Origin of the sequence: Streptomyces sp. NPDC056224 (assembly GCF_042267665.1) — a bacterium.
Taxonomy (GTDB): Bacteria; Actinomycetota; Actinomycetes; order Streptomycetales; family Streptomycetaceae; genus Streptomyces.
This window is the reverse complement of sequence record NZ_JBHJTK010000053.1, coordinates 1-44,722: the sequence shown is the minus strand read 5'-3', so window position 1 is coordinate 44,722 and position 44,722 is coordinate 1. Positions and strand designations below refer to the sequence as shown.

Genomic DNA, 44,722 nt, shown 5'->3' with positions numbered 1-44,722 from the left:
GGGTGGTGGTTTTTTTTTTTTTTATACCCCCCCGCCCCCCCCGCCGCCGGGGCCGGGGGGGGGGCGGCCCCCCCCCGGCGGGCCCCCCCCACCCCGCCGTGCGTGACTACTGCCGGACCTCGTCGTGACCCTCGTGCAGGCCGCCGCCGCTGCCGCCGCCCGGCGTCGGCACGGAGACGACCGGCTTCGAGAGCGGGGCCAGGTCGAAGGCGTAGTGTCCGACCGCGTCCGCGATGACGTCGACGTTGATGTCGAGCGCCTTCTGGTCGATGTTCGTGATGTCGTCACCCTTGGCGTGGTAGTTCACGTCGTAGGCGACGCCCGCCTGCCCGCCGAACTTCGCGGCCTCCTCCGGCGTCTTGATGCCCTCGGCGCCCGTGAACGTACCGCCCGACGGGATGCCGACCTCGATGAACGGGCCGTAGTCCGAGCGGCCGGAGAAGTCCGTGCCCGCGTGCGGGATCTTCTTGGAGTCGAGGAAGTCGTTGATCCCCTTCTCCAGCTGGGCGGAGCCCTCCGGGCCGGGGCCCGCGCCCACCCCGTCCGAGTCGTCGCCGTCGTACACGAAGTAGGCGGAGTTCGGCGAGGCGATCATGTCGAAGTTCAAGTAGAGCTTGATCTGCTTCTTCTGCGCGTCCGTCAGCCCCGCCACGTACGCCTCGGAGCCGAGCAGGCCGTACTCCTCCGCCGACCACCACGCGAACTTGACCTTGTTCTTGATCTTCGTCTGGCTGCTCGCGAGGCGCTGCGCGACCTGGAGGATGCCGGCCGAGCCGGAGCCGTTGTCGTTGATGCCGGGGCCCGCCGCGACCGAGTCGAGGTGCGCCCCGAGGAAGACGGTGTTGTCCGCGTCCCCGCCGCGGGTCTCCGCGACGACGTTGTACGTCTTGCGGTCCTCGCGGAACTGGCGGAGGTCGAGGGTGACCTCGACCGGGCCGGCCGCGGCGTCGGCGGCGAGCTTCTCGCCGTCCGCCTGGGTGATGCCGCCGGTCGGGACCCTGCCCGCGTCCGCGGCGCCGAGGGTGCCGTTCAGGGCGCCCGCGGTGTTGTTGTAGATGACCGCGCCGACCGCTCCGGCCGCCGCCGCGTTGGCCTGCTTGGTGGCGAAGGTGCAGCCGCCGCGCTTGACCAGGGCGATCTTGCCGGTGAAGGTGCCGGCGGCGAAGTCACCGGGCTCACATCCGTTCGTTCCGTCCGCGTCGACCGGGGCGACGGCGACCCGGGCGGTCACGCCCCCCTCCGGGGTGCTCGCCGTGTACGTCATCAGGTGGATCGGGACGTCGTGCGCGTTCGGGCCGTTCACCGTCAGCTTCTCGGCGACGGTCTCGACGTAGACGAAGTCGAACTCGTTCCTCGTGACCTGGTAGCCGGCCGCCCGCATCACGGCCTCGACGTACTTGGCGGACTGCTCGTGGCCCTTGGACCCGGCCACCCGCGTGCCGTTGTTGTAGTCGGCGATCGACTGGAAGACCTTCAGGTGGTTGTAGGCACCCTTGCCGGTCGCGTCCTTGACCAGCTTCCTGGCCAGCGCGTCACCCCGCGCGGCGTCGCTCTGCGGGCTTCCGGTGGCGCCGGCGGGCCCGGCGAGGAGCAGCGGCGAGACGAGGGCCGCGGCTGCCAGGGCGGTGGTTGCTGCGGCTATACGGCGAGAGGGCATGTAGGTCCTTTCACGGCAAAGTGCGAGCAGGGCTGAACGGTGGACGCACGTTAAGCAGCGAGGAGCCACTCTGGCCAGAGTTTTAACTGATTCCGGTTCAGCAATTCCGCATAGCGGCGAGCTTGCGCCTATCGGAGGATGCCCTCGATGAAGTCCGAGCCGAGGCGGGCGACCACAGGCAGATCCAACTGGTGCTGGGCATAACGCCCTTGACGCCGCGTATGGATCAGGCCGGCCTTTTTCAGTACGGCCAGATGCCGCGACACCTCCGGCGCGGTGATCCCGTGCGCGGACGCCAGCTCGCTCGTCGAGTACGGGCCCCTGGCCAGACTCCGGCACAGCATCATCCGCAGGGGATGCGCCAGCGCCTCCATCCGGCGCCGGAGCAGCTCCACCGACCCCGGCGGGACCGCCAGTTCCGGGGTGCCGAGCGGATAGTGGACCACCGGCCGCCAGCCCGGCGCGTGCAGCACCAGCAGGTGCGGCCAGCCGAAGTTCGTCGGTATGAAGACCAGACCGGGGCCCAGGCGGGGGTCGGTGGCGGTGGTCGAGCCGTCGACCATCTTGTCGGCGGTGATGGTGGTGCGGCCCGGGTCGACGCTGAGCGCGCCCGAGACCTCCTTCAGCACGGCCGGCAGCCCCTTGTGGCGCAGCAGCTCGGTCTTGTGCCGGGCGTCGGCGCTCTGCCCGGGCTCGACGCGCTTCCAGGTCTCGTTGAAGAACGCCTCGCCGCAGTCCTCCAGGAGCCGCCGCATCCACACCCGGACGGCGGCGGTGTCGTCCAGCAGGCGCAGCGAGAAGTTCAGCTGCCGGGGGCCGCGGGCGGCGGCCGCCTCCAGCGCCCTGGCCCGCGCCGCCGGGTCCGTGAGCGGGGAGGGCCAGCCGCCCTCGTCGTACAGGGCCAGCCAGCAGTGCTCCAGGGCGGCCGTCACGAACCGCTCGTCGTCCAGCCGGTCGAGTACGTCGAGCTCCTCGGCCAGGGTCGCCGCGGGCAGCCCGGTCCCGCCGGGGATTCCGGCGAAGGGCATGAAGATGTCGGCGAAGGAGCTCCGCCACATGAAGTCGCCCTCCAGCAGCCGGTCCGCGAGGCACGGGTCGAGGGCGGCGGCGGTGGCGGTGGTCCAGGAGGTGAGCGCCGGGTGGTGGGCGGGCTGGGAGAGCGCGTGCAGGGCCATGCAGAGCTCCGCGAGCGGGGAGGGCGTGAAGGAGATCCGCTCGGCGGGGAGCCCGGCGATGTCGATGGTGACGCTCATCCGCCCATTCTGGAGGGTGCGGCCCGGCCGTCACGGGGCGAGGGTGGACGTATGACCGCGATCGAGCAGTACCTCATCGACACCTACCGGGCGTCCCAGCACGGCGATCCGATGCCCCCGCCGCCGGGGCGGGACGATCTCGCCGTGGCGCGCGCGGCCCGGACCTACGAGCAGTTCCGGGCCGTGCTGGACGGACGCCCGGGCCGTCACCCCTGGTGGGCCGCCCTGCGCAGACTCACGGCCCGTACGTGATCTCGTACGCGACCTCCGCCCGCCGGTCCGCGACCATGATGTCGGCGGTCTCCACCGGGCGGCCGTCCGCCGCGTAGTGCGTCCGCTCGATCTCGGTGATCAGGTCGCCGACGCTGATGCCGAGCAGATCGGCCCGCGCCCGGTCCGCGCGCGCCGGCCGCGGGATCTCCGTCGCCGAGACGACCGTCACCCCGATCGCCCGCATCCGCTCGATCACCCCGGCGCCCTTGAGCGGCCCGTTCTCGGGCAGGACGACCGGAGTGCGGTCCGTGACCGCCATCGGCTCCCACGACTCGCAGGTCTCCACGGGCAGCCCCGCGGACAGGAGCGCGTACGAGGTGACCACGCACGGGTCGCCCGGCGCGATGGCCAGCCGCGCGGCGATCCGCTCCGGCGCAGGGGTACGGGCCTTCGAGCGCGACTGCCACGTACCGCCGCCGTTGTCGCGGCCGCCCGGACCGCTCACCCGCCGCAGCCGGGAGCGCGGGATCCGCATCCGCCGGCGCGGGCCCCGTACGTAGGTGCCGGAGCCGGCCCGGCCTTCGAGGAGCCCCTCGATGATCAGGAGCTCCATCGCCCGCTGGGCGACGTTCTGCCCCACGGCGTACTCCTCGGCGAACCGTGCCCGCGACGGCAGCCGGGATCCGGGCGGCCACTCCCCGGCCCTGATCCGCGCCCGGAGCGCGTCGGCAATCAGCAAGTGCGCCGTGTCACGAGGCATCCCGACAAGCTAACACCGCGCACATGCGCGTGCCCCCGGCTTCCGCACCCTCGATCGGGGGGAGCCGGGGGCACGCATCTGCCGCTGTGCTACTCGAAGTTGGGCGCGTTGCGCTCGTAGACCAGCCGCAGGCCGATCAGCGTCAGCCACGGCTCGTGGTCGTCGATCACCGAGGACTCTCCGAGGACCATCGGGGCCAGGCCGCCGGTGGCGATCACGCGGACGTCGTCGGGATCGCCGTTCGGGCCGGCCAGCTCCTTGGCCATCCGGGTGACGACCCCGTCGACCTGGCCCGCGAAGCCGTACAGCACGCCCGACTGCATCGCCTCGACCGTCGACTTGCCGATCACGTTGCGCGGGCGGGCCAGCTCGATCTTCCGCAGCTGGGCGCCCCGTACACCGAGGGCCTCCATCGAGATCTCGATGCCCGGGGCGATCACGCCGCCCACGTACTCGCCCTTCGCGGACACCGCGTCGAAGGTGGTCGCCGTACCGAAGTCGACCACGATCGCCGGGCCCCCGTACAGCTCGACCGCCGCGACCGCGTTGATGATGCGGTCCGCGCCGACCTCCTTGGGGTTGTCCATGAGGATCGGGACGCCCGTCTTGATGCCGGGCTCCACCAGCACCGCCGGGACGTCCCCGTAGTAGCGCCGGGTGACCTCCCGCAGCTCGTGCAGCACCGACGGCACCGTCGAGCAGATGCCGATGCCGTGGATGCCGTCGCCCAGCTCGCTGCCGAGCATCGGGTGCATGCCCATCAGGCCCTGCATGAGCACGGCCAGCTCGTCGGCCGTGCGCCGCGGGTCGGTCGAGATGCGCCAGTGCTCGACGATCTCGTCACCGTCGAACAGGCCCAGGACCGTCTGGGTGTTGCCTACGTCGATGGTGAGGAGCACGGGTTACACCGCCTCGCGCAGATCGAGGCCGATGTCCAGGATCGGCGAGGAGTGGGTCAGCCCGCCGACGGCCAGGTAGTCCACCCCCGTCTCCGCGTACGCCCGGGCGGTGTCCAGGGTCAGGCGGCCCGAGGACTCCAGCACCGCGCGGCCGGCCACGAGCGCCACGGCCTCGGCGGTCTGCGCGACCGTGAAGTTGTCCAGCAGGATCAGGTCGGCACCCGCTTCCAGGACCTCGCCGATCTGCTCCAGGGTGTCGACCTCGACCTCGATCGGGACCTCCGGGAAGGCCTCCCGGACGGCCTTGAAGGCCTGCGCGACGCCGCCCGCCGCCACCACGTGGTTGTCCTTGACCAGCGCCGCGTCCGACAGCGACATGCGGTGGTTGACGCCGCCGCCGCAGCGCACCGCGTACTTCTCCAGGGCGCGCAGGCCGGGCGTGGTCTTGCGGGTGTCGCGGACCTTCGCGCCGGTGCCCTCCAGCACGTCCGCCCAGCGGCGGGTGGCCGTCGCGATGCCCGACAGGCGGCACAGGATGTTCAGGGCGCTGCGCTCCGCCGTGAGCAGGTCGCGGGTGTGCGACCGTACGGACAGCAGCAGCTGCCCGGCCGTGACGGAGTCACCGTCCTCCGCGTGCCGCTCCACCTCGAAGGCCTCCGTGCAGACCACGGAGAACACGGCCTCGGCGATGCGCAGGCCGGACACGACGCCGTCCTCGCGCGCGACGAAGTCGGCCACCGCCTCCGCGTCCGCGGGCACCGTGGCGACGGTGGTGACGTCGACGCCGCCGTCCAGGTCCTCGGAGAGCGCCATGTGCGCGATGTCCTCGACCTCGACGGGGTCCAGGCCCGCGTCCGCGAGCAGCTGGGCCAGCGCCGGGTCGAGGCCGCTCTCCTCGCCGTCACCGCAGGCGCAGTCGTCGCCGCAGCCGCCGTCGTTCTGGTCGATCAGGGGAAGTTCGGGGGTGCTCACGGTCACTGCTCCAGGCTCTGGGTACTCAGGGGAACGTGCACGGACGGGAAGTCCGCGGAGTCGGTGGGGACGACGACCAGGGCGCGCTTCTCGGTCGCCGAGAGCCGGACCACGAGATGGCGGCGCCAGGCGGCGTCGTCCCGGTCCGGATGGTCCTCGCGCCAGTGGCAGCCGCGGGTCTCCACGCGCCGCTGCGCGGCCGCGACCAGCACCCGGGCCACGCACAGCAGGTTCGTGGCCTCCCAGGTGTCCACCCCCGGTTCGGCGGTCTTGCCGTGCGCTTCGAGGTTGTTCAGGGCGGTCGCGTACAGGCCTTCGAGGGACTCGGCGGCCGTCCGCAGCGACTCGGCCGAGCGCAGCACGCCCGCGCCGTCCGTCATGATCCGCTGGATCTCGTACCGCGCCTCGGCGGGCTGCAGCGGACCGGTCGCGGGGACGGGTACGCCCGGCCCGTTGCCGGTGCGCGCCTGCGCGGCGATGTCGTCGGCGATCCGCTCGGCGAAGACCAGGCCCTCCAGCAGGGAGTTGGAGGCCAGCCGGTTCGCGCCGTGCACACCGGTGCAGGCGACCTCGCCGCACGCGTACAGGCCGGGGACGGTGGTGCGCCCGTGCAGGTCGGTCCGTACGCCGCCGGACGCGTAGTGCGCGGCGGGCGCGACCGGGATCGGCTCGGTCACCGGGTCGATGCCGTGCGCGCGGCAGGCGGCGAGGATGGTCGGGAAGCGCTGCTCCCACATCTCGGCGCCGAAGTGCCGGGCGTCCAGGAACATGTGCCGGGCACCCTGCTCCTGCATGCGGCGCGTGATGCCCTTGGCGACGATGTCGCGCGGCGCCAGCTCCGCGAGCTCGTGCTGGCCCACCATGAAGCGGACGCCGTCCGCGTCGACGAGGTACGCGCCCTCGCCGCGCACCGCCTCCGACACCAGGGGCTGCTGCCCCTCGGCGTCCGGGCCGAGGAACAGCACCGTCGGGTGGAACTGCACGAATTCCAGGTCGGAGACCTCGGCTCCGGCGCGCAGTGCGAGCGCCACCCCGTCGCCCGTGGACACCGACGGGTTGGTGGTCGCCGAGAAGACCTGGCCCATGCCGCCGGTCGCGAGGATCACGGAGGGCGCGTGGACGGCGCCGACGCCGTCGTGCTGGCCCTCGCCCATGACGTGCAGGGTGACGCCGGCCGTACGCCCCTGCGCGTCCTGCAGCAGGTCCAGTACGAGCGCGTTCTCCACGGTCTCGATGCCCGCGGCCTGCACGGCCTCGACCAGTGCCCGGGAGATCTCGGCGCCGGTGGCGTCGCCGCCCGCGTGGGCGATCCGGCGCCGGTGGTGGCCGCCCTCGCGGGTCAGTTCTATCTCCCCGGTCTCCGCGGAGGTGTCGAAGACGGCTCCGGTGGCCATCAGCCGCCGTACCGCGTCAGGGCCTTCGGTGACGAGCAGCCTCACGGCCTCCTCGTCGCACAGGCCGGCGCCCGCGACCAGGGTGTCTTCCAGGTGCTGCTCGGGGGTGTCGCCCTCGCCGAGGGCCGCGGCGATCCCGCCCTGGGCCCAGCGGGTGGAGCCGTCGTCGAGCCGTGCCTTGGTGACCACGACCGTACGGCGGCCCGCGGCGGCGCAGCGCAGCGCGGCGGTCAGCCCCGCCACGCCGGAGCCGACGACCACGACGTCGGCGTCGACCGACCAGCCGGGGGCCGGAGCGTGCAGCCGTATGCCGGTGCCTGCGCCGCCCGACTGGATGTCTCTGCCTGGGGTGCTCACGAATGTGCTCCGAATTCCAGTGGGATGTTGTCGATCAGCCGGGTCGTGCCCACCTTCGCGGCGACGGCCAGGACGGCCTGCCCGGTGAACCCTGGGCCTGCCTCGGTGAAGTCCTGCGGGTCCACCAGCGCCAGGTAGTCCAGCACGAGCGGCGGCTCGTGCCGGCCCGCCTCCTCCAGGATGTGCAGCGCGGCGGCCCGTACGGCGTCCGGCAGCCCGCAGCCCGCCACCGACACGGCGTGCGCGTCCGCGGAGGCCCGGACCTCGCCGAGCTTCGCCAGCGCGCTGGCGCGCTCGTCGCTGGCCGGGGAGGCCTCGGCGCGGGCCTGCAGCGCCGCCTGCGCGGCGAGCCGGTCCCGCCCGGCGAACAGGGCGCGGGACAGGGCCAGGGCGGTGCGCCGCTCGACGGGGGAGAGGTAGCGGTTGCGGGACGACAGGGCGAGCCCGTCCTCCTCGCGGACGGTCGGTACGCCGACCACCTCGACGGGGAAGTTCAGATCGGTCACCATGCGCCGGATCAGGGCGAGTTGCTGTGCGTCCTTCTGGCCGAAGAGGGCCAGGTCGGGGCGGGTGAGGTGGAGCAGCTTGGCGACGACGGTCAGCATTCCGTCGAAGTGGCCGGGGCGGGTGGCCCCTTCGAGGCGCTCGCCCATGGGGCCGGCGCTGATCCGCACCTGCGGGTCGCCGCCCGGGTAGACCTCGTCGACGGCGGGGGCGAACACCGCGTCGGCGCCCGCGGCTTCGGCGATCCGCCGGTCGGCGTCGAGGGTGCGGGGATAGCGGTCGAGGTCCTCGTTCGCCCCGAACTGCAGGGGGTTGACGAAGACGGTGACGACGACCTGGCCGCCCTGGCCGGCCTGTTCGCGGGCCGTGCGGATGAGGGTGGCGTGCCCCTCGTGCAGGGCGCCCATGGTCATCACCACGGCCCGGCGGCCGGAGCGCGCGAGCCCGTGGAGCTCCTCGGCGGTGTGCAGCAGCAGTGGTTCGCTCATCGGGCGTCGCCGTCCTTGTCCGCGAGGACGCCGAGCAGGTCCTCGGCGAGCTCGGGCTTGAGCAGACCGTGCGCGAGGGCCCGGTCGGCGGTGGTGCGTGCCATGGCCAGGTATCCGGCGACCGCGGCGGGCGCGTGCTTGCGCAGCTCCGATACGTGCGCGGCGACGGTGCCGGCGTCGCCGCGGGCCACCGGGCCGGTCAGGGCGGCGTCACCGGAGCGCAGCGCGTTGTCGAGGGCGGCGCCGAGCAGCGGGCCGAGCATCCGGTCGGGGTGCTCGACCCCGGCCGTGCGCAGCAGTTCCATCGACTGGGCGACCAGGGTGACCAGGTGGTTCGCACCGAGGGCGAGGGCCGCGTGGTAGAGCGGGCGGTTCTCCTCCGCGATCCACTCGGGCTCCCCGCCCATCTCGATGACCAGGGCCTCGGCGGCGAGCCGCAGCTCCTCGGGGGCGGTGACGCCGAAGGAGCAGCCGGCCAGGCGCTGCACGTCGACCTCGGTGCCGGTGAAGGTCATCGCGGGGTGCAGGGCCAGCGGCAGCGCGCCCGCGCGGCGCGCGGGGTCGAGCACGGAGGTCCCGTACCGGCCGGAGGTGTGCACGAGGAGCTGCCCGGGCCGGATCGCACCGGTCTCGGCGAGGCCCTCGACGAGGGACGGCAGCGCGTCGTCCGGCACCGTGAGCAGGACCAGGTCCGCGAGCTCGAACACCTGTGCGGGCGGGACGAGGGGTACGTCGGGCAGCATCCGCGCGGCGCGACGCACGGACGCGTCGGAGACGCCGGATACGGCGACGGGCCGGTGCCCGGCCTGCTGGAGCGCGCGGGCCAGCGCCGGGCCGACCCGGCCGGCTCCGACGACGCCGACCGTCAGCCGGGCAGGGCGTGGCTGCTGTGTTGGGTTCACGCGGGGAGGGCCTTCCGTTCCAGTCCGCGGGGGGTACCGGACGATACGCCGCCATGCTAGCTCCTGGGCCCTTGGGCCGTTCGGCGATGATTCGGACCATGGACGAGGACACCGAGCAGGAGAAGCGGCAGGTGGCGGCCTGGCGGGCGGCAGAGCGGAAACTCTCCCGCTGCCTGCGCGAGCCGACGGTGGCGGAGCTGCTGGCGCCGCTCTCCGCAGCCCCGTACGACCTGGACCAGCCGGCCGACGTGTACGGGGACGGGATCGTCGACGTGCTGGAGCGGCGGGTCGCGGAGCTGCTGGGCACCGAGGACGCGGCGTTCTTCCCGTCCGGGACGATGGCGCAGCAGGTCGCCCTGCGGTGCTGGGCCGGGCGGACCGGGAACCCGGTGGTGGCGCTGCACCCGATGAGCCACCCGGAGCGCTGGGAGGGCCAGGCGCTCTCCACGGTCTCCGGACTCCGCGTGGCGCACCCGACGGCGGAGGCCCGCCAGCCCTCGGCGGCGGAGGTCGCGGACCTCGCGGAGCCGTTCGGCACGCTGATGCTGGAGCTGCCCCTGCGGGACGCGGGCTTCCTGCTCCCGACGTGGGAGGAGCTGGAGGCGCTGGTCGACGCGGCCCGGGAGCGGGAGGCGGTGGTGCACTTCGACGGGGCCCGGCTGTGGGAGTCCACGGTGCACTTCGCGCGCCCGCTGACGGAGATCGCCGGCCTGGCGGATTCCGTCTACGTCTCGTTCTACAAGTCGCTCGGCGGGCTGAGCGGGGCGGCGCTGGCCGGGCCGCGGGACTTCGTGGAGGAGACCAGGGTCTGGCGGCACCGGTACGGCGGCCAGGTCTTCCGGCAGTTCCCGCAGGCCCTGGCCGCGCTGGCCGGGCTGGAACGGGAGCTGCCGCGCCTGCCGTCGTACGTGGCGCAGGCGCGGATGGTGGCGGGCGCGCTGGGGCCGGCGTTCGCCGCGTCCGGCATCCCGTGGTTCCGGATCAACCCGGGGCTTCCGCACACGCACCAGTTCCAGGTGTGGCTGCCGTACGAGGCGGAGCGCCTGGCACGGGCGGGCCTGCGCCAGGCCGAGGAGACGGGGCGGGTCCTGTTCCGCCGCTGGTCCCGGGCGGGCGTACCGGGCCTCTCCCTGACGGAGGTCGAGGTCACCGCGCCGGGCCTGACGTGGACCCCGGCGGACGTACAGACGGCGGCATCGGAGTTCGCGGCGCGTCTGTAGGGCTCGGCGGGTCCCTGCCGGGTCCCTGCCGGGGACTCGGCGGTGGCGGGCTCGCCGCGCGCGGGCGGGGCCGGCACCCCACCCCCGCGGAGACGGGTTTCGGGGAAGGGCGGGGTGGGGAAAAGGCCCCGCCCAGCGACACGCCCGCGCCCCGGACGGGAGTGGTGCGAAACTCCGAATTACCGGGAAGTCAGAGGTTTCGGCCGGTCACGGCGATACCGTCCTCCACGGAAATGAACGGCGACGTGCCCGGAGGAGACACCATGACCACTCAGCCCATGTGGCAGAAGTCCTCGTTCTGCGGTGAGGGGGACGCCTGTGTCTACGTCAGCGCCGCGCCCGGAACCCTGGTGCGCGTCGCCGATCACGCCGACCCCGCGCACCTCGTGCTCGCCACGACCCAGGCCGCCTGGGCCGCGTTCCTCCGCGCGGTGAAAGAGACCGGCTGAGTGATCCGCCGCGCCGAGCCCGCTCGCCCTCAGGGGATTTTGTCCGATTAGCGCGTATCTTCGCCCTATGCCCACGCCCTACGGATCCCGCGGCGGCATGGCGTTCAGTGCCGCTGAGCTGCACGTACTCAGGCGCTCGCTCGCCCACGCCCTTCAGTCCTCCTCGGTCCCCCTCGCGGCCGAGGAGGTCCAGGACTGCCTGCGCCTCGCGCGGTCGGTGGACGACGCGGTCCAGGAGGCGGCCCGGCTCAGAGCCTTTCTCGTCGAGGACCTGGCCCGCTACCGGGGCGCCCTGCCCGGCAGCCTCTCCGGCTACCTGGAACTGCTGCAGGACGCCCTGGCCGCCGGGTACGAGCCCGTGCCCGACGATCTCGCCGCGCTGCGCGCCCTGCGTGCCAACCCGGTCGCGGCCGCGCTGCTGGACCGCGCCCAGACCGTCGCGGAGCGCTCCGTACGGCGCCGGCTGTCGACCGCCCCCGCGCCCCGTACCCGGCTGCTGGCCCTGGCCGGGGGCCGGGACGAGCAGCCGGGCCGTCCGGCGCCCCGGCCCAAGGAGCCGCCCCGGCCCGAGCAGCCGGGCAAGCCCATCCCGACGCCCGGCGAGGTGTTCCCGCCGCGCCGCAAGCCCACCCCGCCCCCGGCGGCCGGACGCGCCGCCGTGTAGCTACGCTGATGGGCATGGACTACGTCTCCGCGCTCGTGCCCCCCGTCGTGATGGCCGCGTTCTTCATCGCTCTCGTCGTGACGATCGTGAAGAGCCAGGGCGGCGCCAACAAGGCCAAGGAGGACGCGGCGGTCGACGCCGTGATCGCCCGGGCCGAGGCCGCCCGCCAGCCCCAGAAGTAGAAACCTTCGGGTATCGGGCGCAGGGCCTCGGGCCCCGCGTCCGATTTTTTGTGCGTTGGCGGGGCGAATAGTCGGGCAATTACCCACAAGCCGCACTATCGTGCTGTTGTGCCTCGCCCCTTGGGAGAACTCGAAGACGCCGTCATGACGCGGGTGTGGCAGTGGAACCGCCCGGTCACTGTTCGGGAAGTGCTGGAAGACCTCCAGCAGGAACGGTCCATCGCGTACACCACGGTCATGACCGTTATGGACAATCTCCATCAGAAGGGCTGGGTCCGCCGGGAAGCGGAAGGCCGCGCCTATCGATATACGGCGGTCTCCACCCGTGCCGCCTACTCGGCCGCACTGATGAACGAAGCCTGGTCGACGAGCGACAACCCCGCAGCCGCCCTCGTCGCCTTCTTCGGCATGATGTCCGCGGAACAGCGGGAAGCCCTCAGGGACGCCGTGCGGATCGTCCAGCACGACGACGAGGCCGCCGAGGCCGCCGCCGAGGCCGCCGAGGCCGCCGCCGAGGCCGCCGCCGGGGCAGCGCCCGAAGCCCCCGCGCCGGCCGAAGCCGAAGGGGACTCCGCCGAGCATCCGGGCACGCCGGGGCGATAACGTCCGGGGCCATGGGAGAGTTTTCCGCTGCACACGCAGAAACAGTGACGATCCGCCGTGCCCGCACCGGTGATGTTCCCGCGCTGCGGCGCCTGCTCGACCAGTACGTGCAGCAGCGGATCCTGCTCGACAAAGCCCCGGTCGTCCTTTACGAGGACATCCAGGAGTTCTGGGTCGCGGAACGCGACTCCGACGGCCAGGTCGTCGGCTGCGGAGCTCTCCACGTGATGTGGGAAGACCTCGCCGAAGTGCGCACTCTCGCGGTCGACCGCGACTTGAAGGGCGCGGGCGTCGGCCATCAGGTGCTGGCCCAGTTGTTGCGGACGGCCCGCGAGCTCGGGGTGAGCCGGGTTTTCTGCCTCACCTTCGAAGTGGACTTCTTCGCCAAGCACGGCTTCGTCGAGATCGGCGAGACCCCGGTGGAGACCGATGTCTACATGGAGCTCCTGCGTTCCTATGACGAGGGCGTCGCCGAGTTCCTCGGTCTCGAACGAGTGAAGCCGAACACCTTGGGCAACAGTCGGATGCTTCTGCACCTCTGAACGATCAACGCGGCTTTTCCGGCGCTCCGCCCGCCTGTGGCCTATGTCCGAATCGCGCACGTTTCCCGCCCTGTTGCGGTCTCGAACCTCTCGCCGGGGGTTTGTGTTTTCCAGGCAAAAGCGGTTTCCTTTCCGCGTACTGCTTTTCGATGAAAGGAAATCCCGGTGGCACAGAAGGTTCAGGTCCTTCTTGTCGACGACCTCGACGGCGGCGAGGCGGACGAGACGGTGACGTTCGCTCTGGACGGCAAGACCTACGAGATCGACCTCACCACCGCCAACGCTGAAAAGCTCCGCGGTCTGCTCGACCCGTACACCAAGGGCGGCCGCCGCACCGGTGGGCGTGCCACCGCGGCCCGCGCCAAGGGCCGCGCCTCCGCGACGGCCGGTAACCCGGACACCGCCGAGATCCGCGCGTGGGCGAAGGAGAATGGTTACAACGTGAATGACCGGGGCCGCGTCCCGGCCGAGATCCGCGAGGCCTACGAGAAGGCCAAGGGCTGACCGGACCGGGTCGTACGGCGCCGCAGGCGGGCGCGGTGGCATTCCGTCGCCGCGGCGGCCACCAGGCGTACGAGATCGGGCCGACGGGCGGGGCCGGTGCCTTCCCCGAGGCCCGGCAGGGCGGGCAGCACTGCCTCACACCCCTGCTCGGGGGGTCGCAGCCACACGGCGGCTCCCCGAGGGTCAGGGGCCCCGCCCGGCGGAGCGGGGGCGGTGATCCGGCCGCCCGCGCCGAGAGCGAGGAGATCCAGTTCGACCCCGCCCCACTCCAGCCAGTCGAGCAGGCCCGCCAGCTCTTCCGCGCCCCCCGCGGCCACCAGGAACCGCATCCGGCGCCCCGTGAGGGCCACCGGCCCGGTGGCGACGGGCCTGCGGAGCAGCGCCGCACCCGCGTCGCACGGCAGCTCCAGTACGTCGAACCGGGACCCGGTGACGAGCTGGGCGGGAGGGCCGTCCATGACGGCCCAGCCGAGCACCCGCCGGTACCAGGAGGCGTACGCGGCCTCCTCGGCCGGGACGCGGGGCAGCGGGACGGTGGGGGCGCCGACGGTGCTGGAGGCCATGTCGGGAGCAACTCGCGCAAAGGGCTCCGGGTTACGGCTGGCGACACCTCCGGCGGCAGCCGAGGGTGACGCACGGCACGCGGACGAATGCGGAACGTAAACATCCGCGGGGTTCGAGTCCCACATTCGGGACGCAAGCGTGTTCGCCCTTAGCGGAGGGAACCGGTGCCGCGGGCATGGAGTGTCAGTCCTTACGGGTAAGACATTCCTAGTGGATCGGGGCGACACGCTGATTTGACGGGCTTCCGTTCGCCATCGGCGTACACGCATGACGGGTATCTGCCTGGCCTGCGGGAACATCGTCTCGCACCATCGGGTTGGAGCAGTTGTCGGCTCTTCAAGCCGGTTTTCCTCGCAGATGTGGGGGTGAGCCGCGAACGGATGTCGGCAGTTGGAATGAGCTGTCCCGCCCCGCGGGACTAGCATGCGGAAGGACAGGGCGGGGACCGACCCCGAACTGCCCGACCGCTCTGAGGAGCGATAAACGATGTTCGAGAGGTTCACCGACCGCGCGCGGCGGGTTGTCGTCCTGGCTCAGGAAGAAGCCCGGATGCTCAACCACAACTACATCGGCACCGAGCACATCCTCCTGGGCTTGATCCACGAGGGTGAGGGTGTCGCCGCTAAGGCCCTGGAGAGCCTCGGGATTTCGCTCGAGGCTGTTCGCCAGCAGGTTGAGGAGATCATCGGTCAGGGGCAGCAGGCCCCGTCCGGCCACATCCCCTTCACCCCGCGGGCGAAGAAGGTCCTGGAGCTGTCGCTCCGAGAGGCCCTCCAGCTCGGCCACAACTACATCGGCACCGAGCACATCCTGCTCGGCCTGATCCGCGAGGGCGAGGGCGTCGCCGCCCAGGTCCTCGTGAAGCTGGGCGCCGATCTCAACCGAGTCCGGCAGCAGGTCATCCAGCTGCTCTCCGGCTACACCGGCGGAGGCAAGGAGTCGGCCACGGCCGGCGGCCCGGCCGAGGGCACGCCCTCGACCTCGCTCGTCCTGGACCAGTTCGGCCGCAACCTCACCCAGGCAGCCCGCGAATCCAAGCTCGACCCGGTCATCGGGCGCGAGAAGGAGATCGAGCGGGTCATGCAGGTGCTGTCCCGCCGTACCAAGAACAACCCGGTCCTCATCGGCGAGCCCGGCGTCGGCAAGACCGCCGTCGTCGAGGGCCTGGCCCAGGCGATCGTCAAGGGCGAGGTCCCCGAGACCCTCAAGGACAAGCACCTCTACACGCTTGACCTCGGTGCCCTGGTCGCCGGTTCCCGCTACCGCGGTGACTTCGAGGAGCGCCTGAAGAAGGTGCTCAAGGAGATCCGCACCCGCGGCGACATCATCCTGTTCATCGACGAGCTCCACACCCTCGTGGGTGCGGGTGCCGCCGAGGGCGCGATCGACGCCGCCAGCATCCTCAAGCCCATGCTGGCCCGTGGTGAGCTCCAGACCATCGGTGCCACGACGCTGGACGAGTACCGCAAGCACCTCGAGAAGGACGCGGCCCTCGAGCGCCGCTTCCAGCCGATCCAGGTGGCGGAGCCTTCCCTCCCCCACACGATCGAGATCCTCAAGGGCCTGCGCGACCGCTACGAGGCCCACCACCGCGTCTCCATCACGGACGAGGCCCTCGTCCAGGCGGCGACGCTGGCGGACCGGTACATCTCGGACCGCTTCCTCCCGGACAAGGCGATCGACCTGATCGACGAGGCCGGCTCCCGGATGCGCATCCGCCGGATGACCGCGCCGCCGGACCTCCGCGAGTTCGACGAGAAGATCGCGGCCGTGCGCCGCGACAAGGAGTCGGCCATCGACTCCCAGGACTTCGAGAAGGCGGCGTCTCTCCGTGACAAGGAGAAGCAGCTGCTGGCGGCGAAGTCCAAGCGCGAGAAGGAATGGAAGGCCGGCGACATGGACGTCGTCGCCGAGGTCGACGGCGAGCTCATCGCCGAAGTCCTCGCGACCGCGACCGGCATTCCCGTCTTCAAGCTCACCGAGGAGGAGTCCTCGCGACTGCTCCGCATGGAGGACGAGCTCCACCGCCGGGTCATCGGCCAGAAGGACGCCATCAAGGCGCTCTCGCAGGCGATCCGCCGTACCCGAGCGGGTCTGAAGGACCCGAAGCGCCCGGGTGGCTCGTTCATCTTCGCCGGTCCCTCCGGTGTCGGTAAGACCGAGCTCTCCAAGACGCTCGCCGAATTCCTCTTCGGCGACGAGGACGCGCTGATCTCCCTCGACATGTCGGAGTTCAGCGAGAAGCACACGGTTTCCCGTCTCTTCGGTTCGCCCCCCGGCTACGTGGGCTACGAAGAGGGCGGCCAGCTCACCGAGAAGGTGCGCCGCAAGCCGTTCTCCGTCGTCCTCTTCGACGAGGTCGAGAAGGCCCACCCGGATATCTTCAATTCCCTTCTGCAGATCCTGGAGGACGGTCGTCTGACCGACTCCCAGGGCCGGGTCGTGGACTTCAAGAACACGGTCATCATCATGACGACCAACCTGGGTACCCGGGACATCTCGAAGGGCTTCAACCTGGGCTTCGCGGCCCAGGGCGACACCAAGACCGGGTACGAGCGGATGAAGGCGAAGGTCAACGAGGAGCTCAAGCAGCACTTCCGGCCCGAGTTCCTCAACCGCGTCGACGACACGGTCGTCTTCCACCAGCTCACCGAGGAAGACATCATCCAGATCGTCGACCTGATGATCGCGAAGGTCGACGAGCGCCTGAAGGACCGCGACATGGGCATCGAGCTGAGCGGCGACGCGAAGCTCCTGCTCGCCAAGCGCGGCTACGACCCGATCATGGGTGCCCGGCCGCTGCGCCGGACCATCCAGCGCGAGATCGAGGACCTGCTGTCGGAGAAGATCCTCTTCGGCGAGCTGCGGCCCGGTCAGATCGTGGTCGTCGGCAAGGAGGGTGAGGGCGACGACGCCAAGTTCACCTTCCGCGGCGAGGAGAAGTCCGCTCTGCCGGACCTCCCCCCGATCGAGGCCACGGGCTCCGGCCCGGACCTGTCGAAGGGCGCGTAACCCTCGCGGGACGCCGGCAGTACGAAGGGGCGGCCCCGGGACCGAGAGGTCCCGGGGCCGCCCCTTTTTCACGTACGGGACAGTCGGCGCACGGGGCCCGGGGCGCGGCCGGCCCGTGTTCCGGGGCACGTGCGGCGCCGCCACCGAGGCGTGCGCAGGTCGTCGGGGGCGGGATCGAGGGCCGATGCCGGTACGGCCCGCCACGGCCGCCACGGCCGGGTTCGTGAGCGGGGCGAGCTCCTGCCACTCGCCCGGCCCGCTCCGCCCGGATCGTGTACCGGGCCACCGCCTCGGGGCGCGTGAGGGCGGCGGGAGCCGCTCCGGGACCAGGCGGCCGATCCGCCCCGGCTCGCGCGCCGTGCCCACGCCGGCGGGCGGGATCGACCGGCTCGCCTGCCGCTGCGCCTCCGCGGGCGGTACGGGGTCCAGCTCGGCGGCGTACTCCAGGGAGGCCGGGCGGCAGGGGCGAACGCAGCGAGCCGCGGGCCACCAGCTCCCGGATGATCTGGGCCGGCGGCGGAGGCGGGGGGCGGGGGTGGCCCCGGGCCACCGCCACGCGATGACGTCCTCCCGCTCGTCGTCGTCCGCGCGGCCGGCCCGGCTCGCCGGAGCTGCCCTCGTCCGGGGCTGTCGGGGCGCCCGGGAAGTCCCGGTGTCCGCCGTGGGCGCCCGGAGCAGCCCGGAGCGCTCCGGAGGTGCCGGGACACCGCCGGGACGCCGCAGGGGCCCGGCCCAGGACGCGGACGGCGGGTACGGCGGGCAGCGCGTCCGTGAGGGGGTCGGCGCCCGGTCCCCGGTCCATCGCGTGCGCCCGTTGCGGATCAGCCGGTACACGAGCCGCCGCCGCAGCCGGAGCCGCGGCTGTCCGAGCCCGTCGCGGTCCCGGTGGCGCCGCAGCACCGCCAGGGCGGCCGTGCAGAGCTTCCTTGCGGCCGGGGGCGGGGAAGCCGCGCCGCTCGTGGTGCAGGGCGCAGCTGAGCCCGGACAGCAGCGTGCCCCGGCGGCCGCGGGTCCTCCGCCGGGAAAGGGAGATCCAATGGCCCAGGGCCGGTGACAAGCCGCACAGGGCAAATCGGACCTACTAGGAACTTTCGTAGATCCAAAGGTCCGATATGTCCTACCGTCGGCCCAGTACGGGCCGGGTCAACAGGGTGGACAGCTCCGGTCGTACCTACGGCCTCCGGTAGTAATCGGGAGGTTTGGGGATGTCGGGGGGCGCGGGTTACCAAGGGTGGGCAAGCCCGGCACACCGCTCAGCGTGCCGGGTGACTTGATGCCCGAACCCGTCCCAGTCCCCGGCCCCGGAGGTCTTCATGTTCGCGAAGCGCGTCATCACCCGTCGTACCCGTATCGCCGTCGGCGCAACCACCCTCGGTGCGGTGCTGGCTCTGGGAGCCGGGACGACCGCCGCGTTCGCCGACACGACGCAGACCGCCGCGCAGGCCTCCGACGCCAAGGCCGCGAAGGCCGGCCTTTGGGCCAAGCCGGTCGCGAAGTACACGCTGTCCGCGACCTTCGGCAAGGGCGGCAGCATGTGGTCGCACAAGCACTCCGGCCAGGACTTCGCCGTCCCGGTCGGCACCCCGGTCAAGGCCGCGGGCGCCGGCACCGTCGTGAAGGCCGGCCCCGGCGGCGGCGGCGACGGCCCCGCCTACGGCAACGCCATCGTGATCAAGCACGCGAACAACACGTACTCGCAGTACGCGCACCTCTCGAAGATCCAGGTCAAGATCGGCCAGAAGGTCTCCGCCGGCAAGCAGATCGCCCTCTCCGGCAACACCGGGAACTCCAGCGGTCCGCACCTGCACTTCGAGATCCGGACCACCCCGAACTACGGCTCGGCCGTCAACCCGGTGTCCTTCCTGCGCAACGCCGGCGTCACCGTCTGAACCGGCCGGACCGGCTGATCCGTCAGGTCAGCAGCCAGGCGTGCGACGGCTTCGTCGTCGCGGGGAGCTTGCCCTCCTCGAAAGCGGCGACCTGCTCCGGCGAGAACGCCGACTCGTAGATCCGGATGTTGTGCATGGCCCCCTGCCACGCATTGATCCAGATGTTGTGGTGCTTGGACCGCCCCAGCTGGAGCGGTCCGGGAGCCTGCCAGATCCCCGGCACCTGCGTCTCTCCGGCCTTCTTGCCCTCCACGTAGAGGGCGATCGTCTTCTTCTCCGCGTCGTACGTCGCCATCAGCGTCGTGGCGGTCTTGACCATGGGGAGCCCCTCGGCGGCGACGGTCCGCGTGGTCGCCGCGGCGCCCTTGTCGCCCGTCTGCACCCGGAAGATCCAGGCCGGCTTGCCGTTCACCTCGTCCAGACCGAGCTCGAACGAGAACGACTCCCCGTCACCCTGGCTCACGGCGATCCGTCCGCCCTTGGTGGCGGAGTTGTAGACCCTGGCCGTCACGGTGAAGCTCTTCGACACGTCCACCGCCTGCTCGGCGGCCTGGGCGTACGAGTTCGCCGTCCCCTTCGAGATGATCTGGAACCGCTTGCCCACCGGCCCGATCTGCGTGTCGGTGCCCAGCCGGATGCCGATCTTGCCGTAGCTGTCGCGCAGCAGCGTCTGGTCGCCCTCGACGGTCGGCGAGTACGGCGCCGGCGACTTCGACCCGGACGGGTCGCCGCCCGGTGAGGCGGAGGCGGACGCGGACGGGTTGCCGTCCGCCTTGTCCTGCTTCCCGTTGTCGCCGCTGAGCAGCAAGAACGTTCCGCCGCCGGCCAGCAGCGCCAGCACGGTCACCCCGCCGCCCAGCATCCACAGCCGCTTGCGGCGCCGCTCGGCGGCCGAGCGGTCCGCCATGGCCTCCCAGTCCGGCTGGTCGCCGCCCGGTATGCCGGTCCCCGCCTGCTGCGCCGGGGACCACGGGGCCTGCTGCGCCGCCGGGTCCTGTGCGTACGGGTCCGGCTGGTGCGGGCCCTGCTGGTACGGGTTCGGCTGCCCGGGCTGCTGCGGGTAGCCGTAGCCCCCGCTGTCCTGCGCGGGCCCCTGCGGCGGGAAGCCGTAGCCGCTCTGTGCCGTCGGGCCGGGCGGGTAGCCGTAGCCGCCCTGGGCGGGCGGTCCCGGCGGGAACCCGTAGCCACCGCTCCCCGGAGCGGGCTCGGGCTGCGGGTTGCTCTGAGGATTCGTGCCGTCGGTCATGCCACGGATGCTAAGTCACGAGCCCCCGGCCCGTGCCGCCCGGTACTGACTCGGCCGCCCCCCGGCCCGGTGTCCCGGGCCGTCGTTTTCGTTTCCCGCCCGCCGGCAAGATCCCAGAGGGACGGCCCGGGGGACGGCCCGGGGGCCGGCCCGCCGGGGAGCACGGGACAGCTCTCAGCCCTGCGGCAGTTTGATCACCGGGAAGCTTCCCGTCGCCGTCGGCGCGTGCTCCGGCAGCCACAGCACCGCCACCGCGCCCGCAGCCCTGCCCTCGCGCTCCGAGCCGCCCGGGGCGGCCACGTTGCGGAAGGTCAGCCGGGCGCCCAGCACCCGCGCCTGACCCTCCGCGATGGTCAGCCCCAGTCCGTGGCCCCCGCCCGCGCGGTCCGTCGAACCGGTCCGGAACCGGCTCGGCCCCTCGCGCAGCAGCGCCTCGGGGAAGCCCGGCCCGTGGTCGCGGATCCGGACGACCCGGCCCTCGACGTCGACCTGGACCGGCGGCCGCCCGTACCGAGAGGCGTTGGCCAGCAGGTTGCCCAGGATCCGCTCCAGGCGGCGCGGGTCGGTGCTGACGATCTCGTCCGCGACGATCCGTACGGAGGCCTCCGGCATCAGGGCCGTCACGCGCCGGCTCACGAACTCGCCCAGTGCCACGTCCTGGAGCTCCGCCCGCTCGGACGCGCTGTCCAGCCGGGCCACCTCCAGCACGTCCTCGACCAGCACGCGCATGGCCTGCGCCCGGTCGCGCACCAGCTCGGTCGGCCGCCCCGGAGGCAGCAGTTCCGCCGCCGTGAGCAGGCCCGTCACGGGCGTGCGCAGCTCGTGCGCGATGTCCGCCGTGACCCGCCGCTCGGCCTCCAGACGCTGCTGGAGGGCGTCGGCCATCGCGTCCACGGCCCGCGCGAGGTCGTCCGTCTCGTCCCGTACGACACCCCCGACCGCATCGCGCACCCGCACCTCGGGATCCCCGTGCGCCACCCGCTGGGCGGCCGCCGCGGCCTTGCGCAGCCGGCGCGAGATCTGCCCGCCGATGAGCACGCCCAGCGCCGAGCCGCCGATCACGACGGCGAGCGAGCCGACCACCAGCGCCCGGTCCAGGTCGCGCACCATGTTGGCGCTCTCCCGGAACTGCGTGTGCAGCGACAGCACCTGCCCGTTGCCGAGCGGTACCGCGGCCCACACCTCGGGCGCCGCCTTCGCGGACTCCTGGACGTACGTCCCGCGCCGGCCGGAGCGCGCCTTCTCCCGCAGCGGGGCCGGCAGTTCCGGGTCGTTGAGCTTGGCGCCCATGGGCGGCTTGCGCCCGGCCTCGGCGTTGCGGGAGATGAACTGCACGCGGTCCAGCTGCACCTCGCGGGCGCTCTCCAGCATCGACACACGGGCAGCGCTGTGCACCACCAGGCTCAGCGCGACCGCGGTGAGCGCGCCGACGGCGGCGATGGCGAGGGTGATCTTCCAGCGGATCCCCGTGCGCAGGGTGAAGCGCCTCATGCCCGGTGCCTCAGGCCTTCAGCTTGTATCCGAAGCCTCGGACCGTCTCGATCCGGTCCTGCCCGATCTTGGTGCGCAGCCGCTGGACGTGGACGTCGACGACACGGGTGTCGCCGCCCCAGTCGTAGTCCCAGACCCGCTCCAGCAGGCGGTCGCGCGACAGTACGGTGCCGGGCGCGGAGGAGAACTCCAGCAGCAGCCGCATCTCGGTCGGGGTCAGCGCCACGGCCGCGCCGGCCTTGCGCACCTCCATGCCCTCCGTGTCGACCTCCAGGTCGCCGAAGGAGAGCACCCCGCGCTCCGCGTCCTGGCCGTCGCCGGAGCCCGGGCCGCCGTTCCGCGGGCCGCCGGCGTGGCCGAAGCGGCGCAGCACCGCGCGGATCCGGGCGACGAGGACCGAGCCGTCGAAGGGCTTGGTGACGTAGTCGTCGGCGCCCGCCTCCAGTCCCAGCACCACGTCGATGGAGTCGGCGCGCGCCGACAGCATGATCACGGGGACGGTGGACTCGTCCCGGATGCGGCGGCACAGGCTCACGCCGTCCATGCCGGGAACCATCACGTCGAGCAGGGCGATGTCGGGCCGGTCCGCCCGGAAGGACTCCAGGCCGGACAGGCCGTCGGGCATGGCCGTGACCACGAACCCGTCGCGTTCCAGCGCCAGGGTCGTGGCCTCGCGGATGACGTCGTCGTCCTCCACGAACAGGACATGGGTCTCGGCCATGCGGAAGCCTCGCCTCGGTTCTTCGGTACTCAGTTCTTCTGGGTGACGGCCGGGGCGGGCTGGCTCCCGCTGTCGACCACGTTGCTGTACTCGGAGTGCACGCGGTCCTGCTCGGTGAACTTCTCCCCGTTCCACCGGTACGTGATCACGTCCTCGCCCGACGGATAGGCGAGCGCGTCGCTCTTTCCGTACACCTGCTTGGTGACCACCAGGTCGCCCCGGTCGATCTCCGCGTAGACGGGCGGCTGCTCGTCCGAGAAGACATTCTCGTACGTCGCGCCGTCCGCGCGGTACACGTACGAGCCGCGCCCCAGGGCGTCGGCGCAGGACAGGACGTTGACCACGATGTCGACGACGCTGTTGCCGGTGACCTTCCCGTAGCTCACGTCCACCGGGTAGTCCTTGCCCGTGCAGGGCTTGAGGTCCCGTTTGATCTCGGCGCTGACCTTGGGGTCCGCCTTGAGGAGCGCCACCGGGTCGACCTTCTTGAGGGGACGGCCGGAGGCGGTGGCCGAGGAGGCGTCGGGGGAGGCGTCGGGGGAGGGGGCGTTCGGGGTGGTCTTCGCCACGGCATCGGTCCGTGCGGGGCCGCCGTCGCGCAGGCCGGTGCCGCCGGTGGCGCAGCCGACCGCGAACACGGCTGTGCCGACGAGGACGACCGTCCCCGCCGACATCAGGACCAGCGAACGCCTGCTGGTCAGTCCTTGGCCGTTCAGGCCGCGCACCGCTCACGCCCTTCGTACCGCATGGTGTGGTCACCGCGTTCCAGCGCGCGCATGTCCAGGTCCCGGCTCTCCAGTTCCTGCCGCAGGCGGGCCAACGCGCGGTGCAGAGTGCTCTTCACGGTACCCGCGGACATCCCGAGTGCCGCGGCCGTCTCCTCGGTGCTCATCTGCTCCCAGTGTCGCAGCACGACCACGCTGCGCTGCTTGGGCGCGAGGACCTTGAGGATGTCCATCAGCAGGGCGCGGTCGGCGCGCTGGTCGGAGCCGTCCTCCACGGAGGCGTCGGGGAGCTGCTCGGTGGGGACCTCTTCGAGCTTGCGGGCGCGCCACCACTCGGTACGGGTGTTGATCATGACCCGGCGCAGGTAGGCGTCGGCCAGGGACTTGTCGGCGATGCCGTCCCAGCGGCCGTAGGTGCGGACGAGGGCGGTCTGCAGGAGGTCCTGGGCGTCGGTGGGGTCCGGGACCAGGCGCCGGGCGCTGCGCAGCAGTGCGTCCTGCCGAGTGCGTACGTACTCCTCGAATTCGAGTACCTCGCCGTGCGCCATCTCAGACCGCCTCCGTTCCGACCAACCGTTCAACCGCCGTCTTACGGATCCGAAGGTACGGAGGGGTTGTCACGAGCCTGTGCGGGCCAGCCTTCGGTGGACGCACGGACACCCATAGGTTGTGTAACAGTGCCCTTGAGCTGCGGGTTTCCGGCTGGAAGCGGAATCTGCCACTCAGCTTCCAGCCATAGGCGGACCGGCTCGGATCAGCTCAGGGGGAGCCGGTAGCGCCCTCCTTCGAGCGGCTCCACCAGACCGTCGGAGACCAGCCCGTCGAGCGCGCGGGCCCGCTGCACCGGCTCCTCCCAGACCGTGTCGAGCACGGCCTGGGGAACCGGGCCGACCGCGTCCCGGAGCACGGCGAGCAGCCTGCCGCGCACCTGCCGGTCGGTCCCCGCGTACGTCTGCCCGCGCCGCGGCGGCCCCTCGTGCGCCGGCTTCCCGGCCAGGCGCCACGCGCACAGCCCGGCCACCGGGCAGCGGGCGCAGTCGGGGTTCTTGGCGGTGCACACCAGCGCGCCGAGTTCCATCGAGGCCGCCGCCCAGCGGGCCGCGGTGTCCTCGTCCTGCGGCAGCAGGGCCCGGGCGAGGCGCCGTTCGGCGGCGGTGGTGGCGTTCGGCGGGTACTCGACCCCGGTGGCGGTGCGCGCGAAGACCCGCCGGACGTTGGTGTCGAGCACGGCGTGCCGCTGCCCGTACGCGAAGGAGGCCACCGCGGCCGCGGTGTACTCGCCGATCCCGGGCAGCGACAGGAGCTGCGCGTGATCCCTCGGTACGTCGCCCCCGTGACGCTCCGTTATCGCCACGGCCGCGCCGTGCAGCCGTAGGGCCCGGCGGGGGTAGCCGAGGCGGCCCCAGGCCCGTACGGCCTCGCCGGGGGCCTCGGCGGCCAGGTCGGCGGGGCGGGGCCACCGGGCGAGCCACTGCTCGTACACCGGCAGCACCCGGCTGACCGGGGTCTGCTGGAGCATGAACTCGCTGACCATGACCCCCCAGGGGCCGGCCTCGGGGCGGCGCCAGGGCAGGTCGCGGGCGTGCTCGTCGAACCACGCGATGACGGGGGAGTGCAGCGGGTGGGCGACGGCGGTTTCGGGGGAATCGGGGGATGCAGTCATGGCAGACGGCATCCTGGCACGTTTCAGGTCCGGCGCGCCGGGCCCGGGCCGGTGAACCAGACAGCCGCGCCGATCCCGCTCGCCCGCATGGCGGCGACGACCGCGGTGACGGGACCGGCGAGGGCCAGGACGAGGAGGGCGGCCAGCGAACCGCCCAGCAGCAGGCCCATCGCCACGTCGTGCGGGTAGTGCACGCCGACGAAGACGCGGGAGAAGGCCATCAGCAGCGCGAGCGGGACGGTCAGCAGCGCCATGCGGCGCACGGCCAGGGCCAGCGCGACGGCGGCGGCGCCCGCGAGGGCGGAGTGGTTGCTGGGGAAGGACCAGTCGCCGGTCGCCGGGCACGGGACCAGCGAGGCCGCCGCCCGGGCCACGGCGCGGCAGGGCCGCTCCTCCTCCACGGTGGACTTCACGGCCTCCGAGGCGACGTACGCGGCCGCGGTGGCCAGGGGTGCCAGGACGGCGAGCCCGACCGCGCGGGGGTCGTGCTGCCCGCGCGAGCGCCACCAGACGGCCAGGAAGAGCGCCCCGAAGAGCAGCAGTCCGTACTCCGTCCAGGACTCGAACGCCGTCCGCACCCAGGCGGGTGTCGAATGGGCGAAGCCGGTTATGTCGAGGTAGAGGCCGGAGCTGTTCATGGTCACCGACCGTACGCAAGCGGAATGGGCCTGCGCGTCAGACTCCTGGCCGATTCCGGGCGCCTCCGGTTGCGCCCGCAGGATGATCATCGCCAAAACACGTCCGCTGTGCGGCATGTGGGGCACTGATCGGGTCCCGGACTCTCGTAAAGTTCCGTCCGTGGGATCTCTGCGCAATCCGGTCGGGCCGCTCCCCTCCTCCATCTACTGGCGACGGAGGGCTGTGCTGGCGTCCGTCGTCGCGCTCCTGGCGCTCCTCGCCGTATGGACCGTCAGTTCCGGCGGGGGCAAGACGAGTACGAACGGAAAGGGCCAGGGCGGCAAGGATCCCGTCACCACGATCACTCCCGGACCGGCCGGTTCGGGCCCGGCGATCAGTCAGGCCCCGGGCGGGCGGACGGAGTCGGGCGGCGGCACGGGCACCGGCACGGGTTCCGGGGGCGCGGGCTCCACGGGCGCGGGCAAGAATGGCGATCCCGGCGGCGCCACGGGCTCCTCCGGCGCGGGCGGCGCGGCCGCGGGCGGCGGCGCGGCTCCGGTCCCGGCGGACCCGTCCCTGCCCACCTGCGCGCCGGCCGCGCTGCAGTGGGAGGTCAAGAGCGTGAAGAACGAGTACGAGGCGAACGAGAAGCCCCGCCTCGAACTCGTCGCCCGCAACATCGCCGGCACCACGTGCAAGGTCGACCTCGGCCCGAAGCAGGCGGTCCTGACCATCCTCCAGGCGACCAGCGGCAAGGCGGTGTGGTCCTCGGCCGACTGCCCGACGGGCGCGGGCAGCGCGTTCTTCCGCCTTCCCGCGCAGAGCGAGACGAAGCAGGCGCTGGAGTGGGACCGCAGGTTCAGCGCGCCCGAGCAGTGCGCGGCGCCTCCGGCGGGGTCCGCGGCTCCCGACACGTACGTGGTCGAGGTCAAGTCGCCCGGCATGCCGGTGGCCCGCACCTCGTTCGTCCTGAAGAAGGAATAGCCCCCGCGGAGCGGCTGTGCCCGACCCGCGCTGCCCGGCACCGGACGACGCGGGCTCGGCCGGCGGGATCCGAAAGGGACGGCCCACGGCACGGCTCAAGGGACGGCCCAGGGCACGGCCCACGGGACGGCCCAGGGCACGGCCCACGGGACGTGCCGCTCCAGGATCTAGACGTACCGCTCCAGGATCGAGGACTCCGCGAGCCGGGACAGGCCCTCGCGGACGCTGCGGGCACGGGCCTCGCCCACTCCGTCCACCATCTGCAGGTCGTCCACGCTGGCGGCGAGCAGCTTCTGCAGACCGCCGAAGTGCTCCACCAGCCGCTCGATGATCGCCCCCGGCAGCCGGGGAACCTTCGCCAGCAGCCGGTAGCCCCGCGGCGACACGGCCGAGTCCAGGGTCTCCGGCGACCCCGTGTACCCCAGCGCCTTCGCCACGATCGCCAGCTCCAGCAGCTCCGGATGCGTCAGGGCGTCCAGCGCCGGCAGCGCCTCCTCCACCGTCCGGGAACGCTTCGCCGTGGGCTCCGGCACGTAGTCGCGGATGACCAGCTCGCGCTCCTGCTCGATCCCGACCGTCAGCTCGTCCAGCTGGAGCGACAGCAGTCGGCCGTCCGTCCCCAGCTCGACCACGTACTCCGCGATTTCCGTCGCGATGCGGCGCACCATTTCCAGCCGCTGCGCGACCGCCGTCACGTCACGGACCGTGACCAGGTCCTCGATCTCCAGCGCCGACAGCGTGCCCGCGACCTCGTCGAGCCGCAGCTTGTACCGCTCCAGCGTGGCCAGCGCCTGGTTCGCCCGCGACAGGATGGCCCCGGACTCCTCCAGGACCCGCCGCTCCCCGTCCACGTACAGCGCGATCAGCCGCATCGACTGCGACACCGACACCACGGGGAACCCGCACTGCTTGGAGACGCGGTCCGCCGTGCGGTGGCGCGTACCGGTCTCCTCCGTCGGGATCGACGCGTCCGGCACCAGCTGCACGCCGGCCCGCAGGATCTTGGTGAGGTCCTTGTCGAGGATGAGCGCGCCGTCGAGCTTGCACAGCTCGCGCAGCCGGGTCGCGGTGAACTCCACGTCCAGGACGAATCCGCCGGTGCACATGGAGTCGACCGTCTTGTCCATGCCGAGGACGATGAGCCCGCCGGTGTTGCCGCGGACGATCCGCTCCAAGCCGTCACGCAGCGGCTGACCAGGTGCGACCGCGCTCAGCGAGGCGCGCACCATGGCCTCCTGCTTGGAGCTCGCGCCCGACTTGCCGGATGCTGCTGCCCCGTCCTTGGCTGCCACTGCACTCCTCCGGTCGCGGGTTGCGCCGCCCGGCGCCGCGGGCACTAGGGCGTGCGTACGGCCGGGCGGACCAGCCCAAAGTCTACCGGCGTGCGCTGCGGCCCCGCCGTGGCTTGGCCAGGTACGCCCCGCGGGGATCCCGTACGGACACTCTGACCAGCTACTCCTTGGCCGGAGTACGGGAACGGCCGCGCGGCAGCACCCGCAGCGCGTCACCCATGTCGGCCACCTCGATGACCTTCATCCCGGCCGGCACCTTGCCCGGATCCGAGGGCACCAGGGCGTGCGTGAAGCCGAGCCGGTGCGCTTCCGCGAGCCGCCGCTGCACGCCGGTCACCCGCCGCACCTCACCCGCGAGGCCGACCTCCCCGATCGCCACGAGGTTCTTCGGCAGCGGGACGTCGCTGGCGGCGGAGGCCAGCGCGAGCGCGATCGCCAGGTCGGCGGCCGGCTCGGTCAGCTTCACCCCGCCCACGGTGGCGCTGTAGATGTCGCGCTTGCCCAGCGCCGTGATCCGGCCGCGCTGCTCCAGCACCGCCAGCATCATCGAGACGCGCGAGGTCTCCAGGCCCGACGTGGTGCGCCGGGGGGAGGGGATCTGCGAGTCCACGGTCAGCGCCTGCACCTCGGCGACCAGCGGGCGCTTGCCCTCCAGGGTCACGGTCAGGCACGTCCCGGGCACGGCCTCGGCGCGCCGGGTCAGGAACAGCCCGCTCGGGTCGGCGAGCCCGGTGATCCCCTCGTCGTGCAGCTCGAAGCAGCCCACCTCGTCGGTGGCCCCGTACCGGTTCTTGACGCCGCGCACCAGCCGCAGCCGGGCGTGCCGGTCGCCCTCGAAGCTCAGCACCACGTCGACCAGGTGCTCCAGCAGGCGGGGCCCGGCGATCGCGCCCTCCTTGGTCACGTGGCCGACGAGCAGGGTGGACATCCCGCGCTCCTTGGAGGCGCGGATCAATGCCCCGGCGACCTCGCGCACCTGGGCCATGCCGCCGGGCGCGCCGTCGATCTCCGGGGAGGCGACGGTCTGCACGGAGTCCAGGATCAGCAGGGAGGGCTTCACCGCGTCCAGGTGCCCCAGGACGGCGGACAGGTCGGTCTCGGCGGCCAGGTAGAGGTGGTCGCTCAGCGCGTTGATCCGGTCGGCGCGCAGCCGCACCTGGCTCGCGCTCTCCTCGCCCGTGACGTACAGGGTGCGGTGCGCGTCGCTGGCGGCCTTCGCGGCGACGTCCAGCAGAAGCGTCGACTTGCCCACGCCGGGCTCCCCGGCGAGCAGCACCACGGCGCCGGGTACGAGCCCGCCGCCGAGCACACGGTCCAGCTCGTCCACGCCGGTGCTGCGCGCGGCCGCCGTCCTGCCGTCGACCTGCGCGATCGGCACCGCGGCGGTCGACACCCGGCCGGCGGCGGTGGTCCGCACGGCGGGCGCGCCCATTTCCTCGACGGTGCCCCACGCCTGGCATTCGGGACACCGCCCCAGCCACTTCGCCGTCGTCCAGCCGCATTCGGTGCAGCGGTAGGACGGCCGGTCCTTGGCGGATGAACGAGCAGTGCGGGCAGCCATGGCGCTCACGGTAGCCGCCACCACTGTCAGCGCTGTCATCGCTGCTCGTGGGGAGAGCGCCGGCGGCGGCGGAAAGCGGCGGAAAGGAAGCCGGCAACACGGGAGTCAGCCGGGCATCGATCTGTTCACCCGTAAGGGCTAAATGTGGGAAAGGCTTCCAGGGCGTCACCGGCGCGCCGCCTACGGTCGCCAGGTGAACAGCAGCAATCAGCCGCACTCCTCGTCGCGCACCGGCGCACACCGGGCGCACGGACGCACGCCCCGTGAAGGGGAGCCGCCGCCTGCGTTCCGGCACGAGCCCTACCTGGACGGCCTGTTCACGTACTGCCTGTCGGTCCTGTGCGACCACGACGCCGCCACCGACGTGCTGGGCGACGTACTCGCCGTGGCCGAGCGGCACCCCGGCCGCTGCCCCGACGAGGGGGACCTGCGGGCCTGGCTGTACGCGCTCGCCCGCTGGGGCTGCCTGCGCCGGCTCGCCGAGCAGCGGCACGCACGGCAGGGAGCGCATAGCGCTCGGCGCACGCCGGAGCGCACGGATTCCGGCCGTGCGCCGGGTACCGGAAGCGACTCCGGCACCGACGGCGACCGGGTCCCCGAGGCGCGCCGCGAACTTGACGTGAGCGCGTACCGCCGTACCGAGCTGGCCCGGCTGGCCTGGCCGGAGGCCGCCGGGACCACGCCCGAGCAGCGCGAGGCACTGGAGCTCGCCGTCCGCCACCGCCTCGGCGTCACCGAGCTGGCCGCAGTCCTCGGCACCTCCCAGGCCGCCGCCCGCGAGCTCCTGTCGGGTGCCGCCTGCGAGGTGGAGCGCACCCGCGCCGCCCTCGCCGTCGTGGAGACCGGCGGCTGTCCCAGCGTTTCCCAGCTCACCTGTGACGGACAGGTGCTGCTGTCCACCACCCTGCGCGCCGAGCTCGTACGCCACGTCGACGACTGTCCGCGCTGCCGCCGCGTCGCCGAACGCGTGGGGGCCGGGGCTCCCTGGCCCGGCTCCGGCGTCGACACGGCCGCCCTCCCGCTGGTCCCCGCCCCCCGCACCGCCGTCCGGGCGGCGATGGTCCGCTCCGGCCGGGGCCGTCGCCGGCCCGGTCCGCGCTTCGACCGCACCGGCTTCCCGATGGACCCCAAGGACCACGCGGCCCGCCGCGACCGGCTGCGCTCCCGGGCGGTCACCACCACCGTGGTCGCGACCGTCGTCGCGGCGCCGGTCCTGGCGCTGTGGGCGGCGTACCGCGGCGCGCCCAGCACCGGCGAGCCCGTCGGCGGCGACGGCACCCGCATCTCCGCGAGCGAGTCCGAGATCCCGCTGCCGCAGGTCGGCGGCCGCCCGCTGTCCGCGTACGAGAACACCGGGAACGCCGCCGGCACCACGAGCGGCCCCGGCTTCGCCCGGACCGGCTCCGACTCCGACGTCTCCGTCGAGGTGATCAGCAGCGGCCCCCCGGCCACCCCCGAACCGGGCAGCCCCGGCGCCCCCGGCCGCCTCACCGTCACCGCGTCCTCGCACGGTTCCACCACACTGATCACCCTCACCGCCTCCGGCGGCGGCCCGGTGGACTGGAGGCTGTGGTCCGACGCGCCCTGGCTGCGCGCGAGCCGGACCGCGGGCACCCTGGCCCCCGGGGAATCGGTCACCCTGCGGATCGCCGTGGACCCCGAAGCGCAGCCCGTGGGGGCCTGGACGGCCAGGGTGGGGGTGGATCCCGCCGGCGCGGTCATCGCCATCCAGGGCCGCGGGCGCCCGGCCCCGACGCCGGAGCCGCCGTCGACCCCGGCGCCCACACCCACGCCGACTCCGACACCCACGCCGACCCCGACACCCACTCCCACCCCGACGCCCACTCCCGCGCCGACGGAGTCCGCGACGCCGACGCCGACCTCAGGAGGAACGGTTTCCCCCGAGCCGTCGGCCTCCGCGGCCTAGCGAGCCCGGCGGGCCTGGCGGGACTCGCGGACCCGCGGGACTCGCGGACCCGCGGGACTCGCGGGTCCCGCAGGGCCTGGCTGACCTGGCTGACCCGGCGGGCTCGCGGGCCGCCTAGGAGGGGTCGGCCGGGTGCGGCGCCATCGGCAGCAGCGAGGCGAGCCGCGCCTCGCACAGCTTCACCAGCGCCTCGTACCCCTCCTTGCCCATCAGCTCCGTCAGCTCGGCGCGGTACGACACGTACACCGGGTCCCCGGCGCCGTGCGCCGAAGTGGCCGACGTGCACCACCAGTGCAGGTCGTGGCCGCCCGGACCCCAGCCGCGGCGGTCGTACTCGCCGATCGACACCTGGAGCACGCGGGTGTCGTCTGGCCGGTCGATCCAGTCGTAGGTACGGCGGATCGGCAGCTGCCAGCAGACGTCCGGCTTGGTCTCCAGCGGCTCCTGGCCGCTCTTGAGCGCCAGGATGTGCAGCGAACAGCCGGCCCCGGCGGGGAACCCGGGCCGGTTCAGGAAGATGCACGCGCCGTCCCAGCGGCGGGTCTGCTTCTCCCCGTCATCGTCCAGCTGCGTCCACCCGCTCTCGCTGCCGACGTCGTGGAACTGCCACAGCTCGGGGGTCAGCCGCGCCACGTGCCCGGCGACGCGCTTCTCGTCGTCCTCGTCGGAGAAGTGCGCGCCGAGCGTGCAGCAGCCGTCGTCCGCCCGGCCCGCCTGGATGCCCTGGCAGCCGCTGCCGAAGATGCAGGTCCAGCGGGAGGTCAGCCAGGTCAGGTCACAGCGGAAGACCTGCTCGTCGTCAGCCGGATCGGGGAACTCCACCCAGGCCCGGGGGAAGTCGAGACCCTTCTCGTCGGCCGCGAGCGCGGCCTTGGACATGGCCCTGGCCTTGCCGCCGTCCGCGGCCCGGACGCCGGCCTTCTTGTTGTCGGTGCCCTTGTCGTTCTTCGACCGGGTCTTGTTGGCCTTCTTCGTATTTGGCACAAACCCAAGCCTAAGCGCCCCTTACGAAACCACTGAGCGTTCGTCGCAGTAGCGTTTCCCCCTATGAGACTCGGTGTCCTGGATGTGGGTTCGAATACGATCCATCTGCTGGTGGTCGACGCGCACCCCGGTGCGCGCCCCCAGCCTGCGCACTCGCACAAGGTGGAGATGCGGCTGGCGGAGCTCCTCGACGAGCACGGAGCCGTCACCCCGGCAGGCGTCGAGAGCCTCGTCTCGGTGATCACCGGAGCGGTGCAGGCAGCCGAGGACAAGGGGTGCGAGGACCTGCTGCCCTTCGCGACCAGTGCCGTGCGCGAGGCCACGAACGCGGACGAGGTCCTGGCGCGGGTCAAGGCCGAGACCGGTGTCGACCTGCCGGTCCTGAGCGGTGACGACGAGGCACGGCTGACGTTCCTCGCCGCGCGCCGCTGGTTCGGCTGGTCGGCCGGGAAGCTGCTGGTCCTCGACATCGGCGGCGGCTCGCTGGAGGTCGCGTTCGGCATCGACGAGGACCCGGACGCGGCGGTCTCCCTGCCGCTCGGCGCGGGCCGCCTGACGGCGGGCTGGCTGCCGGGCGACCCGCCGGACCCGCTGGACGTCAAGGCCCTGCGCAGGCACGTACGGGCCGAGATCGCCCGCACCGTCCGCGAGTTCAGCCGCTTCGGCACCCCGGACCACGTGGTGGCCACGTCGAAGACCTTCAAGCAGCTGGCCCGCATCGCGGGCGCGGCCCGCTCGGCGGAGGGCCTCTACGTGCAGCGGGACCTGACCCGCAAGTCCCTGGAGGAGTGGGTCCCCCGGCTGGCCGCGATGACGACCTCCCAGCGCTCCGCGCTGCCCGGCGTCTCGGAGGGCCGGGCGAACCAGCTGCTGGCGGGCGCGCTGGTCGCGGAAGCCGCGATGGACCTGTTCGGCGTCGACGAGCTGGAGATCTGCCCGTGGGCGCTGCGCGAGGGCATCATCCTGCGCCGGCTGGACCACCTGCCGACGGGCAACGGCCAGCCGGTGCGGTGACCGGCGGGGTCCACCGGGTCACGGCCCCCGGCAACGGCGCCTCGCCGCGGGGCGCCCACCGGACCGCACCGGTACGTCCCCCACGGGCCGCGCCCCTCCGCCCCGCGACGCACGCCGGCCGCCGCGACCCGGCGGACCCTTCCGGCCCCGCACCGGCGACGGCCGAGGGGGCGCGCCCCGGGGCGAGGGGCGGAGGGGTGAGGAGTGAGGGGCGAGGGGCGGTCGGGCGAGGGGCGGAGGTCCCGGGAAGGCGCCGGGCCCGTACCCTGTCCCCGTGGCAGAACCAGTCCGCATCCCGACCGCGAAAGTCGCCCTCTCCACCGCCTCCGTCTATCCGGAGTCCACGGCGACCGCCTTCGAGATCGCCGCGCGCCTCGGTTACGACGGCGTCGAGGTGATGGTCTGGACGGACCCGGTCAGCCAGGACGTCGACGCCCTGAGGCGGCTGTCCGACCACCATCAGGTCCCGATCCTCGCCGTCCACGCACCGTGTCTGCTCATCACCCAGCGGGTCTGGTCCACCGACCCCTGGACCAAGCTCCAGCGCGCCCGGGCGGCGGCCGAGCGGCTCGGCGCGTCCACCGTCGTCGTGCACCCGCCGTTCCGCTGGCAGCGCCAGTACGCGCGTGACTTCGTCACCGGGATCTGGCGGATGGCCGACGAGACCGACGTCCGGTTCGCCGTCGAGAACATGTACCCCTGGCGCTACCGCGACCGCGAGATGCTCGCCTACGCGCCCGAGTGGGACGTGACCAAGGACGATTACCGGCACTTCACCGTCGACCTGTCGCACACCGCGACCGCCCGCACGGACGCGACCGCGATGATCGACCGGATGGGCGAGCGGCTGGCCCATGTCCACCTCGCCGACGGGAACGGGTCGGCGAAGGACGAGCACCTGGTCCCGGGGCGCGGTACGCAGCCCTGCGCCGAGCTGTTGGAACGGCTCGCCCGGACGTCGTTCGACGGGCACGTGGTCATCGAGGTCAACACCCGGCGCGCCATGTCCTCCGCCGAGCGCGAGGCGGACCTCGCCGAGGCGCTGGCCTTCACCCGCCTGCACCTCGCCACCGCATCCACCGCCCCCGCCGCCGACGCGCGCGACCGGGCCCGCCGGCCATGACGGAGCCCGCGCGCCCGCGCCGCCGCGGCCCCGGCCGCCCCCGCCAGGACGAGGCGGACGAGGGCCCCGGCACCCAGGAGCGCATCCGCCTCGCCGCCCGCTCCGAGTTCGCCGCGCGCGGCTACGACAAGACCTCCGTACGCGGCGTCGCCAAGGCCGCCGGCGTGGACCCGGCGCTGGTGCACCACTACTTCGGCAGCAAGGAAGACCTCTTCGCCGCCGCCATCGAGCTGAGCATGGAGCCGGCGATGGTGGTCCCGGCGATCCTCGGCCAGGGCCCCGACGGCATCGGCGAACGCCTCGCCCGCTACTTCCTCGGCGTCTGGGAGAACCCGGTCACCCGGGTGCCGCTGCTCGCCGTGATCCGGTCCGCCCTCACGCACGAGGCCGCCGCGAAGGTCCTGCGCGGGCTCGTCCTGCGCCGCGTGCTGGAGCGCGTGGCCGCCGACCTCGACGTCCCGGACCCGACCTTCCGCGCCGAGCTCGCCGCCTCCCACATGGTCGGCATCGCGATCCTGCGCTACGTCGTCCAGGTCGAGCCCCTCGCGTCGGCGGACCCGGAGGACATCGTGGCCCTGGTGGCGCCGACCCTGCAGCGCTACCTGACCGAGGAATGAGCCGCCCGTCCCGGCATGCGGACTTGCTGTCCGTATCCCGGGCCAGGGGCGTAGCCTCGTTACTGATTCATATCTACAGTCGTGGCCGCGCTCGCAAGGCCGGCCGCACCCATGGGGAGTGAACCCGATGCCCGAGCTGAGGTCCCGCACCGTCACCCACGGCCGCAACATGGCGGGCGCACGCGCCCTTATGCGTGCGTCGGGCGTAGCGAGCGAGGACATCGGCAAGCCGATCATCGCGGTCGCCAACTCCTTCACCGAGTTCGTGCCCGGCCACACCCACCTGGCCCCGGTCGGCCGGATCGTCTCCGACGCCATCCGCGAGGCCGGCGCGATCCCGCGCGAGTTCAACACCATCGCGGTCGACGACGGCATCGCGATGGGCCACGCCGGCATGCTCTACTCCCTGCCGTCCCGCGACCTGATCGCGGACTCCGTGGAGTACATGGTGGAGGCGCACTGCGCCGACGCGCTGATCTGCATCTCCAACTGCGACAAGATCACCCCCGGCATGCTGATGGCCGCCATGCGCCTCAACATCCCGGTCGTCTTCGTCTCCGGCGGTCCGATGGAGGCCGGCCAGGCCACGCTCGTCGACGGCACCGTCCGCAAGCTCGACCTGATCGACGCCATGGTCGACGCCTCCAACGAGAACGTCTCCGACGAGGACGTCCTGCGCATCGAGGAGAACGCCTGCCCGACCTGCGGCTCCTGTTCGGGCATGTTCACCGCCAACTCGATGAACTGCCTCGCCGAGGCGATCGGCCTGGCCCTGCCCGGCAACGGCTCGGTCCTCGCCACGCACACCGCCCGCCGCGCCCTGTACGAGGACGCCGGCCGCACGATCGTCGAGATCACCAAGCGTCACTACGAGCAGGACGACCACTCGGTCCTGCCCCGCAGCATCGCCACCCGGCAGGCCTTCGAGAACGCCATGGCCCTCGACATCGCGATGGGCGGCTCGACCAACACGATCCTCCACCTCCTGGCCGCCGCGCAGGAGGCGGGTCTGGACTACGACCTCAAGGACATCGACGAGGTCTCGCGCCGTGTCCCGTGCCTGGCCAAGGTCGCGCCGAACGTGGCGCCGGGCGGCACGTACTACATGGAGGACATCCACCGGGCCGGCGGCATCCCCGCCATCCTCGGCGAGCTGCACCGCGGCGGCCTCCTGAACAAGGACGTCACCACGGTCCACTCGGACAACCTGGAGGACTGGCTGGGGAAGTGGGACGCCCGCTCCGGCACGGCCACGGACGTCGCCATGGAGCTGTGGCACGCGGCCCCCGGCTGCAAGCGCTCCGCCACCGCCTTCTCCCAGTCCGAGCGCTGGGAGTCCCTCGACCTCGACGCCGAGGGCGGCTGCATCCGCTCGGTGCAGCACGCGTACTCCAAGGACGGCGGGCTCGCGGTCCTCAAGGGCAACCTCGCGGTCGACGGCTGCGTCGTGAAGACGGCCGGCGTCGACGAGTCGATCTGGACCTTCGAGGGTCCGGCGGTCGTCTGCGAGTCGCAGGACGAGGCCGTCGACAAGATCCTCCGCAAGGAGATCAAGGCGGGCGACGTCGTCGTCATCCGCTACGAGGGCCCGCGCGGCGGCCCCGGCATGCAGGAGATGCTCTACCCGACCTCCTTCCTCAAGGGCCGCGGCCTCGGCAAGGTCTGCGCCCTGGTGACCGACGGCCGCTTCTCCGGCGGTACATCGGGCCTGTCCATCGGCCACGCCTCCCCGGAGGCGGCCTCGGGCGGCACCATCGCGGTCGTCGAGGACGGTGACCGGATCCGCATCGACATCCCGAACCGCTCCATCGAGCTCCTCGTGGACGACGTCACCCTGTCGGCCCGGCACGAGGCCCTGGGCGGCGTCTACGCCCCCAAGAACCGCGAGCGCAAGGTCTCCGCGGCCCTGCGCGCCTACGCGGCGATGGCCACCAGCGCCGACAAGGGCGCGGTCCGCGACGTGAGCCGTCTTTCCTGACGCCTCCCGGCGCCCAGCCTCCCGGCTCTCAGCCTCTCGGCTCCCAGCCCCCGGACCCCGTCGGAAGCGTCACCACCCGGCGGGGTCCGCCGCGTCCACGGCGAACACCGATCCGTCGGGCGCGCTCCCGAACACCCGCCCGTCGCCGACCACCGGCGCGGGTACCGTCGCGGTGAAGGAACGGCCCGTGCCCATACGGGCCTTCGTCTGCCCCACGAGACGCCCGGCGGCGGCGTCGACCGCGAGGAGCCGCCCGTCCACGGCGGTCAGGTAGACGCGCCCGCCGTCGGCCACGGGCCGTGAGGCGATGGCCACGCCGGTCTCCAACCGCCACTGTTCCCTGTCCGGACCGACCGCCGCCAGCGCGCCCGACGTACCGAAGACGTAGACCACGCCCTGGGCGTCGACGGCCGCCTGCGCCTGGGGGAGGCTGACCGGCAGGGGGACCTCCGTCACGGACCGGGTCCGCAGATCCAGGCGCAGGACCCCGCGGGTCCTCGACCCGGTGTCGGTCCGCAGCAGGTGCAGTGCCCCGTGCGAGACGCCCACCGGTTCCGCCGTGCCGGGCGTGCGCTGCTGCCACCGCACCGTGCCGCTCGCGCAGTCGACGGCCGTGACCTGGGTCGAGCGGCCGTCGGCGGCCGGGGTGGCCGCGTACAGGGAGCAGCCGTCCGGCCCCTCCGGGCCGGCGAGCCAGAGCGACCCCACCCCGCCGATCTGCTTCGTCCAGCGGGTGGCTCCCGTGGCGACGTCGAGCACGGTCGCCCTGCCGTCCCCGCCCGTCACCATCACGGCCCCGCCGGCGGGCACGATCCGGCCGCCCTCCGGCAGCGGCTTCTGCCAGCGCTGCGCACCGGTTCCGGGGTCGAACGCCTGGACCGTCCGGCTGCCCGGTGCCACCGTCAGGACGAGTCCGCCGACGGACAGCGGGGACTGGCTGTCCGCACCCGGTGTCGTCGCGCGCACGGACCAGGTGACGGAGCCGTCCGCCGGATCCAGCCGCGCCGCGGCCAGAGCCGGTGTCGAGCAGTACAGCGCGCCGGCCGCCGCGGAGCAGGACACGACGAGGTTCTCCCGTCCCTGGCTCTCCAGGGGCGCCGCCCACGGGCTCAGCGGCCTTGCCGGCCTCGGCTCCGTCGCGGACGTCCGTACGGCCTGCCCCGGATCCTCCCGGAAGTGGAGGTATCCGCCGGCCGCCCCACCCGTCAGCAACAGGCCCGTCCCGAGCGCGGCCGCGGTCCGCCACCGCCGTCGGCGGGCCGTGGGCCGGGCCGGCGCCTCGACCCGTACCCGCCGGTGGGTGTCCTCCTCGACCGCGGGCTTCGCCTCCGCGACCAGCGGCCGCCGAGGCTGGGGTATGAAGGCCCGGGTCTCCTCCCCGGTCGGGTACGCGGCCGCCCGCAGCTCGTGGAGCAGCGCGTCGGGAGTGGGCCGGTCGGCGGGATCCTTGGCGAGGCAGCGCCCGATGACCGGCTTGAGCGCCGCGGGCACCCCGGTCAGATCGGGCTCGCTGTGCACCACCTGGTACGCGACGAGGTAGTGGCTGTCGGAGTCGAAGGGCCCGCGCCCCGTCGCCGCGTGCACGAGGACGGCGCCCATCGCGAAGACGTCCGCTGCCGGACCGACCTCGCGCGGCCGCTGGAACTGCTCGGGAGCCATGAAGGGCGGCGTCCCGATCAGCTTCCCGGTCTCGGTCCGCAGATCGCTGTCGGCCGGCCGGGAGATGCCGAAGTCGATGACCCGCACCCCGTCGGAGGCCATCAGGACGTTGCTGGGCTTCAGATCCCGGTGCACGACGCCGGCCCGGTGGATGTCCCGCAGCGCCTCCGCCAGCCCGGCGCCGAGCCTGGCCAGTTCCAGGGGGCCCAGGGCCTGCTCCCGCACCTGCTCGGCGAGCGTGGGGGCGTCGATGAACAGGGTCGCCATCCACGGCCGTTCGGCATCGGGGTCCGCGTCCACGACGGGTGCGGTGAACGCCCCGCTCACCCGCCGGGCGGCCGCGACCTCCTGCCGGAACCTGGCCCGGAACTCCGGGTCCACGGCGTGCTGAGCGTGTACGACCTTGACCGCGAGCCGCAGCCCGGATCCGGAGGTGGCCAGATGCACCACCCCCATGCCACCGGAACCCAGTACGGATTCCAGCCGGTACTGCCCGGCGTACTCCGGAAATCCGGCCCGTTCCGCGCGCAGTGAATACACTGCCGACCACCCCCGCCGGAGCCTAGTCGATGGCGCATATGGATCGGTAAGGGCCTGCTACCCTGCGCGAGTTGCAGAGCTTCATGCTCAAAGGGGGATATTCAGCATGTCGGTTGAGAACGAACTGAATCAGGTCCAGAGCCTTGCCGATGACGGCTTCCAGTACTTCCCGGTCGCGCCGGGATACCGGGTCAACGTCCGCAGCGGTCCGGGCACCAACTACTCGATCATGAAGGTGCTCGCCTACGACGCCGTCGTCGGGATCCGCTGCCAGTGCCCGGGCACCACCGTCTCGGGCCCCTACGGCACGACGAACATCTGGGACTGCATCGGGAACGGCCTGTTCGTCTCCGACGCGTACGTGCAGACGGGCGCCGACGGCTACGTCGCCAACCGCTGCGGCTGAGGGTCCGGCGCCCGTGCCGCCCGTGCCGCCCGTCTGACACGTGAGACACACCCGGCCGGCCGGGCCCGGCGGGAGATAATCGCTGGTGTGAGCGACGACCAGCGAGACCAGACCCTCCCCCCGCCACCGCTGGGGGGATCCCCCGCCGAGCCGGCCGCGCAGGCCCCGGCTCCCGCGCCCGCGGCTCCCGCCGGACCCGAGCCCGAGCCGATCCGCTACTTCGGCACCACCTGGGTGGACCACGACGGCACCTACGCCCTGCGCCGCGCCGTCGTCGCCATCGGCTCGCTGGTCACCGCCGTCGCCGCCGCGGTCCTCCTGCGCCTCGCCTACGAGGGCCTGGAGATCGGCAACGTCGGCCCCTTCCTCAACATCTCCGTCGTCATCCTCTTCGCGGTCGCCAGCTCCATCGCCTTCGCCAAGACCTGGGACTCCTTCAGCCGCCGGCCGGCCCCCTCCTCGGACGAGGCCGCCCTCAAGGGCCTGAAGGCGATCGGTTTCATCGGCTCCCTCATCGCGTACTTCCTCCGCTGCCTCGTCGAGGCCCCGGGCGAGAAGCTGCGCCGTGCCGAGTACGAGCGTGCCGTGGCCGAATTCGCCCGCCGCCGCAGCGCCCGCACCGGAAACCCGGCCGCGCGCCGCCCCAAGCGCAAGAAGTAGCCCACCCGCGGATTGACGCCCCGGCACCGCCAGGAGCATTATTCATCACATGATGAATAACAGGACCGAGGGGCCGCCTCCAGCTGCATCCGCCCACGAGCCGGCCGTACGCGCCCACGACCTCACCGTGCGCCGCGGCACCGGACGCACCCTCCGCACCGTCATCGCCGGCATCGCCTTCGACGTCCCCCGCGGCCGCATCACCGGCCTCCTCGGCCCCTCCGGCTGCGGAAAGTCCACCCTCATGCGCGCCGTCGTCGGCACCCAGGCCCACGTCACCGGCACCCTCGACGTCCTCGGCCGCCCCGCCGGCCACCCCGAGCTCCGCCACCGCATCGGCTACGTCACCCAGGCGCCCTCCGTCTACGACGACCTCACCGTCCGGCAGAACCTCGACTACTTCGCCGCGATCCTCGATCCCGGCCGCGCCGCCGCCGAACGCCGCCACGCCGCCGTCACCCGCGCCATCGCCGACGTCGACCTCACCAGCCACGCCACCGTCCTCGCCGGGAACCTCTCCGGCGGCCAGCGCAGCCGGGTATCCCTCGCCGTCGCCCTCCTCGGCACCCCCGAGCTCCTGGTCCTCGACGAACCCACCGTCGGCCTCGACCCCGTCCTGCGCCGCGACCTGTGGAACCTCTTCCACACCCTTGCCGCCACCCGCGGCACCACCCTCCTCGTCTCCTCCCACGTCATGGACGAGGCCGAGCGCTGCCACGACCTGCTCCTCATGCGCGAGGGCCGCATCCTCGCCCGGGACACCCCCGACGCCCTGCGCACCCGTACCCACTCCGCCACCGTCGAAGAGGGCTTCCTCCGCCTCGTCGACGAGGCCGCCGCCACCGACCGGGAGCCCCAGCGATGACCGTCACGACCGCAATGAACGGCGCCCGCACCACCGCCACCGCCGCCCGCGTCCTGCGCCAGCTCCGCCACGACCCGCGCTCCATCGCGCTGATGCTCCTGGTCCCCGTACTGATGCTGACGCTGCTCCGCTTCGTCTTCGACGGGTCGCCGCGCACCTTCGACAGCATCGGCGCCAGCCTCCTCGGCATCTTCCCGCTCATCACGATGTTCCTGGTGACCTCCATCGCCACCCTGCGCGAGCGCACCTCCGGCACCCTGGAACGCCTCCTCGCCATGCCGCTGGGCAAGGGCGACCTCATCGGCGGCTACGCCCTCGCCTTCGGAGCCGTCGCCGTCGTCCAGTCCCTCCTCGCCACCGGCCTCGCCCTCTGGCTCCTCGGCCTCGACGTCGTAGGGTCACCGTGGCTGCTCCTGCTCGTCGCCCTCCTCGACGCCCTCCTCGGCACCGCACTCGGCCTCTTCGTGTCCGCCTTCGCGGCCTCCGAGTTCCAGGCCGTGCAGTTCATGCCGGCGGTGATCTTCCCCCAGCTGCTGCTGTGCGGCCTCTTCGCGGCCCGCGACACCATGCACCCCGTCCTGGAAGGACTCTCCGACGCCCTGCCCATGTCGTACGCGGTGGACGGCATGACCCAGGTCCTCACCCACACCGACATGACCGCCGAGTTCGTCCGCGACACCGTCGTCGTCGCCGCCTGCGCCCTGCTCGTCCTCGCCCTCGGAGCGGCCACCCTCCGGCGCCGCACCCCCTGACGACCACGGACCGGACAGTCGCCCTCCCGCCACCGCCGGAGTGCAAGGATGAGGACGTATCCGCAGCACGCGTGCAACACGTCCCCCAGCCACCGCTGGGAGGTACTCCCAGGCGAGGTGAATCGGGCATGACCCAGACAGTCGCGGTCCTCGGTACCGGCAAGATCGGTGAGGCCCTGCTCAGCGGGATGATCCGCGGCGGCTGGCCCGCCTCGAAGCTCCTCGTCACCGCCCGCCGCCCTGAACGCGCCGAGGAACTGCGCTCCCGCTACGGCGTCGAGGCCGTCAGCAACGCCGAGGCCGCCAAGCGCGCCGACACCCTCATCCTCACCGTCAAGCCGCAGGACATGGCCAAGCTCCTCGAAGAGCTCGCCCCGCACGTCCCCGCGGGCCGCCTGGTCATCAGCGGCGCAGCCGGCATCCCGACCTCCTTCTTCGAGGAACGGCTCGCGCCCGGCACCCCCGTCGTCCGCGTCATGACGAACACCCCCGCCCTCGTCGACGAGGCCATGTCCGTCATCTCGGCCGGCAGCCACGCCACCGCCGCGCACCTCCTCCACACCGAGGAGATCTTCGGCGGCGTCGGCAAGACGCTGCGCGTCCCCGAGTCCCAGCAGGACGCGGCCACCGCCCTGTCCGGCTCCGGGCCCGCGTACTTCTACTACCTCGTCGAGGCCATGACCGACGCCGGCATCCTCCTCGGCCTGCCCCGCGCCCAGGCCCACGACCTCATCGTCCAGGCCGCCATCGGCGCCGCGGTGATGCTCCGCGACAGCGGCGAGCACCCGGTCAAGCTCCGCGAGGCCGTCACCTCCCCGGCGGGGACGACGATCAACGCGATCGTGGAGCTGGAGAGGCACGGCGTACGCGCGGCCCTGATCGCCGCCCTCGAAGCGGCCCGCGACCGCAGCCGCGAACTCGCCTCCGGCAACAGCTGACCGCGCGGTACGGGCCCCCGGGCAGGGGGCCCGTACCCGCTCACGGCGCCAGCAGCCCGATGGCCTCGTACGCCCGGTCCACCACCGGCCGCGCCAGCTCCCGGGCCCGCCCGGCACCCTCACGCAGCACCTTGTCCACCTCCGCCGGATCGGCCGCCAGCTCGGCGTGCCGCTCCCGCACCGGGCGCAGCAGCTCGACCACCGCGTCGGCGACGTCCCGTTTGAGCGCGCCGTAGCCGGTGTAGCCCCCGGCGAGCGCCACGGGATCCCCGCCCGTGCAGGCGGCCAGGACGTCCAGCAGGTTCGCGACCCCCGGCCGCGTCTCCCGGTCGTGGACCACGCCGCCGTCCCCGCTGTCGGTGACGGCCCGCATCACCTTCTTGCGGACGGCCTCGGGCTCGTCGAGCAGATAGACGATGCCCGCACCGCTCTCGTGCGACTTCCCCATCTTCGACGTCGGATCCTGCAGGTCCATGACCCGCGCGGCCACCGCCGGGAGGGTCGGCTTCGGCACCGTGAAGGTGTGCCCGTAGCGCTGGTTGAACCGCACGGCGAGATCCCGGGTCAGCTCGACGTGCTGGCGCTGGTCCTCCCCCACGGGGACCTCGTCGGTCCGGTAGGCCAGGATGTCGGCGGCCATCAGTACGGGATAGGTGAGCAGGGACAGCCGTACGCCGTCCCCGGAGGCCTGTGCCTTCGCCGCCTTCTCCTTGTACTGGATCATCCGCCGGAGCTCGCCGTCGGTGGCGGTGCATTCCAGCAGGTACGCCAGCCGCGTGTGCTCGTCGACATGGCTCTGCACGAACAGCGTGCACCGCTGCGGATCCAGCCCGGCGGCGAGCAACAGCGTCGCAGCCTGCCTGCTGAGCCGCCGTACGCGGGCCGGCTCGTGCTCGACGGTCAGCGCGTGCAGATCGACGACGCAGAAGAGCGCCTCGTCGGGCTCCTGATCGGCCGCGACCCACTGCCGCACGGCCCCCAGGTAGTTTCCCAGCGTCAGATGTCCGGTCGGCTTGACCCCGCTGAAGATCCTCGTCATGTCCTGCTCTCCCTTGTACGTGAGTGGTGTCGAGGCCACCGCGCCGGGCGACCGAGCCACTCCCGGGAGGGAGGAACAAAACGGCCGCCGTAGCGGCGGCCGTGAGCGCATGCGTGCTCGTGTTGCAGGATCGGCCGCCGTCAGGCGGCCCACCAGCGGAGGTCGAGCGTGAGCGCATGCGTAGTCATGGGAGTCAGCGTAGACGCAACGGGGCCACGGCGGCGTGAAGTTCGCGAACCCCGCGCCGACGGCCAGTCGGGGGTTGACACGGGTGTGCCCGATCCGTAAGGTTCTTCGAGTTGTCCGAAGTGAGCGCCGACCCCGGTCGGTCCCCGGACAGCCATCCCGCACTACACATTCGAACGAACGACGCACTCCGTCGTCTCGTTTTCATGCGTATTTGCGAATGAGGAATCCGCGTCCGAGGACGCCGCCGCCGATTAGGTTCGGGGGCAGGGAATCCGCTACTGTCTCACTCGCCGAGGGGCCCAACAGCCTCGAAGCAAATACCCGCTGACTGGGAGTCAGGCCCGAAAGGATCTGATAGAGTCGGAATCGCCGGAAAGGGAAAACGTGAAAGCGCAGAACCTGGAAAGCACCGAGGAAGTCGGACACGAAAGAGTCTGATAGAGTCGGAAACGCAAGAACAGAACGAAAGCCCGGAGGAAAGCCCGAGAGGGTGAGTACAAAGGAAGCGTCCGTTCCTTGAGAACTCAACAGCGTGCCAAAAATCAACGCCAGAAGTTGATACCCCGTCCACTTCGGTGGATGAGGTTCCTTTGAAAAAGACCTGTAAGGCTCCGGTTTCGGGGTGCTTGCAGGCAATTACACAGCGAGGACGTTGTGGCGCGTCGGTCTTATTCCGACATGACGTGCCCGCTCTAAGTGATG

42 protein-coding genes are annotated in these 44,722 nt (G+C 72.5%); 21 read left to right on the top strand and 21 right to left on the bottom strand.

Features of this window, described 5'->3' with window-relative positions:
* Positions 1–106: 106 nt before the first annotated feature.
* Positions 107–1,657: a M28 family metallopeptidase gene (locus tag ACFCZ1_RS34425; protein WP_376682216.1), complete on the bottom strand. Its 1,551-nt coding sequence runs from the start codon at positions 1,655–1,657 to the stop codon at positions 107–109.
* 128 nt (positions 1,658–1,785) lie between these two features.
* Complete coding sequence (locus ACFCZ1_RS34420; protein ID WP_376682215.1) at positions 1,786–2,910, bottom strand: DUF5937 family protein; 1,125 nt, start codon at positions 2,908–2,910, stop codon at positions 1,786–1,788.
* A gap of 51 nt (positions 2,911–2,961) precedes the next feature.
* Here ACFCZ1_RS34420 and ACFCZ1_RS34415 point away from each other — a divergent pair, with 51 nt between their 5' ends.
* The gene (locus ACFCZ1_RS34415) at positions 2,962–3,162 is read left to right on the top strand and encodes a hypothetical protein (protein ID WP_376682214.1); all 201 of its coding nucleotides are present in this window, start codon (positions 2,962–2,964) and stop codon (positions 3,160–3,162) included.
* Here ACFCZ1_RS34415 and ACFCZ1_RS34410 read toward each other — a convergent pair.
* The 6 genes from ACFCZ1_RS34410 to ACFCZ1_RS34385 all read right to left on the bottom strand — a co-directional run bounded on the left by ACFCZ1_RS34410 (position 3,146) and on the right by ACFCZ1_RS34385 (position 9,399).
* Positions 3,146–3,883 carry a GntR family transcriptional regulator gene (locus tag ACFCZ1_RS34410; protein ID WP_376682213.1) on the bottom strand — a complete coding sequence of 246 codons (738 nt, stop codon included), beginning with the start codon at positions 3,881–3,883 and terminating at the stop codon, positions 3,146–3,148. The two genes, ACFCZ1_RS34415 and ACFCZ1_RS34410, sit on opposite strands and share 17 nt — an antisense overlap.
* 89 nt (positions 3,884–3,972) lie before the next feature.
* Complete coding sequence (locus ACFCZ1_RS34405; protein WP_362394836.1) at positions 3,973–4,782, bottom strand: type III pantothenate kinase; 810 nt, start codon at positions 4,780–4,782, stop codon at positions 3,973–3,975.
* 3 nt (positions 4,783–4,785) lie between these two features.
* Positions 4,786–5,754, bottom strand: coding sequence for a carboxylating nicotinate-nucleotide diphosphorylase (gene nadC / locus ACFCZ1_RS34400; protein WP_376682212.1), 969 nt, complete (start codon positions 5,752–5,754; stop codon positions 4,786–4,788).
* A 2-nt stretch (positions 5,755–5,756) separates the two neighbouring features.
* A complete protein-coding gene (locus ACFCZ1_RS34395) occupies positions 5,757–7,505 on the bottom strand; it encodes an L-aspartate oxidase (protein WP_376682211.1) in 1,749 nt (582 codons plus the stop codon).
* Positions 7,502–8,497, bottom strand: coding sequence for a pantoate--beta-alanine ligase (gene panC / locus ACFCZ1_RS34390; RefSeq protein ID WP_376682210.1), 996 nt, complete (start codon positions 8,495–8,497; stop codon positions 7,502–7,504). Before panC ends, ACFCZ1_RS34395 begins: the two co-directional genes overlap by 4 nt.
* A complete protein-coding gene (locus tag ACFCZ1_RS34385; RefSeq protein ID WP_376682209.1) occupies positions 8,494–9,399 on the bottom strand; it encodes a Rossmann-like and DUF2520 domain-containing protein in 906 nt (301 codons plus the stop codon). The genes panC and ACFCZ1_RS34385 overlap by 4 nt, the downstream gene beginning before the upstream one ends.
* Before the next feature lie 98 nt (positions 9,400–9,497).
* Between ACFCZ1_RS34385 and ACFCZ1_RS34380 the strand changes: the two genes are divergently transcribed.
* The 7 genes from ACFCZ1_RS34380 (at position 9,498) to ACFCZ1_RS34350 (ending at position 13,563) form a co-directional block, all read left to right on the top strand.
* A complete protein-coding gene (locus tag ACFCZ1_RS34380; RefSeq protein WP_376682208.1) occupies positions 9,498–10,619 on the top strand; it encodes a threonine aldolase family protein in 1,122 nt (373 codons plus the stop codon).
* Between the two features lie 263 nt (positions 10,620–10,882).
* Positions 10,883–11,068: a DUF397 domain-containing protein gene (locus tag ACFCZ1_RS34375; RefSeq protein ID WP_376682207.1), complete on the top strand. Its 186-nt coding sequence runs from the start codon at positions 10,883–10,885 to the stop codon at positions 11,066–11,068.
* A 67-nt stretch (positions 11,069–11,135) separates the two neighbouring features.
* Positions 11,136–11,732: a hypothetical protein gene (locus ACFCZ1_RS34370; protein ID WP_376682206.1), complete on the top strand. Its 597-nt coding sequence runs from the start codon at positions 11,136–11,138 to the stop codon at positions 11,730–11,732.
* A gap of 14 nt (positions 11,733–11,746) precedes the next feature.
* Positions 11,747–11,914 (top strand): hypothetical protein, encoded by a 168-nt coding sequence (locus tag ACFCZ1_RS34365; RefSeq protein ID WP_214930396.1) that lies wholly within the window; start codon positions 11,747–11,749, stop codon positions 11,912–11,914.
* 108 nt (positions 11,915–12,022) lie between these two features.
* Entirely contained in the window at positions 12,023–12,517 is a 495-nt protein-coding gene (locus tag ACFCZ1_RS34360) for a BlaI/MecI/CopY family transcriptional regulator (RefSeq protein WP_376682205.1), read from the top strand.
* A gap of 11 nt (positions 12,518–12,528) precedes the next feature.
* Positions 12,529–13,059 carry an amino-acid N-acetyltransferase gene (locus ACFCZ1_RS34355; RefSeq protein WP_328926959.1) on the top strand — a complete coding sequence of 177 codons (531 nt, stop codon included), beginning with the start codon at positions 12,529–12,531 and terminating at the stop codon, positions 13,057–13,059.
* A gap of 165 nt (positions 13,060–13,224) precedes the next feature.
* Positions 13,225–13,563 carry an Lsr2 family protein gene (locus ACFCZ1_RS34350; protein WP_362394864.1) on the top strand — a complete coding sequence of 113 codons (339 nt, stop codon included), beginning with the start codon at positions 13,225–13,227 and terminating at the stop codon, positions 13,561–13,563.
* Here ACFCZ1_RS34350 and ACFCZ1_RS34345 read toward each other — a convergent pair.
* Positions 13,542–14,126 carry an SCO3374 family protein gene (locus ACFCZ1_RS34345; RefSeq protein ID WP_376682204.1) on the bottom strand — a complete coding sequence of 195 codons (585 nt, stop codon included), beginning with the start codon at positions 14,124–14,126 and terminating at the stop codon, positions 13,542–13,544. The genes ACFCZ1_RS34350 and ACFCZ1_RS34345 overlap by 22 nt on opposite strands.
* 487 nt (positions 14,127–14,613) lie before the next feature.
* On the opposite strand from ACFCZ1_RS34345, the gene ACFCZ1_RS34340 reads away from it, so the two are divergent.
* Complete coding sequence (locus tag ACFCZ1_RS34340) at positions 14,614–17,139, top strand: ATP-dependent Clp protease ATP-binding subunit (protein ID WP_376682203.1); 2,526 nt, start codon at positions 14,614–14,616, stop codon at positions 17,137–17,139.
* Between the two features lie 1,313 nt (positions 17,140–18,452).
* Positions 18,453–19,028, top strand: coding sequence for a M23 family metallopeptidase (locus tag ACFCZ1_RS34335; protein ID WP_376682202.1), 576 nt, complete (start codon positions 18,453–18,455; stop codon positions 19,026–19,028).
* Between the two features lie 22 nt (positions 19,029–19,050).
* Here the strand turns inward: ACFCZ1_RS34335 and ACFCZ1_RS34330 are convergent, their stop codons facing one another.
* The 7 genes from ACFCZ1_RS34330 to ACFCZ1_RS34300 form a co-directional block, all read right to left on the bottom strand.
* On the bottom strand, positions 19,051–20,274 hold the full coding sequence (locus ACFCZ1_RS34330; protein ID WP_376682201.1) for a LamG-like jellyroll fold domain-containing protein: 1,224 nt from the start codon (positions 20,272–20,274) through the stop codon (positions 19,051–19,053).
* Positions 20,275–20,448: 174 nt separating this feature from the next.
* Positions 20,449–21,765 carry a two-component system sensor histidine kinase CseC gene (gene cseC, locus ACFCZ1_RS34325; RefSeq protein WP_376682200.1) on the bottom strand — a complete coding sequence of 439 codons (1,317 nt, stop codon included), beginning with the start codon at positions 21,763–21,765 and terminating at the stop codon, positions 20,449–20,451.
* A gap of 10 nt (positions 21,766–21,775) precedes the next feature.
* Positions 21,776–22,486, bottom strand: a complete 711-nt coding sequence (gene cseB, locus ACFCZ1_RS34320) for a two-component system response regulator CseB (protein WP_376682199.1) — start codon at positions 22,484–22,486, stop codon at positions 21,776–21,778.
* A gap of 29 nt (positions 22,487–22,515) precedes the next feature.
* Positions 22,516–23,160 (bottom strand): hypothetical protein, encoded by a 645-nt coding sequence (locus ACFCZ1_RS34315; RefSeq protein WP_376682219.1) that lies wholly within the window; start codon positions 23,158–23,160, stop codon positions 22,516–22,518.
* 38 nt (positions 23,161–23,198) lie between these two features.
* Entirely contained in the window at positions 23,199–23,759 is a 561-nt protein-coding gene (locus ACFCZ1_RS34310) for a SigE family RNA polymerase sigma factor (protein ID WP_319727094.1), read from the bottom strand.
* A 206-nt stretch (positions 23,760–23,965) separates the two neighbouring features.
* Entirely contained in the window at positions 23,966–24,874 is a 909-nt protein-coding gene (locus ACFCZ1_RS34305) for an A/G-specific adenine glycosylase (protein WP_376682198.1), read from the bottom strand.
* A 23-nt stretch (positions 24,875–24,897) separates the two neighbouring features.
* Positions 24,898–25,512, bottom strand: a complete 615-nt coding sequence (locus ACFCZ1_RS34300) for a phosphatase PAP2 family protein (protein ID WP_376682197.1) — start codon at positions 25,510–25,512, stop codon at positions 24,898–24,900.
* A 160-nt stretch (positions 25,513–25,672) separates the two neighbouring features.
* Between ACFCZ1_RS34300 and ACFCZ1_RS34295 the strand changes: the two genes are divergently transcribed.
* Positions 25,673–26,476 carry a hypothetical protein gene (locus ACFCZ1_RS34295; RefSeq protein ID WP_376682196.1) on the top strand — a complete coding sequence of 268 codons (804 nt, stop codon included), beginning with the start codon at positions 25,673–25,675 and terminating at the stop codon, positions 26,474–26,476.
* A gap of 167 nt (positions 26,477–26,643) precedes the next feature.
* On the opposite strand, the gene disA is transcribed toward ACFCZ1_RS34295, so the two are convergent.
* Together disA and radA are read right to left on the bottom strand one after the other, a co-directional pair.
* Positions 26,644–27,768, bottom strand: coding sequence for a DNA integrity scanning diadenylate cyclase DisA (gene disA / locus ACFCZ1_RS34290; RefSeq protein ID WP_376682195.1), 1,125 nt, complete (start codon positions 27,766–27,768; stop codon positions 26,644–26,646).
* 160 nt (positions 27,769–27,928) lie between these two features.
* Positions 27,929–29,329 (bottom strand): DNA repair protein RadA, encoded by a 1,401-nt coding sequence (gene radA, locus ACFCZ1_RS34285; protein WP_376682194.1) that lies wholly within the window; start codon positions 29,327–29,329, stop codon positions 27,929–27,931.
* A gap of 193 nt (positions 29,330–29,522) precedes the next feature.
* On the opposite strand from radA, the gene ACFCZ1_RS34280 reads away from it, so the two are divergent.
* Positions 29,523–31,256: a hypothetical protein gene (locus ACFCZ1_RS34280; RefSeq protein ID WP_376682193.1), complete on the top strand. Its 1,734-nt coding sequence runs from the start codon at positions 29,523–29,525 to the stop codon at positions 31,254–31,256.
* Between the two features lie 114 nt (positions 31,257–31,370).
* On the opposite strand, the gene ACFCZ1_RS34275 is transcribed toward ACFCZ1_RS34280, so the two are convergent.
* Positions 31,371–32,135: a hypothetical protein gene (locus tag ACFCZ1_RS34275; protein ID WP_376682218.1), complete on the bottom strand. Its 765-nt coding sequence runs from the start codon at positions 32,133–32,135 to the stop codon at positions 31,371–31,373.
* 168 nt (positions 32,136–32,303) lie between these two features.
* Between ACFCZ1_RS34275 and ACFCZ1_RS34270 the strand changes: the two genes are divergently transcribed.
* From ACFCZ1_RS34270 to ilvD, 4 genes are all read left to right on the top strand, one after another.
* Positions 32,304–33,254: a Ppx/GppA family phosphatase gene (locus tag ACFCZ1_RS34270; protein WP_376682192.1), complete on the top strand. Its 951-nt coding sequence runs from the start codon at positions 32,304–32,306 to the stop codon at positions 33,252–33,254.
* Positions 33,255–33,528: 274 nt separating this feature from the next.
* Positions 33,529–34,377 (top strand): sugar phosphate isomerase/epimerase family protein, encoded by an 849-nt coding sequence (locus tag ACFCZ1_RS34265; protein ID WP_376682191.1) that lies wholly within the window; start codon positions 33,529–33,531, stop codon positions 34,375–34,377.
* A complete protein-coding gene (locus tag ACFCZ1_RS34260) occupies positions 34,374–34,994 on the top strand; it encodes a TetR family transcriptional regulator (RefSeq protein WP_376682190.1) in 621 nt (206 codons plus the stop codon). The genes ACFCZ1_RS34265 and ACFCZ1_RS34260 overlap by 4 nt, the downstream gene beginning before the upstream one ends.
* Positions 34,995–35,121: 127 nt before the next feature.
* Positions 35,122–36,972 (top strand): dihydroxy-acid dehydratase, encoded by a 1,851-nt coding sequence (gene ilvD, locus ACFCZ1_RS34255; protein ID WP_376682189.1) that lies wholly within the window; start codon positions 35,122–35,124, stop codon positions 36,970–36,972.
* A gap of 69 nt (positions 36,973–37,041) precedes the next feature.
* Here the strand turns inward: ilvD and ACFCZ1_RS34250 are convergent, their stop codons facing one another.
* Positions 37,042–39,171, bottom strand: coding sequence for a serine/threonine-protein kinase (locus tag ACFCZ1_RS34250; protein ID WP_376682188.1), 2,130 nt, complete (start codon positions 39,169–39,171; stop codon positions 37,042–37,044).
* Positions 39,172–39,277: 106 nt separating this feature from the next.
* On the opposite strand from ACFCZ1_RS34250, the gene ACFCZ1_RS34245 reads away from it, so the two are divergent.
* The 5 genes from ACFCZ1_RS34245 (at position 39,278) to proC (ending at position 42,792) form a co-directional block, all read left to right on the top strand.
* Entirely contained in the window at positions 39,278–39,577 is a 300-nt protein-coding gene (locus ACFCZ1_RS34245; RefSeq protein ID WP_376682187.1) for a peptidase, read from the top strand.
* 129 nt (positions 39,578–39,706) lie between these two features.
* Positions 39,707–40,237 (top strand): hypothetical protein, encoded by a 531-nt coding sequence (locus ACFCZ1_RS34240; protein ID WP_376682217.1) that lies wholly within the window; start codon positions 39,707–39,709, stop codon positions 40,235–40,237.
* Between the two features lie 49 nt (positions 40,238–40,286).
* Entirely contained in the window at positions 40,287–41,102 is an 816-nt protein-coding gene (locus ACFCZ1_RS34235; protein ID WP_376682186.1) for an ABC transporter ATP-binding protein, read from the top strand.
* Entirely contained in the window at positions 41,099–41,854 is a 756-nt protein-coding gene (locus ACFCZ1_RS34230) for an ABC transporter permease (RefSeq protein ID WP_376682185.1), read from the top strand. The genes ACFCZ1_RS34235 and ACFCZ1_RS34230 overlap by 4 nt, the downstream gene beginning before the upstream one ends.
* 128 nt (positions 41,855–41,982) lie before the next feature.
* Positions 41,983–42,792, top strand: coding sequence for a pyrroline-5-carboxylate reductase (proC, locus tag ACFCZ1_RS34225; RefSeq protein WP_376682184.1), 810 nt, complete (start codon positions 41,983–41,985; stop codon positions 42,790–42,792).
* A 40-nt stretch (positions 42,793–42,832) separates the two neighbouring features.
* On the opposite strand, the gene trpS is transcribed toward proC, so the two are convergent.
* A complete protein-coding gene (gene trpS, locus ACFCZ1_RS34220; protein WP_376682183.1) occupies positions 42,833–43,831 on the bottom strand; it encodes a tryptophan--tRNA ligase in 999 nt (332 codons plus the stop codon).
* Between the last annotated feature and the right edge of the window lie 891 nt (positions 43,832–44,722).

Bases quoted from the DNA above. Each gene is read 5' to 3' on its own strand.
- proC (WP_376682184.1), top strand. From the start codon at position 41,983: ATGACCCAGACAGTCGCGGTCCTCGGTACCGGCAAGATCGGTGAGGCC.
- ACFCZ1_RS34330 (WP_376682201.1), bottom strand. From the start codon at position 20,274: ATGACCGACGGCACGAATCCTCAGAGCAACCCGCAGCCCGAGCCCGCT.
- ACFCZ1_RS34260 (WP_376682190.1), top strand. From the start codon at position 34,374: ATGACGGAGCCCGCGCGCCCGCGCCGCCGCGGCCCCGGCCGCCCCCGC.
- ACFCZ1_RS34310 (WP_319727094.1), bottom strand. From the start codon at position 23,759: ATGGCGCACGGCGAGGTACTCGAATTCGAGGAGTACGTACGCACTCGG.
- ACFCZ1_RS34380 (WP_376682208.1), top strand. From the start codon at position 9,498: ATGGACGAGGACACCGAGCAGGAGAAGCGGCAGGTGGCGGCCTGGCGG.
- ACFCZ1_RS34315 (WP_376682219.1), bottom strand. From the start codon at position 23,160: ATGTCGGCGGGGACGGTCGTCCTCGTCGGCACAGCCGTGTTCGCGGTC.
- cseC (WP_376682200.1), bottom strand. From the start codon at position 21,765: ATGAGGCGCTTCACCCTGCGCACGGGGATCCGCTGGAAGATCACCCTC.
- ACFCZ1_RS34425 (WP_376682216.1), bottom strand. From the start codon at position 1,657: ATGCCCTCTCGCCGTATAGCCGCAGCAACCACCGCCCTGGCAGCCGCG.
- panC (WP_376682210.1), bottom strand. From the start codon at position 8,497: ATGAGCGAACCACTGCTGCTGCACACCGCCGAGGAGCTCCACGGGCTC.
- ACFCZ1_RS34365 (WP_214930396.1), top strand. From the start codon at position 11,747: ATGGACTACGTCTCCGCGCTCGTGCCCCCCGTCGTGATGGCCGCGTTC.
- ACFCZ1_RS34355 (WP_328926959.1), top strand. From the start codon at position 12,529: ATGGGAGAGTTTTCCGCTGCACACGCAGAAACAGTGACGATCCGCCGT.
- ilvD (WP_376682189.1), top strand. From the start codon at position 35,122: ATGCCCGAGCTGAGGTCCCGCACCGTCACCCACGGCCGCAACATGGCG.
- ACFCZ1_RS34420 (WP_376682215.1), bottom strand. From the start codon at position 2,910: ATGAGCGTCACCATCGACATCGCCGGGCTCCCCGCCGAGCGGATCTCC.
- ACFCZ1_RS34415 (WP_376682214.1), top strand. From the start codon at position 2,962: ATGACCGCGATCGAGCAGTACCTCATCGACACCTACCGGGCGTCCCAG.
- ACFCZ1_RS34410 (WP_376682213.1), bottom strand. From the start codon at position 3,883: ATGCCTCGTGACACGGCGCACTTGCTGATTGCCGACGCGCTCCGGGCG.
- ACFCZ1_RS34275 (WP_376682218.1), bottom strand. From the start codon at position 32,135: ATGTCCAAGGCCGCGCTCGCGGCCGACGAGAAGGGTCTCGACTTCCCC.
- trpS (WP_376682183.1), bottom strand. From the start codon at position 43,831: ATGACGAGGATCTTCAGCGGGGTCAAGCCGACCGGACATCTGACGCTG.
- ACFCZ1_RS34335 (WP_376682202.1), top strand. From the start codon at position 18,453: ATGTTCGCGAAGCGCGTCATCACCCGTCGTACCCGTATCGCCGTCGGC.
- ACFCZ1_RS34270 (WP_376682192.1), top strand. From the start codon at position 32,304: ATGAGACTCGGTGTCCTGGATGTGGGTTCGAATACGATCCATCTGCTG.
- cseB (WP_376682199.1), bottom strand. From the start codon at position 22,486: ATGGCCGAGACCCATGTCCTGTTCGTGGAGGACGACGACGTCATCCGC.
- radA (WP_376682194.1), bottom strand. From the start codon at position 29,329: ATGGCTGCCCGCACTGCTCGTTCATCCGCCAAGGACCGGCCGTCCTAC.
- ACFCZ1_RS34375 (WP_376682207.1), top strand. From the start codon at position 10,883: ATGACCACTCAGCCCATGTGGCAGAAGTCCTCGTTCTGCGGTGAGGGG.
- ACFCZ1_RS34305 (WP_376682198.1), bottom strand. From the start codon at position 24,874: ATGACTGCATCCCCCGATTCCCCCGAAACCGCCGTCGCCCACCCGCTG.
- ACFCZ1_RS34230 (WP_376682185.1), top strand. From the start codon at position 41,099: ATGACCGTCACGACCGCAATGAACGGCGCCCGCACCACCGCCACCGCC.
- ACFCZ1_RS34345 (WP_376682204.1), bottom strand. From the start codon at position 14,126: ATGGCCTCCAGCACCGTCGGCGCCCCCACCGTCCCGCTGCCCCGCGTC.
- ACFCZ1_RS34340 (WP_376682203.1), top strand. From the start codon at position 14,614: ATGTTCGAGAGGTTCACCGACCGCGCGCGGCGGGTTGTCGTCCTGGCT.
- ACFCZ1_RS34235 (WP_376682186.1), top strand. From the start codon at position 40,287: ATGATGAATAACAGGACCGAGGGGCCGCCTCCAGCTGCATCCGCCCAC.
- ACFCZ1_RS34245 (WP_376682187.1), top strand. From the start codon at position 39,278: ATGTCGGTTGAGAACGAACTGAATCAGGTCCAGAGCCTTGCCGATGAC.
- ACFCZ1_RS34300 (WP_376682197.1), bottom strand. From the start codon at position 25,512: ATGAACAGCTCCGGCCTCTACCTCGACATAACCGGCTTCGCCCATTCG.
- ACFCZ1_RS34370 (WP_376682206.1), top strand. From the start codon at position 11,136: ATGCCCACGCCCTACGGATCCCGCGGCGGCATGGCGTTCAGTGCCGCT.